The organism is Rhodocyclaceae bacterium, from assembly GCA_020248265.1.
GTDB lineage: Bacteria > Pseudomonadota > Gammaproteobacteria > Burkholderiales > CAIKXV01 > CAIKXV01.
In genome coordinates this window covers 1-43,100 of sequence record JADCHX010000016.1, presented here as the reverse complement: position 1 = coordinate 43,100, position 43,100 = coordinate 1, and the positions used below count along the sequence as shown (strand labels likewise).

At 67.0% G+C, this 43,100-nt stretch carries 31 protein-coding genes and 1 pseudogene; 15 read left to right on the top strand and 17 right to left on the bottom strand.

All coding sequences use genetic code 11. From position 1 onward, the window contains the following. Together ING98_15260 and ING98_15255 are read left to right on the top strand one after the other, a co-directional pair. A partial coding sequence (locus ING98_15260; protein MCA3103222.1) for a transposase occupies positions 1 to 181 on the top strand: 181 nt, incomplete at its 5' end. Between the two features lie 166 nt (positions 182 to 347). Next, the gene (locus ING98_15255) at positions 348 to 1,544 is read left to right on the top strand and encodes a hypothetical protein (protein ID MCA3103221.1); all 1,197 of its coding nucleotides are present in this window, start codon (positions 348 to 350) and stop codon (positions 1,542 to 1,544) included. Positions 1,545 to 2,045: 501 nt separating this feature from the next. Here the strand turns inward: ING98_15255 and ING98_15250 are convergent. From ING98_15250 to ING98_15235, 4 genes and pseudogenes are all read right to left on the bottom strand, one after another. Beyond that, complete coding sequence (locus tag ING98_15250; protein MCA3103220.1) at positions 2,046 to 2,777, bottom strand: UPF0149 family protein; 732 nt, start codon at positions 2,775 to 2,777, stop codon at positions 2,046 to 2,048. A 19-nt stretch (positions 2,778 to 2,796) separates the two neighbouring features. Continuing rightward, positions 2,797 to 3,618: pseudogene (locus tag ING98_15245) on the bottom strand (nucleotidyl transferase AbiEii/AbiGii toxin family protein). Then, a complete protein-coding gene (locus ING98_15240; GenBank protein ID MCA3103219.1) occupies positions 3,611 to 4,369 on the bottom strand; it encodes a type IV toxin-antitoxin system AbiEi family antitoxin in 759 nt (252 codons plus the stop codon). The pseudogene ING98_15245 and the gene ING98_15240 overlap by 8 nt, the downstream one beginning before the upstream one ends. 314 nt (positions 4,370 to 4,683) lie before the next feature. Continuing rightward, positions 4,684 to 5,418 (bottom strand): hypothetical protein, encoded by a 735-nt coding sequence (locus ING98_15235; GenBank protein ID MCA3103218.1) that lies wholly within the window; start codon positions 5,416 to 5,418, stop codon positions 4,684 to 4,686. A 141-nt stretch (positions 5,419 to 5,559) separates the two neighbouring features. On the opposite strand from ING98_15235, the gene ING98_15230 reads away from it, so the two are divergent. From ING98_15230 to ING98_15210, 5 genes are all read left to right on the top strand, one after another. Next, positions 5,560 to 5,922: a helix-turn-helix transcriptional regulator gene (locus ING98_15230; GenBank protein ID MCA3103217.1), complete on the top strand. Its 363-nt coding sequence runs from the start codon at positions 5,560 to 5,562 to the stop codon at positions 5,920 to 5,922. A 21-nt stretch (positions 5,923 to 5,943) separates the two neighbouring features. Continuing rightward, positions 5,944 to 6,222 (top strand): DUF2281 domain-containing protein, encoded by a 279-nt coding sequence (locus tag ING98_15225; protein ID MCA3103216.1) that lies wholly within the window; start codon positions 5,944 to 5,946, stop codon positions 6,220 to 6,222. A 124-nt stretch (positions 6,223 to 6,346) separates the two neighbouring features. Continuing rightward, positions 6,347 to 6,634, top strand: coding sequence for a PIN domain-containing protein (locus ING98_15220; GenBank protein MCA3103215.1), 288 nt, complete (start codon positions 6,347 to 6,349; stop codon positions 6,632 to 6,634). 60 nt (positions 6,635 to 6,694) lie between these two features. Continuing rightward, positions 6,695 to 6,892 (top strand): hypothetical protein, encoded by a 198-nt coding sequence (locus tag ING98_15215; protein ID MCA3103214.1) that lies wholly within the window; start codon positions 6,695 to 6,697, stop codon positions 6,890 to 6,892. 4 nt (positions 6,893 to 6,896) lie between these two features. Then, positions 6,897 to 7,112, top strand: coding sequence for a hypothetical protein (locus ING98_15210; protein ID MCA3103213.1), 216 nt, complete (start codon positions 6,897 to 6,899; stop codon positions 7,110 to 7,112). Positions 7,113 to 7,240: 128 nt separating this feature from the next. On the opposite strand, the gene ING98_15205 is transcribed toward ING98_15210, so the two are convergent. Together ING98_15205 and ING98_15200 are read right to left on the bottom strand one after the other, a co-directional pair. Beyond that, entirely contained in the window at positions 7,241 to 7,450 is a 210-nt protein-coding gene (locus tag ING98_15205; protein ID MCA3103212.1) for a hypothetical protein, read from the bottom strand. A gap of 4 nt (positions 7,451 to 7,454) precedes the next feature. Beyond that, complete coding sequence (locus ING98_15200; protein MCA3103211.1) at positions 7,455 to 8,243, bottom strand: hypothetical protein; 789 nt, start codon at positions 8,241 to 8,243, stop codon at positions 7,455 to 7,457. 830 nt (positions 8,244 to 9,073) lie between these two features. Here ING98_15200 and hrpA point away from each other — a divergent pair. Continuing rightward, a complete protein-coding gene (hrpA, locus tag ING98_15195; GenBank protein MCA3103210.1) occupies positions 9,074 to 12,889 on the top strand; it encodes an ATP-dependent RNA helicase HrpA in 3,816 nt (1,271 codons plus the stop codon). Further along, complete coding sequence (locus tag ING98_15190; protein ID MCA3103209.1) at positions 12,886 to 14,079, top strand: MFS transporter; 1,194 nt, start codon at positions 12,886 to 12,888, stop codon at positions 14,077 to 14,079. The genes hrpA and ING98_15190 overlap by 4 nt, the downstream gene beginning before the upstream one ends. A gap of 129 nt (positions 14,080 to 14,208) precedes the next feature. On the opposite strand, the gene ING98_15185 is transcribed toward ING98_15190, so the two are convergent. Beyond that, positions 14,209 to 14,502, bottom strand: a complete 294-nt coding sequence (locus tag ING98_15185; GenBank protein MCA3103208.1) for a hypothetical protein — start codon at positions 14,500 to 14,502, stop codon at positions 14,209 to 14,211. Between the two features lie 276 nt (positions 14,503 to 14,778). Between ING98_15185 and ING98_15180 the strand changes: the two genes are divergently transcribed. Beyond that, positions 14,779 to 17,109 (top strand): amidase, encoded by a 2,331-nt coding sequence (locus ING98_15180; protein MCA3103207.1) that lies wholly within the window; start codon positions 14,779 to 14,781, stop codon positions 17,107 to 17,109. A gap of 67 nt (positions 17,110 to 17,176) precedes the next feature. On the opposite strand, the gene ING98_15175 is transcribed toward ING98_15180, so the two are convergent. From ING98_15175 to ING98_15165, 3 genes are all read right to left on the bottom strand, one after another. Further along, positions 17,177 to 18,196, bottom strand: coding sequence for a tripartite tricarboxylate transporter substrate binding protein (locus ING98_15175; GenBank protein ID MCA3103206.1), 1,020 nt, complete (start codon positions 18,194 to 18,196; stop codon positions 17,177 to 17,179). A gap of 89 nt (positions 18,197 to 18,285) precedes the next feature. Next, the gene (locus ING98_15170) at positions 18,286 to 19,272 is read right to left on the bottom strand and encodes a tripartite tricarboxylate transporter substrate binding protein (protein ID MCA3103205.1); all 987 of its coding nucleotides are present in this window, start codon (positions 19,270 to 19,272) and stop codon (positions 18,286 to 18,288) included. Positions 19,273 to 19,282: 10 nt separating this feature from the next. Continuing rightward, positions 19,283 to 20,767 carry a sulfatase-like hydrolase/transferase gene (locus ING98_15165; GenBank protein ID MCA3103204.1) on the bottom strand — a complete coding sequence of 495 codons (1,485 nt, stop codon included), beginning with the start codon at positions 20,765 to 20,767 and terminating at the stop codon, positions 19,283 to 19,285. Positions 20,768 to 20,896: 129 nt separating this feature from the next. Between ING98_15165 and ING98_15160 the strand changes: the two genes are divergently transcribed. Further along, positions 20,897 to 21,871 (top strand): tripartite tricarboxylate transporter substrate binding protein, encoded by a 975-nt coding sequence (locus ING98_15160; protein ID MCA3103203.1) that lies wholly within the window; start codon positions 20,897 to 20,899, stop codon positions 21,869 to 21,871. Between the two features lie 93 nt (positions 21,872 to 21,964). Here the strand turns inward: ING98_15160 and ING98_15155 are convergent, their stop codons facing one another. The 6 genes from ING98_15155 to ING98_15130 form a co-directional block, all read right to left on the bottom strand. After that, entirely contained in the window at positions 21,965 to 23,698 is a 1,734-nt protein-coding gene (locus ING98_15155; protein MCA3103202.1) for an amidohydrolase, read from the bottom strand. Positions 23,699 to 23,846: 148 nt separating this feature from the next. Then, on the bottom strand, positions 23,847 to 25,235 hold the full coding sequence (locus ING98_15150) for a DUF2252 domain-containing protein (protein MCA3103201.1): 1,389 nt from the start codon (positions 25,233 to 25,235) through the stop codon (positions 23,847 to 23,849). Between the two features lie 232 nt (positions 25,236 to 25,467). Beyond that, positions 25,468 to 26,106, bottom strand: a complete 639-nt coding sequence (locus tag ING98_15145) for a hypothetical protein (GenBank protein ID MCA3103200.1) — start codon at positions 26,104 to 26,106, stop codon at positions 25,468 to 25,470. A 194-nt stretch (positions 26,107 to 26,300) separates the two neighbouring features. Next, positions 26,301 to 27,140 carry a hypothetical protein gene (locus ING98_15140; GenBank protein MCA3103199.1) on the bottom strand — a complete coding sequence of 280 codons (840 nt, stop codon included), beginning with the start codon at positions 27,138 to 27,140 and terminating at the stop codon, positions 26,301 to 26,303. 145 nt (positions 27,141 to 27,285) lie between these two features. Continuing rightward, a complete protein-coding gene (locus ING98_15135) occupies positions 27,286 to 27,921 on the bottom strand; it encodes a response regulator transcription factor (GenBank protein MCA3103198.1) in 636 nt (211 codons plus the stop codon). Next, a complete protein-coding gene (locus ING98_15130; GenBank protein ID MCA3103197.1) occupies positions 27,918 to 29,777 on the bottom strand; it encodes a HAMP domain-containing histidine kinase in 1,860 nt (619 codons plus the stop codon). Before ING98_15130 ends, ING98_15135 begins: the two co-directional genes overlap by 4 nt. Positions 29,778 to 30,061: 284 nt before the next feature. Between ING98_15130 and ING98_15125 the strand changes: the two genes are divergently transcribed. Next, on the top strand, positions 30,062 to 31,324 hold the full coding sequence (locus ING98_15125) for a DUF3300 domain-containing protein (protein ID MCA3103196.1): 1,263 nt from the start codon (positions 30,062 to 30,064) through the stop codon (positions 31,322 to 31,324). 17 nt (positions 31,325 to 31,341) lie between these two features. After that, complete coding sequence (locus tag ING98_15120; GenBank protein ID MCA3103195.1) at positions 31,342 to 32,286, top strand: DUF2950 domain-containing protein; 945 nt, start codon at positions 31,342 to 31,344, stop codon at positions 32,284 to 32,286. Between the two features lie 112 nt (positions 32,287 to 32,398). On the opposite strand, the gene ING98_15115 is transcribed toward ING98_15120, so the two are convergent. Next, entirely contained in the window at positions 32,399 to 33,376 is a 978-nt protein-coding gene (locus ING98_15115) for a tripartite tricarboxylate transporter substrate binding protein (protein ID MCA3103194.1), read from the bottom strand. 206 nt (positions 33,377 to 33,582) lie between these two features. Between ING98_15115 and ING98_15110 the strand changes: the two genes are divergently transcribed. Then, positions 33,583 to 34,725: a hypothetical protein gene (locus tag ING98_15110; protein MCA3103193.1), complete on the top strand. Its 1,143-nt coding sequence runs from the start codon at positions 33,583 to 33,585 to the stop codon at positions 34,723 to 34,725. 620 nt (positions 34,726 to 35,345) lie between these two features. After that, the coding region (locus ING98_15105; GenBank protein ID MCA3103192.1) for a hypothetical protein at positions 35,346 to 43,100 on the top strand (7,755 nt) is incomplete at its 3' end.

Sequence of the window (43,100 nt, the reverse complement as noted above, 5' to 3'; positions counted from 1 at the left end):
TGAGGGCAGGCGTCGCTATAGCCAGCGGATCGGAACCGTGGAGCCGGTGTTCGGCAACTTGCGGCACAACAAGCGCCTGAACCGGTTCACGCTGCGCGGGCTGAACAAGGTCGGAACCCAGTGGCGACTATTCTGCCTCGTGCACAACATTGAGAAACTGGCCAGATGCGAGTTACAGTGACGGCTCGCGGGGCAGCATGCCCCCACAGAGCGATCCATAGCGCTTGCAGAAGGCAGAAATGCAAACCAGGAAGCCAGACGGCGTGAAACGCCAATCGATCACATCACCCCGGCTCGCGAGTGCTGCCACCCGGGTTTTTGCACAGCTTCGTTAGACCGCAGGTTCTATGTTTGATCATGTCGTTCTTCGTCGCGCCGAATCTGGGAACCCAATTTCCGCGGGTCAGATCGCAGAGGCGCTTCTGTTCTATCAGAAGGTGCACCTCGTCATCGACCGGCAGACCCTGTTCGAGCTTCTTCGTCAAATCGGAGCTTCAGGTCTGTTGTCGCTCGTGGCACGTGCCGACTTCTCGGCGGTGTACACCGAGGAAATGCTGGCAACAATGACCAATTCGGTGGGTGTGTCACAGTGTCACGACTTCGTCGCATTCACTCTGTCGGGAACTGCTGCCGGGGAGAAACTGGGTACCCCTGAAGCTCGCTTGAGGCATGAGCTTGAGCTGAGCGGCATTGCGAAAAACCAGTCAAAGAAGTTCGCAGAGGCGTTTCTGAGGCTAGTCCCTATCCGAAAGATGAGCGGCAACCACTTCATACAAGGCGGGATTCCTGAGGCAACTCGCAGCGATCTGAACGACACCGCGTATCTGACGACCGCTTTCTCCGAGATCCTTGCCCGGACGACTGGAGGCTATCGCCCTGGCCCCGACTTGAAGGTTGAAATCATTAAGGGCCAGCAGGGCTTCTTCTTCTTCGACAACGTCGACTACGAACGAGTTAATCGCGCCCGAGCGGCGATGACGCCCTCTGTAGAACCACTTACGACAGCCCACATCTTGAGTCACGTTCAAGACGCCCGCGCGGACCTTGCACTTGCTGCGCACTACGGAGGAGACTTCGTGACGTCTGCAGTGACGTCCTCGGTAATTCGCTTGAAGGTGGACGTGCTGCTGAAGCGCTCACAGATGAACGCGAAGGCGCGTCAAGACTTTTCTGAGGTGGTTCTGCCAGACATGCCTACTGTCGCGGAACAAGTGGATTCTGGAGCAAGATCGTTTCAGGAGTTTATGATCCTCTTGGATAAGTCGGCAAAGTTTCGAGAGTGGCTCAAGTCAACAAACCCCGACGAGGGGCTGGCACGTGAGTATTTGCGCACCATCTCCTCTCAAGACTGGATACAGACACCGAGGTCAAAGGTAATCAGATATCTGCTCACCCTAGCCGCAGACGCAACGAATCCGATGGCTGGATTCGCGGCAGGGCTCTTCGATAACTTCCTGATCGAGAAACTCCTGAAAGGTTGGCGGCCGAATCACTTCATAAATGATCGCCTCGTTCCGTTTTTGAGTGGCTCGAGCAACCCATGAGCAACCGTGTCACGCACGAGCAGCGGTCTAACAGGTCGTTCGACTCGGACACGTTGCGGCAAGGCGCCGCGAGGTGCAGGATATCCGACGGAGCCTCGCGGCGCCTTGCCGCAACGTGCCGGTCACCTTCACGTTGAGCGACGGCTTTTGGGCAACTCACTCGCCTAGGCAGACTTCGGCTTTGGGTCGGCAGCGACCGCTCGACTCCAGTGGGAGCAGTCGTTTGCCGGACGTCGTCGCCGAGCCGCTGACCCGCCTATGCGCTCCGCGGCCGCCGAGCGTCAAGTTCCGAGGCACAGCGGACAGCCGCCAGAGAAGTTGGCCAACGGCAGGTATCGGCGATCGCCGACATTCACCGACCAAGTCCGAACGTCCGCAACCAGTCTCGAGCGGACATTCGAATGTCAGGACTCGGCCGAGCAGCGATTGCAATGTCCCCGGCCGGTCGCATTCCTCCGGCTGAGCGTGGTGAAGCTGTCCTCGTCTCTGGCGATCCGGGTGTCAGTGCAAGTCGGCCGGTGCTCCGCAGCACTTCTTGAACTTCTTGCCGCTGCCGCAGGGGCACGGCTCGTTGCGGCCTACCTTCGTCTGAAGCGTCCGGGCCACCGCCCGTTCGTGAATGGCCCGGCGCAGGGGAAGCCAGTGGGCGTGCATGCGCAGGACTGCCTCGGGGATCTGCAGCGCCAGTTCGGCCCGCTGTGCCGGCGTACGCGTGAGTGTGTCCTGTTCGGGTCCGAAGTCGTCTTCTCCCAGCAGTCCGATCGGCCGGTACCAGGCCTGGCCCTGATCCGTCTCCAGCAGCGGTTGCCAATCGGCGCGGCAGAGGTCCACGCCCTGCACGAAGCCCCAGGCCCATCCCTCGGCATCATCGAACTCCTGGCCGTCGAACACCATGACGCACCAATGGGGGTAGATGTCCGGCCGCTCGTCCTCCAGGCCAGCGATGATGCTGTTGAAGTGGCGCATCACCAGTTCCAGGATCCGGTTGATCTGCTCCAGGCTCTGCGCGGCCGGCACCATCCCCTGATCCTGCGCAAGCCCCCAGATCGGGGGCAGCCACTGCTGAGGCTTCAGTGTCGTGGGCCCGATGGCCACGGCATGCATGTAGCCGTCCATCGTGTCGAACATCATCGCCTCGGACCCGTCGCGGTCCTCCATCAGGAAGGCTGCGAGTTCATCGACTTCCTCGTCGGATAGGGGGGAGAAGCCATGCGGGGTGGGTGGCATAGTCAATTCGTAATCCCGGTCGATCTCATCGTAGCGCACCGACGCGATTCAGGCCGGCATCGAGCGCCTCGGCCTGGGCTTGGAAATCCGCGGGCCGTCGTTTTCGGAAAGTCTCCAGGTTGGCGAGCTTCCAACGCAGGGCCGGCAGCTCTGCCGCGTGGGGGTACTGCATCAAAGACCAGTCCGGCTCGGCGCGCACCAGTCCACTCAGGAACTGCCGGTGCATGGCAGTCAGGGGGTGTGGCAACTCAAGCCGCAGTCGGGCGCGGGCGGCGCGCAGGGTATCGAGCGTGCACGGCACTTCTGTCATGCCTGCGAAAGCGCGTTCGTAATCGGCAGCGATGTCCTTGTCATTGCCGAAGAGCACTTCGTGCAGCGGCGGGTTGTGGCCCGCGAGGTAGACCACGAAACACTCGACCATGGCGTCGGTCAGGCCGCCCGATTCGTAATGCTGCTAAACGTCGAAGAGGTCTCGCGGGTGCTGCCGGTCGAGTGCTGCCACCAGCTTGCCGGCATACAGCTCGTCGCGTGCCAGGATCGGAGCATCGAACTCGACGATCAGCTTGGTGTCGATGGCGTCCGCGCCGCGCAAGCGCCGCGCCCGCAGACCCAGAGACGCGACACGTTGCCCGATGGCGGCAAGCTCAGCGTCGATTGCGGCCACGGCTTCGTCCCGCGGCATCTGCCTCGGCTGGAACACGACGTCGATGTCCACCGACAGGCGAGGCATGTCCTGCACGAACAGGTTGATCGCCGTGCCGCCCTTCATCGCGAAGATGTCGTTGGCGAACACCTCGGGCGCGACGGTCAGCAACAGGCGGACGGTGTCCGCGTAGCCCTTATCCATGGGGCTTGAGCGTCAACAAGGTGCCGTCGGGCATCCGGCTCATCCAGCGCTTGTCGCTGCCGGTGCGCAGCGGGTAGCGAGCGCGCAGATCGTCCACGTCCAGCAGGCCGCTCTCACGGGCCCACGTCAGGAAGAGCCGCACGGTCTTCACGTTGGTGCAACTGGCCAGCAACTGGCCCATCAGTTCCTTGCGAGGCGAACGCACCCCGTCGAACAGGTTGCGAGCCTCATCCAGGCTCTGGCGGGTGCCGACGTCGTACAGCAGCTCCAGCACGGCGCGCTCCGATGCCGACACGCGCAGTCCGTCGGGCAGCCCGGCGGGCGTCACCACGGTCCTGGCTGGCAACGTCTCATCCGGCCAGTCGAACAAGCGCGCGTGCACGTAGCGTGCGGGAAACCTCGAGGTGAACCAGTCGGGCAGGGCGAAGCGGACATCACCCCAAAGTACCAGGGGCTCGCGGACGCCCAGGTTGTGTCGAACGCCCTGCAGCGCCAGCGCACTCTTGCCGCCGATGTGCAGCCCGGGCACGCGCTGTTGCAGGAACATCAGTGCGCCGTACACCCCGAAATCGTCCTTCGGGAAGGCGTACACGCCCTGTGCCAGGCGCACTAGCCAGCCGCTTTCGGCGTAGCGCGCAGCCAGCGGGGCAGACACTCCGATCCGTGCCAGGGTGCTCAGGTCGAACGGCGCACCACGGGCAAGACCTGTCTGCAGGCGCTTGAGGATCTGGTGACGGGAATTTGAATCCATGGTTGAAAAATGCCACAGGATCCAATCACATGCGGATAGGCCACTTAAGCCGGACGCTTGAATTCAACTCATGGGTTAATTGCAACACACGATCCAAGCAGACAGTCTCAATCGACCGATCCGAACCGGGACGAAAGCCGCTGCCTGAGCATTGGCAGTTCTAGCCCCCGACCTGGTGGCCTCGAATCGGGCCTGGCCGCGCGCCCTGATTCACGCTGACGGCGTCGGCCAGCCCTCGAATACTGGCGCAATGGCCTTCATCGAGACAGCACGCAGTCGCGCGCCGGTTACGCTGCGGGCGCCGGGGCGGCCTGTCACGGCCGCTCACGTCGCGCTGCTGCAATCATCCCGACCTGACCCAGCGCAGTCGAGCCCAGCGCCGCGCTCACACCACCCCCGACAGCGGCTGCGGCCACCGCGCGCCAGTCGAATCGCTGCTGCGCGCCGACCAGGATCGCCGCACCCTGTCCGAGGAGGCTGACGGCGGCGGCATTGAACGCAGCCCCGGCGAATCCTGTCGCCAGGCTTCCGGGCAATAGCCTGTCCGCGAGCGATTTGCCGGGAACATTGCCGCCGTAGATGCCGTAGCTGATCCCTGCTGAAGCAAAGCTGGTGGCCAGGGATCGGAAGTTGAAGCCCTTCTGCACCCCGGCGATGTTGCCGGCGACTTGACCGGCGACGTTGCTCACTGCCCCAATGGTCACCGCCTGGCCCAGAGTCAACTGGCCGGCAGTCCAACTCATCGCTGCAGGCATCGCCACGGCCACCGCAATACTCACCACCATCACCAGCACCTGCCCGAACCCGCCACACCCACCGCGTCTCTGGGGCGGGGGAGGCGGGGGCGGCGGATCGGGCAAGGTCGGAGTTGTATCGCCGACGATCTCGCCGGGCGAATACGGCCGCACCGTCTCCGCCGAGGCGTAGAGGTTGGTGACCCGATTGGGCACGTTGAGCGTCTGCCCGGCTCTGAGGTCCGCGTCGCTGGAGAGCCCATTGGCCTGCGCGATCAGGAACCACAGCCGTGCATCGCCGTAGACGGCCAGCAAACGTGCTTGAGAATCCAGCGGGCGTGCTTTACCATATAAAGCACTTACGATTCAGAGTCGTGCATGCAAGCGCCGATTTTCCTGCGCAAATGCGGCACCATGGCTCCATCGAACACTGTTTTGGCGGCTGGAGTGCTGGATATGGCTGAGACGCTGGAAGGCTTCGCGCAGCGGCTGCGCGAGCTGCGCAAGAGCAAGAACCTGTCGCAGACCGAGCTGGGGCAACTGGCCGGGCTGCACTACACCCACATCGGGCGTTTTGAGCGCGGGGCCTCACGCCCCAGCGGAGACACGCTGATGCGCCTGGCCGATGCGCTGGGCGTGACCAGCGACTACCTGCTCGATGGCGCCACCCACGAGGCAGCCAAGGCGCGCTTCGAGGACCGGGAGTTGCTCAAGCAGTTTCAGGAGGTCGAGCAACTGCCCGACGAAGACAAGAACGTGGTCAAGAAGCTGCTCGATGCCTTCCTGACCAAGAAGCAGCTTCAGGCGCTGGCGCGCTGACCGCCAGCCAGGAGAGCGACCATGAATGCAACCGTCGAACAGAGCTTGATGTCGAAGATCCGCACGCTGTCGCCGCAACAGGTGGCCGAGGTGGAAGACTTCGTGGAGTTCCTGGCCACCAAGGCCAGGAAGCGCAGCGCGCTCGATCGCCTGCTGGCCATCGCGCCGGCATTGGAAGCGGCCGGCGCGGCACCGATGAACGAGGACGAGATCGCCGCCGAGATCGATGCGGCACGGGCAGAACGCCGGGCGCGGCAAGCTGCATCAACCAGCAAGGGTTCGGGTGCGGATCGTTCTTGATACCAACGTGGTGTTGTCGGCGCTGCTGTGGCGCGGTACGCCGTATCGCTTGCTGGCCACCATCGGCCAGCGCTCCAGCATCCAGCTCTAAAGCAGCACGGCGCTGCTCGAAGAACTGGCCGATGTGCTCACCCGGCCGTCAGCCACCAAGCGGCTGGCCTTGATCGGCCGATCTGCCCGCGAGGTGCTGGCCGATTTCGTCGAGGCCATCGAACTGGTGGAGCCCGCAAGCGTGCCGCGCGTGGTGGTTGGCGATGTCGATGATGATCAGGTCATTGCCGCCGCTATCGCAGCGCGCGCTGATCTGATCGTCTCGGGGGATCGCAAGCATCTGCTGTCCCTGGGCAGTCATCAGGGCATCGACATCGTCGATGCGGCTGAGGCGGTCAGGCGCATCGCAGCGGGCGCATAGAAAAACGCCCGCTCGGGTGAGCACGAGCACCTGCTGGGCACCGCCGGCAATGCCACGCTCATGACGCCGCAGTTGCGCGCCATGCTGTGCGACCACGCCGCGGGTAACTACCGGGTGATGACCACGATGAGCGCGCAACTGCTCACTGCTGCGGTCCAGCGCCAAGCCAGCGTACTCGACGAGAAGCTGTACTTCGAGGTCTTCGCCGACGCGAACAGCAGCAGCGCGGCCAAGCCGCGCCAACGAGCAGGACGGTGAGCCCATGGACGACTACCTACCGCAACCGCGGCCCCGGCTCTCCGACGAGGCTACCGCTCAGGTCCTGGACTTCCTCTACGACCTGATCGCCGACTTCGAGTCGGCCTACGCCGCTCAGATCCTGCGGCACCGGCATGCCCAGGCACAGGACCAACGCGACCGCAGCCAACTACCCCTGTTCACCGGGCACGAAGCCGATCCACACAGCGATCCATTCTGACCTCTTGAGCACCCGCCGCCTGACGGCGGCGGCGTCACGCCGTCCGACCCTCAACTAACCTGATCAGAGGGCCATCAAAGAGTGTGCTCATGCTCACTCGGGGCGGACGTTGTCGGGTTCGCGAACGGCTACTCGTGCGGCGAGTCCATCTTGTCGAGAAGCGCCCCCACCTCTTTCAGTAGAGCAGCTACGCGCGCACGATCCGCACCGATCCGGGTCTCGAACTCGAACACCGCAACTCCATTGCAGACCTCGTTGAGCGCGGCGTTCACGATCAGAAGCTCGTCCCGGCCAATCTCGACCTGGGAACGCTCTGCAGCTATGTCGATGATTTCCATGTCTCTACCTCAAGCCGTCAAAGTAGGCGCGGCCATTCGTGGGTTGGAACGCTGTGCCACCGTCGGCAGCGCGTGGGTTTCTGATCACCACAGTGCCGGTCGAGTCTTGCCAGTACGCCGGCCGGCCGCCACTCAGTTGGCGCGAAGCAGTCGGGTTGTTGACCACGTTCTCGATGTGGTTCGCAAACTGTTCGCGAGTGCGGATACCGAGGCCCTCGAACTCGCCTTGATTCAGGACGTGCTTTTCAAAGGCGTGGCCGCCAGCGATCTCTTTGCCAGCAAGCTGGCCGCGAAGTCTTGCGGCGTTGGCCAAGCTACTTGCTTCCGCTGCCCCCTTTGCGGCATCAGCCGCGCGCACGCCCAGCCTTGTCGCATCAGCTCCAGCACCGATGATCGGCGCCATGCCCGCCACGGCCACGCCGGCTCCGACCCAGTCACGCTGCCATACGGAGATTAGCGCAGAAGAGGCGCCGGCGACCTGCGAGACGACCGGCGCCTCGGTGGCAGCCACGACATCCAGTGCCGTTTGCATCGTCCCCACGCCTACGTTGATTACCCGATCACCGGCCAGCCGTGGCCGCGGCCTGTGTGTTGCAGCGCCGCCAGGTGTGCTCGGGAACGTTTGTGCGACCGAACTCGAATCGTTCGCCGGGCCGAGCGCAACCTGCCCACGGGTTCCGTTGATCGCCGCATCGAATAGCTGCCGTCCGCGGGTTCGAGCCTCCAGACTCGGCACCGGCTTTGTGCCCGCGCCCGACTTGACGCCGATTCGGCGGTCGGGTCGGGTCTTCATCGCGCCGATGCAAAACTCAAGACCTGACCCCGATTCGGCGCTCGGGACGAGGCGAAGGCTTCTGGCGACTATGTCGAAGCTGACGTAGTCGTCGCCAGGCTACAGCGCAAACTCGACGCTGCGCTGCGGACAGCCCGTTCCTGCGCGAGCTGATAATCCCTTTCGGGCGGGCCGGGTACATCGCGCTCTTCGAGATCGAGTCCGCGACGGACGTCGTGGTGCTCGCTGTACGCCACCAGTTCGAGGACGACTACCACTGACCACGGCGTGATCGAGATCGTGCAGCTGGTGGATGCAAAGCTGGTCGATAACCGGAAGGCTGCCGGCTGAGGCCACCCGCCGGCCGGGCCGGCGTGGCCGCGACCGGACAGACGCGCGTCACGGGTTTGATCGGCTCGGCTTGCTCTGCTACCGTTCGTGCACGGCATGTGCCGGGCTTCTGGAAAGGAGGTGATCCGATGTCTAGTCGATTGCTGCAGTTCTCCCCTGTCGTGGCCTCGGTCAAGGCAGCGGGTGTCGCGCCAGCGTTTCCCGGCGTGGTGATCAAGTCGACCGACCGCGCGTAATTCCAGCGCAGATTCGTCCTCCTAGACGATGAAGGCACGTTGCCACTGACGTTCGACTTCTTCGCCTCGACGCCGGGAGCGCGTCGGCCCTGACTGTTTCCAGGGCCATGGCGTGCAGCCAGGCAGTCGAACCAGCAGTACCTGCAACAGCAGCAACACCTGCAGTGGACGGCCGCGGAGCGATCCGCGGCCGTTTTCTTTCCATCCGGCCCTGCGTGCAGACCCGCGCGAGCGCCAGCGCGCCCGCACTACAATCGAGCAACCGTGACCGCCCGCTTCTCCCCCGCCGACATCGCCCGCCGCCGCGCCGCGCTGCCGCCGATCACCTATCCGGAAGAGCTGCCGGTCTCCGGCAAGCGGGCCGAGATCGCCGAAGCCATCCGCGCCAGCCGTGTGGTCATCGTCTGCGGTGAGACCGGCTCGGGCAAGACCACCCAGCTGCCCAAGCTGTGCCTGGAACTGGGCCGCGGCATCGAGGGGCTGATCGGACACACCCAGCCGCGGCGGCTCGCGGCGCGCAGCGTCGCCACCCGCATCGCGCAGGAGCTGGGAACACCGCTGGGCACGGTGGTCGGCTACAAGGTCCGCTTCTCAGACAAGCTCTCGCGCGATGGCCATGTGAAGCTGATGACCGACGGCATCCTGCTCGCGGAGCTCGAGCACGACCGCGACCTGCGTGCCTACGACACGCTGATCATCGACGAGGCGCACGAGCGCAGCCTGAACATCGACTTCCTGCTCGGGTTCCTGCGCGGGCTGGTGCGGCGGCGCGCGGACCTGAAGGTGATCGTCACCTCGGCCACGATCGATGCGCAGCGCTTCTCGGCGTTCTTCGACGGCGCGCCGGTGATCGAGGTGTCCGGTCGCCTGTATCCGGTGGAGACGCGCTACCGGCCTCCCGTCGAGGCCGACGAGGACGATGCGCGCGACGAGGACCCGGCGCAGCCGATCCTCGATGCAGTCGACGAACTCGCGCGTGACCGGACCGCCGGCTCGATGGGTGGCGACATCCTGGTGTTCCTGCCGGGTGAGCGCGAGATCCGCGATACTGCAGAGGCACTGCGCAAGCACCATCCGAAGGGCTACGAGATCCTGCCGCTGTTCGCCCGGCTGTCCTTCGAGGAACAGGAGCGGGTATTCAAGCCCGATGGCGGCCGGCGCATCGTGCTCGCTACCAACGTCGCCGAGACCTCGCTCACCGTGCCGGGCATCCGCTACGTGGTCGATACCGGCGTCGCCCGGGTCAAGCGCTACAGCTTCCGCAACAAGGTAGAGATGCTGCAGGTCGAGCCGGTGTCGCGCGCGGCCGCGAACCAGCGGGCGGGGCGCTGCGGACGCCTGGGCCCGGGCGTCTGCATCCGGCTGTACGACGAGCCGGGCTTCGATGCGCGTCCCGCGTTCACCGACCCTGAGATCCTGCGTACCTCGATCGCCGCGGTGATCCTGCGCATGAAGGCGCTCGGGCTGCCCGAGGTGGAGGACTTCCCGTTCATCGACCCGCCGACGCCGCGTGCGGTGGCCGATGGCTACCAGCTGCTCACCGAGCTCGGCGCGATCGACGAGGCGCGCAGGCTGACGCGCATCGGCCGCGAACTGGCGCGCTTCCCGACCGATCCGCGGCTGGGCCGGATCCTGGTCGCAGCGCGCGACGGCGGCTGCCTGGCCGAGGCACTGGTCGTGTGCTCGGTGCTCGCGGTGCAGGATCCGCGCGACCGGCCGTTCGAGCAGTCCGAGGCCGCCGACCGTGCGCATGCCGAGTTCGTCGACGACAAGTCCGACTTCGCGACGCTGCTGGCGATCTGGAAGTTCCACGAGGAGTCGCTGCAGCACAAGAAGTCCAACCGCAAGCATGTCGAGGCGATGCAGGCGCGCTTCCTGTCGCCGCGCCGGCTGCGCGAATGGCGCGACGTGCATGGCCAGTTGCATGCGACCGTGTCCGAGCTCGGTTGGCGCATCAACGACCAGCCCGCCAAGGGTGATGCCTTGCACCGGGCCTTGCTCGCCGGCTTCATCGGCAACATCGGCTTCAAGCTGGAGGAGGGCGACGGCTATGCCGGCGCGCGCGGCATCCGCTTCAACGTGCATCCGTCGTCCGGCCTGCGCAAGGCGAAGCCGAAGTGGGTGGTGGCGGCGGAGTTGACCGAGACCACCCGGCTCTACGCACGACTGGTGGCCAGGGTCGAGCCCGAGGTGATCGAGCAGGTCGGCGCGGCATTGCTCAAGCGTGAACACTTCGATCCGCGTTTCGAGGCCGAACGCGCGATGGTGATCGCATACGAACGGGTGACCCTGTTCGGGCTGACGCTGGTGGCCCGGCGCAAGGTGCACTACGGTCCGATCGACCCTGTGAAGGCGCGCGAGATCTTCATCCGCGAAGGGCTGGTCGACGGCGCCTGGGTGCCGAAGGGTACGCAGGCACCGTTCCTCGAGCACAACCGGCGGCTTATCCGCGAGGTCGAGGCGCTGGAACACAAGGCACGGCGCAAGGACGTGCTGGTCGATCCCGAGGCGATCGCCGAGTTCTATGCCGAGCGTGTCGGCGAGGGCATCCACAATGGCGCAGCGTTCGAGACCTGGCGGCGTACGGCCGAGAAGGACGACCCGAAGCGGCTGTTCCTGACCCGCGATTACCTGATGCGCCATGCGGCCTCGGCGGTCACCGAAGAACTCTTTCCGGCGCAGGTCGAGGTCGATGCGCTGGTCCTGAAGCTCGTCTACCGGTTCGAGCCGGGGCATCCGCTCGACGGGGTCACGCTGTCGGTGCCGTTGCCGGTGCTCAACCGTATCGATCCCGGACAGTTCGACTGGCTGGTGCCGGGCATGATCCGGGACAAGGTCGCGGCCTGCCTGAAGGCGTTGCCCAAGGCCATCCGCAAGCGGCTGATCCCGGTGCCCGAGCATGTGACCCGCTTCCTCGAATGGGTCGACCGCGGTGGAGAATCGGTCGGCGCGCGCGGTGCCGGCGGACGGCCGCCCTTCGAGCAGGCCCTGGTCGCGTTCGTGAAGCGCGAGACCGGCGAGGCCTTCACGGTCGAGACCTGGCGCGCGATCCAGCAGTCGGCGACCAGCAGCGGCGACCTGCCTGCCCACCTGCGCATGAACTACCGGGTGGTCGATGACGCCGGGCGCGAGCTGGCGCTGGGGCGTGACCTGCCGGCACTGCGCGCGCAGCTGGGCGAGGCGGCGCAGCTCGCGGTGAGCGAGGCCGGCAGCGCGTTCGAACGCAGCGGCATCACGGCCTGGGATTTCGGCGAGCTGCCGGCGTCGATCGCGGTCACCCAGGGCGGACGGCGCCTGACCGCGCATCCGGGCATCGAGGACGAAGGCAAGGGCGTCGCGCTGCGCCTGTTCGACACCGAACCGTCCGCGACTGCGTCGACCCGCCGCGGCGTCGTGCGGCTGATGCGCCTCGAGATGAAGGAGCCGATGCGCATGCTCGAGAAGCGGGTGCGCGACCAGAAGGAGGCGCTGCTCGCGTTGCGCCTGGTGGCGCCGCCTGATGCGCTGGTGGAGGACGTGGTCGCGGCGGTGGCCGATCGCGCCTTCATCGGCGATGACCTGCTGCCGCGGTCCAAGGCCCAGTACGAGCAGCAGCGCACGCGCGCGCGCGCACGAGTGCCTGCGGTGGCCGATGGCGCGCTCCGCTTGTTCGGGCAGGTGGCCCAGGCGTATGCGAAGGTCGCGCCGCTGGTGTCATCGCCGCCACCGGCGCTCGCGCGCATCGCCGCCGACATGCGCGTGCAGTTGTCGCGGCTGGTCCGTCCGGGCTTCATGCTGGGCACCCCGTGGGAGCAGTTGCCGCACCTGCCGCGCTACCTGAAGGCGATGGAACTGCGCCTGGCGAAGTATCCAGGTAACCCGGACCGTGATCGCCGGCATGCCGAGGCGATTGCCGGCCTGGCGAAGCGGATCGACCGCCGGCTCGAAGAACGACACGCGGCCGGTGAACCCGACCCGGGCGCGGAGGCGCTACGCTGGCAGGTCGAGGAACTCCGGGTATCGCTGTTCGCCCAGGAACTGCGCACGCCGGCACCGGTGTCGATCAAGCGCCTGCAGAAGGCCTGGGAAGAACTGCAGTGAGCGCGGATGCGCCCAGGGTCGGCGTGACCACCGCGGTCGGCGTCGCGTTCGCGGTGCAGGCCGGCGTCGCGCTGGTGATCTTCGCACCGCCGGTGCTCGCACCTGCGGCCACCCGCACGATGGGGCTGGACCCGTCGACGGTCGGCGTGTTCACCTCGCTCGTCTATCTGTTCGCCGCCATCGCCGCCGTCTCCAGTGCCCGCCCGGTGGCTGCGCTCGGCGCGTTGCGTGCAAGCCAGATCTGCCTGCTGCTGTGCGCCGCGGGCATCGCGCTGGTGGCCACCGCCTCGCTGCCGCTGGTGGTGCTCGGTGCGATGCTGCTCGGGCTCGGCTACGGGCCTGTCACGCCGTCATCGGCGATCATCCTGGTGTCGACCCTGCCGGCGCGCTTCCGGTCGCTCGGCTTCTCGGTCAAGCAGACCGGCGTGCCGGTGGGGGCCGGGGTGTGCGGCCTGGCGATCCCGGCACTGGTGGCGGCGTTCGACTGGCAGGTGGCGGCGTTCGTGCTGGCCGCGGCCGTTGTCGCCGGTGCGGTGCTGTGCCAGCCGCTGCAGCGCGACTTCGATGAAGGCGTGCGTGGCAGCGGTCCGTCAGCAAGCACGTCGCCGCTCGGTTCGCTCGCGCTGGTGTGGCGCCTGCCGAGGCTGCGTGAACTGGCGATCGGTTCGTTCGTGTTTGCCGGCATACAGATGTGCGTCGTCACCTATCTGGTGGTGTTTCTCACCGAGACCGGGCTGGGCCTGGGGCAGGCCGGGCTCGCCATGACCTGCGCGATGATCGGCGGACTGGTCGGTCGCATCGGCTGGGGCTGGGTCGCCGACAATCTGCTGGCGCCGCGGCGCACGCTCGCGCTGGTGAGCCTGTTGATGGGCATGACCTCGCTCGGCCTGGCCTGCGTGCAGCCATCGTGGCCGCTGGCGGCGGTTATTGCAATGTCAGCGGCTGCCGGCCTCTCGTCGATCGCATGGAACGGCGTGTACCTCGCCGAGGTCGCGCATCGCGCGCCGCCCGGGATGGCCACTGCGGCTACCGGTGGCACCATGTTCTGCACCTATGCCGGGGTGATGGTGTGGCCGACGGTGTTCTATGTAGCACACGCGGCGACCGGGAGTTACGTAGCCTCGTTCGTGCTGGTCGGTCTGCTCGGGTTGGCCGGAGCAGCGCTGTTCGTTCGCCCGTCGCCGGACTGAACGAAGAAAGAGCGGACGTCCCTGGCTTGGAGGCAGGTACGTCCGCTCGCACGAGCCCGTCTGCGCAGGGGCGCAGGGGGCTGCACTGCGACGGCTGCATCGGATCGCGATGCAGCCGCCACCGTGCAGTTACTTCTTGGCGGTTTCGGGCACGGCCTTCTTCGCCTCGGTAACGGCAGCCTTCGCGTCGGCCTTCTTCGCCTCGGCAACCGGCGCACCGGTCGACGGCTTGGCCGGGGTGGCCGGCGTTGCGGCGGGGGCCGCGGGCGCTGCCGGGGTGGCGGTGGCCGTGCTCTTCGCGGGCGCTGCCGGGGTGGCGGCGACCGGGCTCTTCGCGGGAGCCGACGGGGCGGGGGTGCCTTGTGCAACTGCGTTGCCTGCCACGAAAAGGCCAGCGATCAGCATCGTCACGATCTTGCTCATTTTTTCTTCCTTTCCTTGGGATGACACAGATGGCCTGTGTTGAGTCGAATAACGGTACGTGCACCGTCCCGTTGACGATCTGCGGCCCAGGAAGCCCAACTATAAATTTCGCTGGACAGGCCGGTTTGCGTCAACCACGCACACCCGTTCGCGTTTCGCGCGCGACGTGGGCACCAGTGCATGCAAGCCGTGTGCTGCGGCCATCCTCGTCCGCGCTGCGCGCGGGCGACGGTGGCGGTAAGCTTCCGCTTCCACAGCCAAGACAGCGGACGCACCGTGAACACATCCAGCGCAGCCAGTGAACCCTTCCGCCTCGAAGAGGCCACCATCGGCGAGATGCAGCAGGCCATCCGCGATGGCCGCACCACCTGCGTGAAGGTGGTCGAGCACTACCTGAAGCGGGTACGCGCGTTCAATGGCGTGTCCAGCATGCTGATCACCGAAGACGGTGCCGATGTCGCGCCTGCCACGGGAACGGTGCGCGGCGGATCGCCGCTCGCATTCCCGACGAAGACGGTGAAGGCTGCCGACTGGCTGCCCGACCTCGACAAGTACGAGGGGCTGCCGATCGAATTCGGCCGGATGGACGCCACCGCCTCCGACCCCGAGGTCGCGCAGCAGTACGGCATGGTCGCCGGCATCCCGGATGCAGGGCAGGTCAACGCGCTGTCGACGATCAACATCCGCGGCGAGCGTTCGGTCACCTGCAAGGGCGACTTCGACCGCCATCCATCGCTAGGGCCGCTGCCGCCCGGCGCGCCGCCGATGTGCGACGCGTTCCGCCACCAGCCCGATGCGCTCGAGCGTGCGGCGGAACTCGACGCGCAGTACGGCAGCAACCCTGACCTCGAGAAGATGCCGATGTATGGCGTGGTCTTCTCCTTCAAGGATCCGTTCGATACGAAGGACATGCGTTCCACCGGCGGTGGCGACACCCGCTATGACATCGACGTGCCGGCGCGCGACCATGTGCTGGTCGACCAGTTGCGCGCGAAGGGCGCCATCATCTTCGCCAAGGCGGTGTGCACCGAGTACAACGGCCGCGCAGCCGATCCCGGTGGACGGCACAAGATGCTCAAGGTACTGCCCTCGACCATCGGCTACCAGCGCAGCACCTGGGGCGGTAACCCGTCCAATCCGTACGACACGACACGCTCCGGTTCGCTCGGTTCGAGCTCCGGTTCGGGCGTGTCCGTCGGCGCCAACCTGGTGATGGCGAGCCTGGGCGAGGAAACGCGGGCCTCCTGCCGCGGGCCGTCCAACCACAACTCCGTGGCGCTGATCCTGCCGCACAAGTCGATGATCGGCTTCGACGGTGGCGCGATCGGCGTGGACATCTACGTCGACCGTACCGGCATCCTGTGCCGGTCGCTCGGCGACTGCGCAAAGGTGCTCGACGCATTGAAGGATCCCGAGCGCGGCTACTACGACCCGCGCGACGAATGGTCGACCGTGCCGCGCTCGTCGATCGTGGCCGGTGGCTATGCGAAGCATGCGCAGTGCGCGGTCGCCCCCGGCGCGCTGGCCGGCATGCGGCTGGGCGTGATCCGCGAGTCGATGGTGTATCCGCGCGGCTCGAAGAGCGAGCAGCCGATCGTCGAGGCCGCCTGCGCCGAGATCAAGTCGGTGCTCGGTGGCCACCTGGGCGCGACGCTGGTCGAGTCGAGCGATCCGCTGTGGACGCCGGATGCCGACTGCGAGCAGATGACGGTGGACTTCCGTCGCGCGCTCGCGCGCATGGTTCCGGTGCTGATGCCCGACCTGCTGTTCCGCCTGGGTGCCGACGGGCTGCCGCTGTTCCGGGAATTCGCCGAGGCCATCGTGCGCACCGAGTTCCAGCCCGGGAAGTTCTTCGGCTCGGGTTCCATGCAGCCGATCGACTACTTCGTGAAGCTGGCCGAAGGGCTGATCCCTGCACCGTCGAACCTCGACGTGCCGACGGTGCAGCAGCAGGACATGGCGATGGCCTTCCGCTTCCACCTGACCCAGTACCTGACCCGGCGTGCCGCCGACTGGAAGGCGCGCGGCTTCAGCGAGTCGGTAGTGGATTTCCCGACGCTCAACGCGCGCACGAAGTTCTGGGGTGACGACCAGCGGGCCTGGTTCGCCAACTGGGAAGAGGTGGCCGACATGCGTAACCCGCTCGGCCAGCGCCAGGGCATCAACGAACGGATCATGCTGCGCGAACTGCTGCGCCGGGTCGACATGATGGTGATGTACGAGAACCGGCTCGATGCGCTGGTACGGCTGCATTCGCCGTATCCGCCGGCGAAGATCGGCGGCGCGGGGCAACCGGGCGTCTGGCAGAACCTGCGCCCGGAGTCGCTGAACGGCCCGAACGCGGGGCTGACCGAGATGCTGGTGCCGGCTGGTTACGTCACCACGGTATACGACCCGGAGTTCCGGCTGAGCGCAGACCGCAAACGCTACGAGACGGTCGGCTCGGACCACGCACGGCAGGTCGCGGCGCCTGGCATGCCGTTCTCGCTGGTGTTCCGCTGTGAACCGGGCCGTGAAGACGTGCTGCTGAAGGTCGCCTCGTCGTACGAGGCGGCGTCGAAGCGGCGGGTGTCGCCCCCGGCGTTCCCGGCATTGCCCGCGGCCTGACCGTTGGCCCGCCTTGCGCCGACCAGGCTCCGCAACGCAGGAGCCGGTCGGCGCAAGGCCGCAAGCGCTATTCGAACTTGCCCTTGCGGATGATCGGACCCCAGCGCTTCTCTTCGCCGCGCACGAATCGGGTGAATTCCTCCGGCGTGCCCGGCGCTGCGTCGATGCCACGGTCCTTCAATTGCTGGCGCACGTCGGCCGAATTGAGCGCGGCGACCATGTCCTTGTGGAACCGGGTGATCGCGGCCTTCGGCGTCCGTGCCGGCGCGATCAGGCCATACCAGTTGGTAGCCTCGTAACCTGGCACGCCTGCTTCCGCCACCGTTGGCACGTCGGGCAGGGCTTCGCTGCGCCGGGCTCCGGTGACCGCCAGCGCGCGCGCCTTTCCTGCCTGCACCTGCGGCACGGCGGTCGAGATCACCGCGGTGAACATCGGCACCTGGCCGCCGATCAGGTCGGTCAGTGCCGGGCCGCCGCCCTTGTAGGGGATGTGGTTGAGTACGGTGCCGGTCATCGTCTCGAACAGTACGGTGGCCAGATGCCCCGGGCTGCCGATGCCGGAGGTGGCGTAGTTGATCGTGCCCGGCTTCGCCTTCGCCAGGGCGATCAGGTCCTTCAGGGACTTCGCCTGTACCGACGGATGCACGATCATGATGTTCTGCAGCGTGACCATCATGCCGATCGGCTCGAAGCTCTTGTACGGGTCGTAGGGCACCTTCTGCAGGGTCGGGCTGATCACCAGGTTGCCGATGTGACCGAACGCCACGCTGTGGCCGTCGGCATCGCTGCGCGACAGGATCTCGAGCGAGATCACGCCGTTGGCGCCGGGGCGGTTGTCCACCACCATCTGCTGTCCGAAGGATTCCTGCAGCTTCGGCTGCAGGATGCGCGCGACCAGGTCGGTCGCACCGCCGGGCGGGAAGCCGACGATCATACGTACCGGCCGCGACGGAAACGACTGACCGTATGCGGGCACCGCGCTCGCGAGCGTGAGCGCAGCGCAGGCCGACGCGCAGGCCACCGAGCGCAGGCTTGGGGCCTGCACTTGAACGCGTGCCGGGGCATTGATCGTCTTGGGAGGGTTCATGGGCGTCTTCACGGTAGGGAGAGGTTTGTCCGGAGGATAGCCTCATGGACGCGCTGTCGCAGGCGTGGTGGCGGCGTCGACGCGTACCCTCAGTCGCGCAGGGTGATCCCCGCCTGACGGATGATCGCACCGAGGCGAATGCGCTCGGCGGCGATGAACTTCGCGAAGCGCTCCGGTGTACCACCCTCCAGGACGGCACCCTGCTGGGTGAGGCGTTCGCGCAGTTCGGGCTGTTTCAGAACCTCGCCGATCTCGCCGTTGAGCTGCCGGACGATGGAGCGCGGGGTCTTTGCCGGCACCACCATGCCCCACCACTGGGTGATCTCGAAGCCGCGCAGGGTGTCGGCGACCGGCGGCAGGTCGGGCAGCATCGGGTCGCGCGCCGCACCGGTGGTCGCGATCATGCGAACCCGGCCGCCGGCGAGGTGCGGTGCGGCGGCGATCGGCGAGGTGATGATGAGGTGTACCTGCCCGGCCAGCACGTCTGCCAGCGCGGGTCCCGCACCCTTGTAGGGGACATGTCCCATCTTCAGCCCGGCGCCCAGATTCATCATCTCTCCGGCCAGGTGCGCGGGGGTCCCGGTACCGGCGGATGCATAGAGCAGCGGCCGCGACCGGGCGAGGGCGATCAGGTCGGCGACGGTCTTCACCGGCAGCGCACCGTTCACCACGACGACGTTGGCGGCCGAGGCGAGCAGGCTCACCGGCGCGAAGTCGCGCTCGACGTCATACGGTAGGTTCGATCGCATCGCGGGCAGCATCGCGAAGATCGTCGTCGCGCCCAGCAGCGTGGTGTAGCCATCGGGGGCTGCGCGCGCGACCAGTTCTGCGGCGATGATCCCGCTGGCCCCGGCCCGGTTGTCCACCACGATCTGCTGCCCGATGCGTTCCGACAGCGGCTGCGCCACCAGGCGGCCGATGATGTCGGGTGCGCCACCGGGTGCTGAATTGATGATGAAGCGGATGGGGCGCGACGGCCACGACTGGCCCGCGGCGTCTGCCGTCGTGCCGCCCAGCAGTGCCATTGCAAGCACGGTTGCCGGCAGGGCCGCCAGTGTGGCTGTCAGCCGGTACATGGCCGGCTCCTCAGGGCGTCTTCGCGAAGTACTGCGGATCGACGCCGGGCGGTGGCGTGTAGCGGAAGGTGCCCAGGCCCAGGATGGCATCGCGACCGCCGTGCCGGTCGATGTAGACCTGCTGGTCGGCACGCGCCAGTGCATCGGCCGCCTGCGGGTCCACGATCTTCATCAGCGCGGCCAGGCATTCCGCGCGCACGCCGGCGTGCGCCGGGTCTTCGGCCAGGTCGACCGTCTCCTCCGGATCGGCCTCGAGGTCGAAGAGCATCGGCGGCGGCACGAAGTCGCGGAACGCCGCGTAGTGGATGTACTTGTAGCGGCCATGCCTGATCATGAACGAACCGGATGGCGAGGCGGCTGCGTGGTACTCGGACAGCACCGTGCGTTCCGGCCGTGCGCCGTTGGCCATCGCGATCAGCGAATGCCCGGGCAGGTCGGCATCGTCCGCATGCGCCGGTACACCCAGCGAATCGAGCGTGGTCTGGAACACGTCGACCAGCGACACCGGCGCATCGACGCGCGCGCCTGCCGGGATGCCCGGTCCGGCCAGCAGCATCGGGATGCCGGCGGACTCTTCGTACATCGTCGACTTGCCCCACAGCCCGCGCGCGCCGAGGTTGTCGCCATGGTCGGACGAATAGAGCACCCGTGTGTTCGACCACAGGCCGAGTTCCTCGACCGCGCCCAGGATCTGGCCGATGTTGTCGTCGAGGAAGCTGGTCAGGCCGAAGTAGGCCGCGAGCGCACGGCGCACCATGTCGTCGCCGGTGAAGCCCTCGTCAAAGCACATCGACCAGCGCTGCCGGTCGATGAACGGATGCTTCGGCCGCTCGTCGTTGCCGTACATCTTCGGCCAGGGCAGCGAATCCGGCGGATACAGGTCGTAGAACGCCTGGGGCGCGATCAGCGGGAAGTGCGGCGCGACCATGCCGACATAGAGCACCCACGGACGGTCGCGATGCTTCGGCGCTTCCTCGCGCAGCCACTTGCGCGTGGCGCTGACGATGTCGCGGTCGTAGCGGGTGTAGTCGGATTCGCCCGGCCCGGCTTCGGGCCCGAGCTTCATCGCACCCACGCGCCTGGGCAGTTCGTCGCGGATCAGGCCGAGCAGGTCGCCGACGCCGTTGACGATATGCATCGGCAGGATCTCTTCATCGAAGCCGTTGCGGCGCGGATCGGAGTCCTGATAGTGCAGCTTGCCGATCGACACGGTACGGTGGCCGGCCGCCATCGTGCGATGACCCCAGCTCGGCGGCGCGCCCTCGTAGGCGATCGCGTTGTCCCAGCAGCGGTGCTCGTGCACATGGCGGCCGGTGGCGAGGCTGGCGCGGCCCGGGACGCAGATCGGGCAGTTGGTATAGGCGCTGGTGAATCGGGTACCGCGGGCTGCGAGACGATCCAGGTTCGGCGTCTTGACGATCGGGTGGCCGGCGTATCCGGCGACCTTGGGATTGTGCTCGTCTGAAAGGATGACGATCAGGTTCGACTGCTGCATGTGCTCCTCCCGGGCCGGCCATCATGGTCTTCGGCTGTTGTTGCGTGATTGTAGCGGCCTCCGGGCTTGCCGGACCGCAGTCGGCGTTACACTGAAAAATGCAGAGGGCGGCGCCCCGGGGGAGGATCGATGGAATTGCGTGCATGCGGCTGCCGTATGGCCGGCTACGGGCTGTTGCTGGCGACGATGCCGGCGTTCGCGCAGGCCGACTGGCCCGCCAGGCCCGTGACCTTCGTCGTGCCCTTCGCGGCGGGCGGTGGCACCGACCTGTTCGCGCGGGTGATCGGGGCTCAGGTGGCAAAGTCGATCGGCCAGCCGGTGCTGGTCGAGAACCGCCCGGGTGCGAGCGGCAACATCGGCAACGAGGTGGTCGCGCGGTCTTCGCCCGATGGGCACACCGTGCTCTACACCGCGTCGAGCTTTGCCACCGCGACGCCGTTCTATCCGAAGCTGTCGTTCGACCCGAGGCGCGACTTCCAGGCAGTGACCATCGCGGCGCGCATCCCGCATGTACTCGTCGTCCATCCTTCACTGCCGGTGAAGTCGCTGCGCGAATTCGTCGCGCTGGCCAGGAAGCGGCCGGATGCACTGGTATCGGCGTCCACCGGCATGGGCTCGATGAGCCATCTTGCGCTGGAACTGTTCCAGGTGCGCTCGGGCACGCGCAGCACCGTCGTCCACTACCGCGGGGCGGCCCCGGCCTCGACGGCACTGCTGAGCGGCGAGGCGAGTTTTTCGATCCTGGTGCCGCCGGTGATGCTGGCCCAGGCGAAGGCCGGCCGCATCCGCGCGCTGGCGACTGCGTCTGCGACGCGGGCAGCCGTGATGCCCGAGGTGCCTACCTTCGCGGAGCAGGGCATGGGCGGCATCGAGGCCAATCAGTGGCATGGCGTATTCGTCCCAGCCAAGGTCGCTGCATCGACGGTCGATCGCCTGCATCGCGCTATCGTCGCCGCGCTTGCGCTGCCGGAGGTTCGCGGCCGCCTGGCGGCCGAGGCCGGCGAGCCGGTCGGCATTACGCCGGCACAGGCCGCCGCCTTCTACCTCGAGGAGATCAGCCGCTGGGGTGAACTGATGCAGAAATCCGGTATCAGGCCCGAGTGACCACCCGGCCTGGCGACTGAAGGCGACCGATGGACGGCCGGCGTACCCGGTGCGTCGGTTGCACGGGTCGTCCTCCGGCAACCAGGGCGAGGATTACCGTATCGCCTGGTAGACGCGCTTGCCGTCCTTGATGGTCTCGATAACGCGGATGTCCTTGATGGACATCGGATCGGCCTTGATCGGGTTGCGGTCAAGCACCACGAGGTCCGCGCGCTTGCCCGCTTCGAGCGTGCCCTTGGACGCCTCCTCGAAGTATTCGTAGGCACCGTTTACCGTCAGGGCCCGCAACCCGTGGTACGGCGTCACGCGCTCGGCTTCGCCCAGAACCCGGCCCTCGCGGGTCACGCGGTTGACCGAGGTCCACAGCAGGAACATCGGATCGAGGGGCGTGACCGTGGCGTCGGTATGGTTGGTGGCGCGGATGCCGCGCTTGAACGCGCTCGCCAGCGGGCTGATGAACGCGGCGCGCTCGGGGCCGAGGTTGGCGTAGTGGACGTCGCCCCAGTAGTAGACGTGGTTGCTGAAGAAGCTCGGCAGCAGACCATACTTCGCATAGGCGTCGAGTTGGTCTGCGCGCATGACCTGCGAGTGGATGATGATCGTGCGACGGTCCTTGCCGGGCGTGGCGAGCGTCTTCTCGGCGTTCTCGTGGCCGGCGATCATCATGTCGACCGCGGCATCGCCATTGCAGTGCGAGAACATCTGCACGCCGTTCTTGTAGGCCAGCAGCAAGAGCTGATCGACCTGCGCCTGCGTCAGGTTGGAGAAGCCGCGGCAGTCGGTCTTGCAGCCCGGGACGGGCGTGAGATACGGCCGCGTGAGGTAGGCCGTCTTGCCCTGCGGCGAGCCGTCCACCGCGATCTTGATGCCCGCGTACTTCAATCTATTGCGGTACTCGCCCCATTTGATCTTGCCGGTGCCGACCAGCTCTTCGGCCATCGTGAACGCAGGCAGCGCGACGACGTCGATGGTGAGGGCGCCCTTGTCCGCCGCCATCTGGAGCACCGGCATCTTGTCGCCGAGCACCAGCGACTCGCTCGCGGTGGTGTAGCCGTTGGCCGCATAGTGCGCGACCGCGCGCTTGATGAGGTCGAGGTCGACCTCGGGGGTGCGCGCGCCCTTGATGATCGGCTGAAAGGCCATCATGCCCATCTCCTGCACGAGTCCCAGCGGCGCGCGGCCGCCGGGCTTGCGCAGGATGGTGCCGCCCTGGGGATCGGGCGTGTCGGCGCCGATCTTCACGGCCTCGAAGGCGCGCGAGTTCGCGACCAGCATGTGCCCCGAAGCGTGGAGGATGACGACCGGGTTCTTCGGGAACGCAGCGTCGAGATCGGCCGCCGTCGGATGGCGCCGCTCCTCGAGCATGTCCTGATCGTAGCCCTGGCCGATCAGCCAGTCGCCGTCGCCCGCTCCGACCTCGCCCTTGAGCTTCTGCAGTGCGGCGATGATGTCCGCGAGCCGGGTGACACCGCCGATCGGTGGCGGGTTGAGGTTGGCCTGTACCAGGGAATCCGCGTAGTTGAGCAGGTGGCTGTGGCCGTCGATGAAGCCTGGCAGCAGCGTGCGTCCGGCGAGGTCTATCCGCGCCGCGCCGGAACCGGCTGCCTTCGCCACCTCGCCGGCCGTGCCGACGGCGAGGATCTTGCCGTCGCGCACCGCGAGCGCTTCGACATAGGCGGGCTCCGCACCCACCATCGTGAGGATATCGCCACCGAAGTAGACCGTGGTGGCGGCCACACCGGCTTCCGGTGCGGGTCTGCTGCAACCGGCGAGCACCAGCAGCGTGGCGGCAGTCAGCGCTGCACCAAGTCGGATCATCCTGAACATCATCATCTCCCGGGCTCGCAGGCTGTGAAAAAATTGGGTGTGCGCAAGTGTAAAGGCGTACCCTTCTTCCGGCGGGTCGGGCAGCGATACGTGCCTGCCCTCGGCGGGCGTGCTGAATGCGACCGCGCGTGGCGCCGGGTGGCCCTGCTCAAACGTCTACGCGCGCCTCCACCCGACCGGCACGTACCGCGGCAACCAGCGCCGCATGATCACGCTCGTTCTGGTCTGCGTAGGCAGTGGCAAAGCCGGCCATGCCCGCTTCGAAGGCATCGGTGCTGCCCATGTAGCCGGTAAGCACCACCGCATCGCCGGAACGCTTGTGGGCACGCGCCAGCGCCCATCCGCATGCCTCGGCATAGTCCACCATGGCGAGCGGGTTCATGATCTCGACCATCGGCTTGATCTTCGCATCGCGCAGCTGCCGGACATAGAAGTGGCGGCCTGTCTTCTGGCTGGTCATCCAGCCCAGGAAGACATCCGAGGCCGACTGCAACAGCCGCTGCCCGAACACCACGCGCTCGCCATGGTGCTGTATCGGCACCCGACCGCAGTAGGGCTCGAGCACCGATGCGCGTGCCTCCTTGAACTGCAGGAACAGCGGGTCGCCGTTGCCCGACACCATCAGCGCAATGCCGCAGTAGGTACCGACACTGCCAACCCCGACTACCTTCACGGCGACATCGGCGAGCCGGTAGCGCTGGACCAGCATGCGCCGTTCCGGAGGCAGGCTGCCGACATAGTCGGCGATCATCGCTTCGGCGAATGCGTGAAAGCCGGCCTGCCGCTGGAGGTCCTGGTCGTGGTAGATCAGCGGCGGTTCGTCCTTGATGCGCGGTGTCTCGCCTGCCTGGCAGGCGAGCCTGGTGAACTCCTTCAGGTGCGCCGAATCGGCCTCGGCCTTGCGGATGCGTTTGAGCGTGAGCTTCTTCAGTTCCTCGTCGGGGTTGGTCAGCGCCAGCTTCTTCAGGTCGATGAACTCGTAATAGGCGTCGAGCACCGGCATGTCTGCGTAGCGGGCGATCTGCTGGCGATAGCTGCGCGCCGCTGCGGCCGCGGCAGCGGTGCAGTCGGCCGGGCTGAACCCGTTGGCTCGCCCGGCGATGACGAAGCTCGCGGTGAGGCGGCGCACATCCCACTCCCAAGGTGCGACCGACACCTCGTCGAAGTCGTTGATGTCGAACACCAGCCGGCGCTCGGGCGTGGCGAAGCCGCCGAAGTTGACCAGATGCGCGTCTCCGCACGCCACCACGTCCAGGCCGATGTTCGGCAGGAAGGACAGGTCATGCGCCATGATCGCGGCAGCGCCCCGATAGAACGCGAACGGACTCGCCATCATCCGGCCATAGCGGATCGGCACCAGCTCGGGCACACGACCGGCGCTGCTGGCGATCAGCAGGTCGATCGGATCGGCACGGCCGTCTGCGACCTTCCAGCGCGCCAGCTCGCGCCGCGGGCTGAGCGTGCGCAGCCCGCGCCCTCGGGCCCGGCGCTCGGCATGCGGCAGTCCGTGCGACTGCTCGGGCAGATGCGCGACCATGTGCGGCACCAAGGCGGCGAGGGAACCCGGCCCCTTGCTGGATGTCTTCCGGGGTGCCTTCTCGCGCGCCTGCCGGCGCGCGGCCGGCTTGCGAGCGGTGACCGACGGTTTGCTTGCGATGATGCCTCCCATGAACGGCAGGTTGCGGCAGGGGCGCCCTGCGCGAGACGCTACTCGATCGCGACTTGCCCTGTCCAGAGCTTCAGCGGCCCGCCCTGCCGGGAAGCTCGCCTCAGCGCACCGGCGCTTTCGAATCCATCGAGGCCTTGAGCGAAACGAGAGGCCCCTGCGGTACCTGGACGAGCCTGCTGTCGAGCCGCTCGAGCGCCGAGATGAGCCCCAGCACCATTGCAAAGGACACGGCGAGCAGGGGTAACGTCCAGGGCCGGGGGGATCCGTTCAGCGTGCCGTGGTAGCCCACCCCGATCGAACCCAGCAGGATGACCGCGTAGAGGACCAGCCAGATGCCGATCGGCATGAGCGCCTCCAGCGCAACGGCGATCCGTGTCGACCGGATGTCGAACATCTCGTTGAGCGCTTCGATGTACAGCGCGGCAACGTCGGAGTTCAGGTCGCGCCGCCCTTCGGCAACCGCCATCCGCCACAGCGCTTCCTGGATCGGTACCGATTCCGCCACCATCCGGCGAATCAGAGCGGGATCGCCCTCCCGCGCCGCCTCCAGCGTGAGATCGACATACTTGCGGAACAGGCCCGCGGCTTCTGCCTGCTGGGCCTCGGGCAGGAACGCCGAACGCAGGAAGGCCGTGCCGATGGCGTTGGCCTCTTCGCGCACCAGCGACTTCCGGTCTTCGTAGCGATCGGCCACGAAGGCGAACGTGAGCGAGAGCAGAAATGCGATCAGCCCGAGCATCGCTCCGACGATGGTCGATGTCTGCCCCTCGTTCTCGGCGCTCCTGCGGGTATTCAGGCGTCCGAACAGACGGCCAGCCTCGAAGGCAAGCAGCACGAAGACCAGCGTGAAGCCGGCGACAGCATACGGTGAGTACGAGTGAATATCCACGGCGCGGCTGCGAGGGACAGGTCAGGCGGGCTGCCCGAGGGTACTCACCATCGGAACGTCGCCCCGAACATCGGCCCGTTGAAATTGAAGCTCTGGATCGACTGTCCCGACTTCATCTCGTAGTCGAGGTAACGCCACAGCGCGGTCAGTTCCCCCCACGAATAGGAATAGCTCAAGCCGGCAGCAGCCTGCCATGTGAGCTTCGATTCGCCCGTGCCGACGTCTACATAGAAGGGCAACGACCAGCGACTGCCCTGGGCACCCAGCGCCACGCGTCCCTTGGCACCGACGATCGCGTCCCAGAGCGTGGACTTCACCTCCAGTGTGCCCGAACGACCTGCCGGTGCCATGGGTCCGAGGCTGCCGGCGATCGAGTAGTTGAGCTCCTGCTTTAACGAAAAAAGCCGTGCACCTCCGAACAGATCGAGCGTGAGGCCAGGGTCGGGACGCACGCGATACTCGCCTGCAATGGTCCAGACCAGCCCCTTCACCTGCAGCCCGAGAGACGCGGAGGTGCCTGCCGGGATGGCGGTGTTTCCGATGGTGAAGTCGCGGCTGCCTGCCTTGTCGGCAGAAGCGTTCAGGTAGATGAGGTCGCTGAAGACGCCCCACTGCCCGTTATGGGCCTGCAACGTGCCCATGAACGCAAAGTCGAGGCTGTTCAGTATCTGCTCTGCCGATATATCGACCGTGGATCCGCCTGCCGGCGCTGGAAACCGGGTCTTTCCGCCAATGGATGGCAGGTAACCGTACACGGATCCCGAGTACTGCCACGCGCCGGGTTGCCCTTGGGATTGCGCCAGGAGCGGCGTGGATACCGAGGCTGCGAGCGTCATGGCCATGGCCAACCTGCGCAGACGATTCCGGTTTTCGAACGTGTTCATCAGACGACTCCGCATTCTTCGCGATCACGAGCGGGCAAGTATCCGACCGGAGGCATGTCCCCGCAAGAGGGCCGGCATACAGTCCCGGACCTGCACCAAAGTGCAGGCATGTGGGCTGGCGCGGACGTGCCCTGCAACCGAACGCCTAGGACTGGAATCGAGTCAGGCCGCTGCGCTCGCGCAACTGTTCGGCAAGCTGGCCGAGCTGCGCGGGTGACCGCACGTTGAGCTTGCTCATCAGGTTTGCCCTGTGCAGCTTGACGGTGCGCTCCGCGATGCCCAGGCTGCTCGCGATCTGCTTGTTCAGACTGCCGGCGACGATCAGATCGAGCACCGCGCGCTCGCGCGCACTCAGGCTAGAGAGCAGCGCGCCGATGCGCAGCGCCTCGTCGCGGACCTTGCGCTGCATCGCCTCCGATGACAGCGCGGTCTCGATCGCCTTGAGAAGGATTGCGGACTCTACCGGCTTTGTCAGGAAATCGACTGCACCGGCTTTCATCGCCCGCACGCTGCTCGCAACATCTGCGTTGCCACTCAGGAAAACGATCGGCAACGAACGCTCCCGTTCGTTCAGCACGGCCTGCAGGTCCAGCCCGGATTGTCCAGGCATGCGCAGGTCGAGCACCAGGCAGCCGGGCCGATCGGGCAACTCGTGCAGCAGGAAATCCCCGACCGAGGCATGGCCGCGCGCATCGTATCCGGCCGCACCCAGCAGCCGCAGCAGGGCGTTGCGCTGGTCATCATCGTCATCGACGACATGGATCAAAGGGGCGACGTTCATGCGTGCGGCATCCTCGGATCGGGAGCATCGCATGCCTGCGCGATGCTTTCCGGCGGGGATATCGGCAGTCGTACGCTCATGAGGGTGCCTTCTTCAGCGTGTTCGGCCCAGATGCGCCCGCCATGCGCATCGACCAGTGTTCTGGAAATCGACAAGCCCATGCCCATGCCGTCGGGCCTGGTGGTGAAGAACGACTCGAACAGCCGCGCACGATGTTCCATGGGTATCCCCTGGCCGCGGTCGCGCACGCAGATCGTCGCGCTGTCTGCATCGGCTTTCAGCGAGACCGATACCCGCTGGCGCCCCGCGGGAACGTCGGCACAGGCGTCCAGCGCGTTGAGCAGCAGGTTGATCACCACCTGCTGCATCTGGATACGGTCACCGGTCAGGATCGTGCGACCTTCGGGCACCAGGAACTCCAACGCGATACCGCGCAGTTCGGCCTCGGAACGCATGATGGCCTGGACATCATGCAGCATGTCCTCGACGCCGAACGGGCGTTGCTCGACTTCGCGCTGCGCCAGCAATGCCCTCAGGCGCCGGATCACCTCGCTTGCGCGGAGATCGGCGCTGCGGATGTCGCCGATGATGTCTCGAAGCGCAGCGGTCGGCACGCTGCCCCTTGCATCCAGCATCATGATGCCGGCGTCTGCATTGTTCAGTATCGCGCCCAGCGGCTGGTTGATTTCGTGGGCGATCGAAGCGGCCAGCTGGGCACCGATCTGCAGACGGGTGGCATGCGCGAGTTCGGCGCGCTGCCTGAGGATGCTCGATTCCGCGCGCCGCCGCCGCCTGCGCTCGATGACGAGGCCTGCAGTCAGTGCACTCTGCAGCAGGAACAGAGCCAGGGCAACAGCGGCTTCGCGTGCATACTGCTCGAGGAATCCCGGTGCCCTGTAGTGTGCGATCAGATCCGGCTCGGCGCTGCTGGTCTGGATGCCCCAGCGCTCGACCTGTCGCCAGTCGACGTGCAGCGCCGTGGCCTGAGCCTCGGGCAGGCGTATCGAACCGGCATCCTCGCCCGCCATCAGTCTCTCGATGATCCTGCCTGCGATCATCCCGGCATCGAAGAATGCCGGCATGCGTCCGCCGACTACGCCAGTACCGATGAAGGTGTCGTACGGCGCGTAGACCGGAACGGCGGACAGGGTCGCCAGACGTACCGCCGAATCGCGCGGGGACATTTCAACGCCATCGCCGTTCATGAAATAGCCGGGGGAGAACACGATGGAATCGCGCTTCAGGGCGCCGAGGCGGCGGACCAGTTCGGCATCCGGCGCTCCCGCCAGGAACTCGAATCTCGCCCGTGGCTGGAAGCGAACTGCCTCGGCACGCAATCGGTCTTCCAGCATCCGGTCGCTGGGCGAGGCGCCAGTCACGATGACCACCTGCCGGGCCGTCGGATGCCAGCGCAGCGCCTGATCGATCGTGCCTGCAAAATCGTACTCGATCGGAACTCCGATGACATCGGCGGGCAGCGGCCCGAGCTGGGTGCGAGACACGCCCAGGTGTACGACAGGCACGCTGGGGAACAGCGCACTGCGATGCGCGAGAATGAAGGCGAGCGATTCCGGACCCGCAGCCACGATGATGGCTGGCCTGCGCGCCCGGTACTTCACGCGCAGGTAGTCGACCGCCGCGCGCTCGAAATCCGCACCCCTGAACCGGGGTGCGTCGAGGAACTCCTCGAAAAGGCTGCCACGATGCTCTGCCGACAGCGACTGGCGCAGGCCGCGCTCGACCTCCACGTTCGCGGGCAGCAGGCGACCGTTGGAGAACAGCACCAGCACGCTCGAGCCATTGGCCAGGACAGGTGTCGGCGACAGCAGTACGGCCAGCAGCAGTACGGCCGCCATCACCGCCTCGCGGCAGCGGGCCCCGCCTGATCCGCAGATCGTCCTGAGAATCGATCGCGTGCATCCCGACAGACTGGCGCAACGGCGACCGCCCGCAGCGCACCTGCGCACGCGTCGTCTGATGCGGATATCCATCGGGTCAGGATAACAAAGCGAAAACGTCCATGCACCAAGGGGCAGCGATTTTCCCGATCGCCCGGATTACCGTCGCTCGCCATATGGTATAGATTCAGGGCAGGGCTGCGCTTCTGCAGGGAGCGCTCGATGCAGGGTGGAGACCGACAATGAACGTAACCGTCAACAGGGCATTGCGCCGGCTCTTTGCGATGCTCGGCATGCTCGCATCGCTGGCACTGCCCGTACTATCGAATGCGCAGGTGCCCGAGCCTTTCCGGGACGAAGAACTCGATCAGATGCTCGCGCCGATCTCGCTCTACCCGGATGCATTGCTGTCGCAGATCCTGATGGCCAGTACCTATCCGGCGGACGTCAAGGACGCCGCCGCCTGGTCGAAGGCCAATCCGAAGGTCAGTGGCGACGAGGCGGTGAAGCGGGTCGCAGGCCAGCCATGGGAGCCCTCGGTGCAATCATTGGTGGCCTTCCCGCAGGTACTGGCCATGATGGCGGCCAGGCCTTCCGATGTGCAGAGACTCGGGGACGCATTCCTGGCAGACCCGGCACGTCTGATGGATCGGGTCCAGGTCCTGCGTGCGAAGGCGCAGGCGGCCGGCAACCTGAAGAGCACCGAGCAGCAACTCGTCGAAGTCCAGAGCGACGCGGGCAAGCAGGTGATCGTGATCGTGCCGGCGCAGCCGCAGGTCGTTTACGTACCCGTGTACCAGCCTGCGGTCATCTACGGCGCGTGGCCGTATGCCGGCTATCCCCCCTACTACTGGCCACCGCCGCCCGCCTATTATCCGGGCGGTGTCTTCGTGGCCGGGGTGGTTTGGGGCGTGGCCATCAGCGGGGTCAGCAACTCCCTGTGGGGCGGCTTCAACTGGGGCCGTAACGACGTGAACATCAACGTCAACCGCTACAACAACATCAATGTCAACCGCCCCATCACGGTCAACAACAACCGGTTCGAGCACAACGCCCAGCGGCGGCGGGACGTTCCCTATCGCGATGCCCGCAGTCGCGAACAGTTTGGCCGCAAGACCGACAGCACGGTCGACCGCGACGCGTTTCGTGGCCGTGACGGCAGGGACGCCGATCGCGCACGCGCCGCCGAAGCCCTGAAGGCGCGCGGTGCCGACCCAGCCGAAGGACGCAGGCAGTTGCAGGGTACGGATGTGGGCGGGGGGCGCGCGCGCGACCCACGCCCGGATCGCACCCCGGATCGCACCCCGGATCGCACCCCGGATCGCACCGCGGCGCGCGAAACCCACGGCGCACGCGCCGAACCGGTCGCTCAGGGCGCACTGTCCGGCGCGCGCGACAGCGGTACCGCCCGTGCCAATGCCGAACGCGGCCGCGCAAGCGCAGCGGCAATGCAAGGCGGCCATGGTGGCGGCGCGCGCGCAGCCGGTGCCGGTAGACACCGTTGAAGGCAGGAGCCCCGATGATGACAGGACACCCCACCGGCGACTTGCCCGCTGCAGCGTCGACTCCGGTTCGATCGACCCTTGCGCCGTGGCTGCGCCAGCTTGCCCGTGTCGCGGCGCTGGCCTGCATGATTTCCGGGCACGGCATTGCACTTGCGCAGGCGCCGTACGCAACGCCAGAAGCGGCGGCCGATGCACTGATAGAAGCCGTCGCCGCCAACGATCGAACGGCACTGACGCAGGTACTGGGAAAAGACGCACAGACGCTGGTACCGCTCGACCGGATGGACCCCGCTGACGTGCGCGCCTTCGTTGACAAGGCCCGACAGACACGTTCGGTCAGGATGCTCGATGGCCGCAGGGGTGAGTTGTCGGTGGGTGCCGACGACTGGGTGCTGCCGATACCGCTGCTTCAGCGCACCGACGGACGCTGGCAGTTCGACGTGAGCGGTGGCCTGCGAGCCCTCCTGGAACAGCGTATCGGCACCAACGAACGCTCGGCCATGCGGGCGATGCTGGCCTATCTGGATGCACAGCGCGAGTACGCCACGGTCGACCGGATCGGCAGCGGCGCACTGCAGTATGCGCGCCGCCTGGTCAGCAGCCCGGGCAAGCGCGATGGTCTCATCTGGAGCCCCGATCTCGGCGACGAAAGCCCGCTGGGGCAGGCCTTCCTGCCCAATCGGCCCGGGACGGGCTACCACGGTTATCACTTCCGGATCCTCACCGGACAGGGCCCGCAGGCACCCGGTGGCGCCACGAGCTACCTGATCGGCGACCGGATGGTCAGCGGCTTTGCGCTGATCGCCTGGCCGGTCAGCTACGGCCGATCCGGCGTGATGTCCTTCATCGTGAACCACGATGGCGTGATCTACGAGCGTAACCTGGGGCCCAATAGCGCGAAGATCGCTGCCAGCATCCAGCGTTTCAATCCTGACTCGCGCTGGCGGCGAACCCAGCCGTGATCTGCCTGGTCGGCATCAGGGCCGGCCAGGTGCAAAGCACTGAGCCCTGTACCTCGATTAACGGTACCGAGGTACAGGGGGGCCGAGTTCTCTGTCGTGCGCGGGCACCCGCTCAGGGCGCGAGCTTCGCCGCCTTCACGACCGTGCTCCACCGCTCGATGTCCTCGCGGATGAGGCGGTCGAACGCCTCGGGCGTGCTGACCTGCGCCGCCAGGCCCAGTCCTGCGAAACGCTCCTTCACGTCGGCCGACGCGATGGCTGCGTGCAGGTCGCGGGCTATCCGGAGTATCAGCGGGCGCGGCGTGCCGGCAGGCGCGGAGATACCGAACCAGATGTTGACGTCGTAGCCCTTCATCCCCTGTTCGCTGGTGGTCGGCACATCGGGGAACACGTCGAGCCGCCGGTTTCCGGCGACGGCGAGTGCCTTGATCTTGCCCGCGCGGATCATCGCCTGCGCGGTGACCGGCGTGGTGAAGATGATGCTCACCTGTCCCGCGATCATGTCGGTGATCGCGGGTGCGGCACCCTTGTACGGCACGTGCAGGATGTCGGTACCCGACAGCATCTTGAAGAACTCTAGCGCGAGGTGGCTGCTGCCGCCCGTGCCGGAAGATCCGCCTGAAAGCTGGCCCGGCTTCGCCCTGGCGATCGCGATCAGCTCATTCATGTTCGCCGCCGGGAACGCCGTGCTGGTCAGCAACATGATCGGCGACCAGCCGAGCAGGGTCACCGAAGCGAAGTCTTCCGGGCGGTAAGGAGTCTTCGCACGCAGTGCGAAGTTGATCGCATTGGAGCCCGGGTTGGTCATCAGCAGCGTGTAGCCGTCGGGACTGGCCCGCGCGACGATCTCGGCGCCGACGAGACCCCCGCCGCCGCTGCGGTTGTCGATCACCAGCTGCTGGCCCCAGGCCTCGGACAGCTTCTGCCCGAGGAGCCGCGCGACGATGTCGTTCGATGCGCCGGGCGGGTACGGGACGACGAGCCGCACGGCGCGTGCCGGAAAGTCGCCGGCCTTCTGCTGGGCGTGCGTGGGAGCGCCAGGCAGCAGGACCGAAAGCAGCACGGCGACCACCGCGGATTCGAGCCTCATGTTTCCCTCCTCCGTGTGCGCTCAGCGCATAGCGAGCGTCACCGGAAACAGCGATTCGTTTTCTTCGACCTGAATCGCATGATAGACCTTGAAGCGGTAGGCCGTCGGCCGCCACATGCGGCTCCAGGCAGTGCGCGGGATGGCGGGTAATCTTGTTGACTTCAATCAGTGGTCTGTGGGTATCATTTTTCCCCTCGCAAAGTCAGATGACAGACATGCTGCAAGCCGATTCCATCTTTTCAGATTTTTACGCAGCGGCGGCTGGCCGCACAGACTGGCGCAAGCCTTTTGCCGCGCTTTCTGATTTGCTTGGCCTTTGGGGTGTGCAGGTCATCGGTATTGACAAGAGGACCGGCGGCCTGTTGTTCAGCGCCGAAGGCGGCGTAGCCCCACCCGAGGCAGCACTGGACTACATCCGTTTTTTTCATGCATCCAACCCACGTATAGCACCCGCACTGGCGACGCCCATCACACAGTGGATGCATTGCCATGAGCATTTTGACGATGGGTATGTTGCTGCCAGCGCTTTCTACCAAGACTTCCTGATCCCGCATGGCGGGCGATATCTGTCGGGTACCAAGCTGATCGATAACGACGAAGTGCTGTTCATGCTGGGCATCATGCGCGGCCATGGCAGCCAACCCATTGGTCCGGCGGAGCTGCCGCTGCTGGAGCAGGTCAAGCATCACCTGACGGAAGCGTTTTCGAATTTCGTCCACATCCGCGAATCCTATGCAGAACTTGGCATGGCTCGTGAGTTGCTCGGGCAGTTCAATTACCCGATGCTGCTGCTGGACGAAACCCGCGGCATCTGGCACCGCAATCCGGCTGCGCTGGCACTGCTGGCGCAGGGCGATGTGGTGGCTGAGCAAGGCGGTTTCTTGACCTGCCGAGACAGGGCCAGCGACAGCGCCTTGACAGAGGCAATTCATGGCCTGCAACTGTCAAGCCCCGCGCCAGACGCTACAGCGTCAAAGAACAAGCGCGCGGTTTCATTGACCAGACCCGACGGCAAGGCATGGCTGGCCTTCATCAGTGCCATCCACCCCGCCCAAACCATGGGCGCTTTTGGGCACACGTCCCGTGCGCTGGTTGTTTTGCATGACCCCAACGCCAACCAGCGCGTCATCGACCCATTCATCGTGGCTGAATGCTTTGGTCTGACACCCGCCGAAGCCCGCGTTGCTGCGGGAATAGCAGGCGGTGCAAATGCCAAGCAGATTGCACAACAACAGGCCGTAGCACTGGCTACTGTTCGCACCCACATTCAGCGCATCATGGACAAAGCAGGTGTGGAGCGTCAAACCGATCTGGTTCGCGTGCTGATGGCGCTGCCGATTCGGGGATGAGGTCAGCTCCCTGCCGCTAGGCAGTAGACAGGCCTGTCGCCAGCAACGCGGTGAGTTCGGTCCGGGGAACTCATCGCGCAGCATTTCGTTGAAGCTCGCGATGTAGCCGTGCTGGATCGGCCGGCCCGGCCCTGTCTGCCTCGATCAGGATGTGGCTCACACCGTGCTGCGCCTGCATCGGATCTGGCGCGCTGTCAATAGGCGTCGCGGTTTGAACGGTTACAACTTCGCGTTGGTACGGGTGGGAGGGGCAGGTCGGTCAATCATCAATGTTGAGGATGCGAGAACGGGTTTTGCAGCGGTAATGTCCGCTGGTTATCAGCTATCTGCGCGGATCCAGCCATACGAGAGTTTCGCAACCGGAAGGAAGTGGTCGAGAGCCTGACTCGAAGGGCACAGGAAGCGGACAAGAGGCGGCGGTTTACATTGCGGGAAAATGACAATCAGGAGTCGATAGCATGAGTGAGTCGTGCGGGCCGTCTGCGATCAACGAGAGCATCGCTTCCAGCAAGACCCGGACGGCTCCAGCGCAGCCCGAAGCGCGGGTTCCAGCGGCGCCCCGGATTGCCTTGCTCGACGGGCAGAGCCCAGTGCTCCCCCCGCCGAAGCAGCGAGCGGCGTTGGTACGTGGGAAGCGGGTAGAAGACGCGGAAGAGGTCGTCGCCTGTGACGAGCCGCGCCGCGCCGCGCTTGACGGGCTCGACGCCGTGCCGGCGGACACGCAATCGCTCGGGATGGTGGTCGCGCAGGCTCCGGCCGACGCGCCCCTGGCGGGCACCGGTGGCGAGAGCATCGCCGGCACGACTGCGTCCTCGGCTACCGGCACGACCGTGTCTCCGGCGGCGGGGGTCGCCGCAGGCGCCAGCGGCCAGGGGCTGCTGATCGCGGGCATGGCGCTCGGCGTGGCCGCGGCGGCGGCGGGCGGCGGCGGATCCAGCACGCCGCCTGCGACCGGCGGCAGCACGTCTTCCGCGACCGGCAGCAGCACCGCGACATCGCCCACGGCCGTTTCCATGTCGGCGAGCGGCACACAGATCGTCATCACCTTCAGCGGCGCGCTGGACGCCAATGCTGTGGCGACGAGCGCTTTCTCGGTCACGGTCAATGGCACCCCGACCACGGTCTCGGCTGTCACCACCTCGGGCAGCACCGCCACGCTCACCGTTGCCTCGTCGATCGGCAGCGGATCGCTGGTGCGGCTGACCTACACCGACCCCACGGCCAGCGACGACGCCAACGGCCTCCAGGGTCCGACTGGCGTCGACGTGGCGAGCTTCGCCTTCTCGTCGGGCATCGTGGCCGACGGCTACGTGCGCGGCGCGCAGATCTACATCGATGCCAATGGCAACGGGGTCGCCGAATCGGGCGAGGCGCTCGTGGGCGTGCTGACCGATGCCAATGGCAACTTCTTCCTGCCGCCTGGCGCACCGGTCGGCGCGGTAATCGCCGTGGGCGGGGTCAACATCGACACCGGCATCGTCAATACGGTCGCGTTGCGCGCGCCGGCGGGAGCCTCGGTGGTGAACCCGATCACCACGCTGATCGACGCCTACATGAAGGCCAATCCAGGCTTGAGCGCGTCCGCGGCCGAAACCGTGATCCAGAACGGCCTCGGGCTGCCCGGCGTCGATCTGCTTACCTACGATCCACTGTCCGCCACGGACACCAGCGCGCTGCCGGTGCAGAAGGCGGCCGCCCAGTTCGCCTCTCTGCTGATGACGGCCATGGCCAACCCGGCGACGGGGCTCAGTGCGGCGCAGGTGGCGAGCACGATCGTCGCCAACACGCTCGCCGCCATTGGCGGCGGCACGGCGATCGATCTCACCGCCAATGCGACGATCGATGCGTTGCTCACGGGTAGCGGCGGCGGTCGGGTGACGACGTCGACGTCGGCGGCGCTAGCGAGCACGTCCAGCAGTATCGCCAGCGCGACCTCCATCGGGCAGGTGTCGCTGGTCCAGGGGCAGTCGCTCGACCGCACGGCACCGGCCGCGCCCATCGCCGCTCCTGACGTGCTGGCGGCTTCCGACACCGGTGGATCCGCCACCGACAACATCACGCGCAACCCGACGCCGACGGTACGGATCACCTTCAACACCACCGCCCTCGATGGCAGTGCGGCCGTGGCCGGCGACACCGTCCGGGTGTTCGCGGGAACCACGGTGGTGGCGGTAGCGGTGCTGTCTGCGGCGGACATCGCTGCAGGCCGGATCGACCTCACGCTCAATCCGCTCGCCGACGGCCCGCAAAGTCTGAGCGCGAGGCTGACCGACACAGGCGGGAACGCGAGCGCGCAGTCTGCTGCGCTGTCGGTGACGATCGACGGCGCGGCCCCGACGCTTTCCGTCGCCGCGATGGGCGATGCGGCGAAGACGGCAGCTGAAGCCACTGCGGCCGGCGGTGTCGTCGAGGTCACGGCCGAGACCGGCGCTGCGGTGGCGGTCGTGATCGCGGGCTCCGCCGGGCAAGTCACCCGTTCGCTCACCGGGACCGGCGCGGCACAGGCCGTGACGCTCGACAGCGCCAATCTGGCAACGCTTGGCGAAGGTCCGGTGACCGTGACGACGACGGCAACCGACCTCGCCGGCAACGTGACGACGCGTACGACCGGCGGCTTCGTGCTGGACACCCAGGCGCCCGCGGCAAGCGTGCAGGCGATCGGCTCGAACGTGAAGTCCGCCGCCTCGGCGGCCGCCGCAGGCGGTGTGCTCACGGTGACGGCCGAAAGCGGCGCGAGCGTGACCGTGACGTTCACCGGCGGCTCGGGTTCGGTAACGAAGACGCTCGTCGGTACGGGCAGCGCGCAACCGGTCGCCCTCACGCCGGGCGAGGTCGTCACGCTGGGCAACGGCGCGGTCGCCGTTGCCACCAACGTGAACGACGCGGCCGGCAACACCATCTCCAGCGCTACCGGCGGGTTCAGCCTGTTCACGACGCCGCCCAGCCTCACCGTGCAGGCGCGCGGGGATGCGGACAAGACCGCCGTCGAGGCGACGGACACCGCTGGGGTCATCGGCATCACCGCCGCTACCGGGGCGGCCGTCCTGGTCCAGTTCACCGGACAGTCGGGCGTAGTCACGCGCGCGCTCACCGGTACCGGGTCGGTGCAGGCGGTGACGCTCTCCGTGTCCGAGCTCGCCACCCTCGGTGAAGGCTCGGTCAGTGTCACCACCACCGCGGCCGATGCTGCCGGCAACGTCACGAGCAGCAGCTCGGGCGCGTTCACGCTCGACACGCTGGCGCCGTCGCTCTCGGTGAGCGTCGCTGGCGATGCCGCCAAGACCGCAGCGGAAGCGGGCGCCGGTGCGCTGACGATCACTGTCGAGAACGGCGTGACGGCGAACGTCACGCTGACCGGTTCCTCGGGTACGGTCAACCGCGCGGTCACCGGCACCGGGGTGGCGCAGACCCTGTCGTTGTCGGGCACCGAACTCACGACGCTGGGCCAGGGCAATGTCGCCGTATCGGCGATCGCGACCGATGCGGCGGGCAATGTCACCACGTCGTCCGGGACCTCGTTCGCGATCGACACCGTCGCACCCGTGCTGGCCTCGGCCGAGCTCAACGGCGACACCCTGATACTTGCGTATACCGAAGCCACGGCCCTGGATTCCGGCGTGGCGCCTGCCGCGGAGAGCTTCACCGTGACGGCCGACGGCGCGCCGGTCGCCGTCACCGGCGCGGCCGTGACCGGGATCCAGATCGTGCTCACGCTGGCTGCCGCCGTGCCCAACGGCAGCGCGGTTACCCTTTCCTATGTGCCTCCCGGCACCGGCGCCATCCGCGATGTCGCAGGCAATGCGGCGGCTGCGCTCACCGGGCAGCCCGTCAGCGTGCCCAGCGGCAGCCTGATCGACGGCTACATCCGCGGCGCCCAGATCTGGATCGACACCGACCTCGACGGCACGGCCGATGTCGACACCGGCCGGGTGACCAACGACAGCGGCAACTTCTTCCTGCCCCCGAGCACGCCCGCCGGGACGATCATGGCGATCGGTGGCGTCAACATCGATACTGGCGTTCCGAACACGGTGATCTACCGCGCGCCGCAGGGCTCGACGACGGTGTCGCCGCTGACCACGCTGGTGCAGGGCTACGCCGAGGCCAACGCGCTGTCTTCGTCCGATGCCGTGGCGCAGATTGTCGCGAAGCTCGGTCTTCCGCCCGGGGTCGACCTGCTCACGTTCGACCCGCTGACCGCGGCGCCCGGCGACGCGGAGGCGCTGGCGGTCCAGAAGGCGGCCGCCCAGATCGCGACCGTGGCCATGCTGGCGGCATCGGCACCTGCGGCAGGGCTCGACGGTACCCAGGCATCGAACGAGGTGTTCGACAACCTCGTGTCGGCGGTCACCGCCGGCGGGCCCTCGGTCGATCTCGGACCTGCGCTGCTCACCGCCGCCGGTCCGGCCACCACCCGCCCGGACACGGAGATAAGCAACGCCACCGTCGAGATCGCGGCTGCCACCGACCTCAACGCGATCACCCAGGCCCAGGCGGACATTCTCGACACGATCGCTCCGCTCGCCCCGACCCAGGCGCCCGACCTGCGTCCGCAGTCCGACAGCGGCTCGTCGAGCAGCGACGACATCACCGCCTCCGCCGCCCCGACGCTGCGGGTGCGCTTCGATGTCGCCCGGACCGACGGCCAGGCGGCAACCACGGGCAACACGGTACAGCTCTTCGCCGACGGCGGGCTCGTCGGCAGCACGGTACTCACCGAAACGAACATCGACAACGGCTATGTCGACATCGCTTCCGGAACGTTGCTCGACGGCGACCGCGCGCTCACCGCGAAGATCGTAGACCTCGCTGGCAACACGAGTACGGCATCCTCGTCCCTCGTCGTGCGTATCGACACCGTGGCACCGGTCACGACGATCTCGGCCATCGCGCTCTCCGCCGATACCGGCAGCAGCAGCACCGACTTCCTCACCCGCAGCGCGGCGCAGACGGTGACCGCGACGCTGAGTGCGCCGCTTGCCCCCTCCGAGCGCCTCTTCGCCTCGGTAGACGGCGGCACCCCGCGGACCGACATCACCGCCTCGGTCAGCGGCACCACCGTGTCGTGGGCCGGGGTGACGCTGGTTCCGGGTGCGAACACCATCCGCCTGCAGGTGAGTGACCTTGCCGGCAACAAGGGTCCTGAGACCGCGCGCAGCTACACCCTCGACACCACTGCACCGGCCCTCGCGGTAACCGACTCCGGCGACGCAGCAAGGACCCGCGCCGAAGCGACCGCACCCTTCCTCACGGTCACCGCCGAGTCCGGTGCCGCCGTGAACGTGTCCCTCAGCGGTTCGCTGGGCACCGTCACGCGCAGCCTCGCGGCGACGGGTGCCGCACAGACGGTGGATGCGCTGTCCGTGACCGAACTCGTCACCCTCGGCGAGGGGCCGGTCAGCATCCTCGCCAGGGCCACCGACGCGGCGGGCAATGTCCGTCTGCGCTCGATGGGCAGTTTCGTGCTCGACACCGGTGATCCAGCACTCGGAGTGGTGGCGGTCGGCGACAACGCCAAGACCCTTTCGGAAGCGACCGCTGCGCAAGGCGTCATCCGGGTGAACGCCGAGCCGGGCGCAGCGGTGACCGTACAGTTCACCGGCACTGCAGGAACGGTGGCGAAGACGCTCGTCGGCGACAGCACGGCGCAGGCCGTGGTCCTGAATGCCGCGGACGTGGCACAGCTTGGCCAGGGCGCCGTTACCGTGCAGACCACGGCGACAGACGCAGCCGGCAACGCGGTATCGAGGAGCCAGGGTGCATTCACGCTCGACACGCTCGCGCCCACGCTGAGCGTCACGCCGCTGCACGACGGTCAGTTGACCGCGGCGGAAGCCGCCGCAGCAACCGGGGTGGTTCGCGTGGTCTCGGAGAGCGGCGCCACGACCAGTGTAGTGTTCGCCGGCAGCAGCGGAACGGTCACCAAAGCGGTGGCCGCCGGCACCGTCTCGGTCGTGCTGTCGCCCGCCGACCTCGCGGCACTCGGGCAGGGTAGCGTCACCGCCAGCACCCAGAGCGTCGACGCAGCGGGCAATGCGACGACGCGTACCGAAGGTGGGTTCGTACTCGACACCGTCGCACCGGGTACGCTGATCGCCGCGCTCGCCCAGGACACTGGTCGCAGCGCAATCGACCGGGTGACCCGCGACCCGAGCGTCGTGATCACCGGGCTGGAGTCGGGGGCGAACTGGCAGTACAGCCTCGACAATGACGCGCAGTGGCTCGCGGGCAGCGGCACTGCCTTCTCGCTGCCGGCGGGCGCGTACACCAGCGGCGCGATCCTGGTGCGGCAAGTCGATGCCGCCGGCAACGCGAGTGCACCTTCAGCGCTCCCTGGCAGGGTCATCGTCGATCTCACGCCGCCCACTCCGGTCATCGTCGGGGTCGGCGACGGGTTCCTCACCGCTGCGGAGGCAACGGCGCCGTCCGGCGTGCTGTCGGTGAGCGCGGAGTCGGGTGCCGAGATCGCCGTCACCCTCACCGGTGCCTCCGGTACGGTGAGCCGTACGCTGACCGGTAACGGCAGTGCCCAGGCGGTGACGCTCAATGCGGCCCAGCGTGCGACGCTGGGCGATGGAGCGGTAACGGTGTCTACCGTGGTGACCGACGTGGCGGGCAACTCGAGCTCGCCGAGCAGCGTCGGTGGCTTTACCCTCGACACGACCGCCCCGACATCCACAGCCGCGGTGACGGCAGTCCGGAACACCGACTCGGCCGGGGTTCCCGGGACGACCGTCGCGGTCGGGGGGCTTACCTCGGACAACACGCTTCAGGTCGCGGGCACCGTCAGCGCGGCGCTCGCCCCGGGCGATGTGGTGGCAGTCTACGACGACGGCGTGCGCCTCGGGACCGCGCAGGTCACTGGCACAAACTGGACATTTGCGACGGCAGGCCTGTCCAACGCCGTTCACCGATTCACCGCAGCGGTCGAGGACCGCGCCGGCAACAGCGGGGCGACCGGCACCCAATACGCGGTCACCGTCGACGCGGCGCTCCCAGCGGCGACGACGAGCATCACCGGCATCACGGACGACGCGGGTTTGTTCACTGGGCCGGTGGCGTCCGGCGGGCGCACCGACGATGTCACACCGACCCTCACGGGGGCGATCACCGGCACGCTCGGCACAGGGGTAGTTGCCGTTTATGACGGCGACACTCGGCTCGGAAGCGCGACGGTCACCGGTTCGACCTGGAGCTACACCACCCCGGCGCTGCCGGAGGGGGCGCACGCGTTCAGGGCGGTGATCGAGAGCGCGGTGGGCAACCAGGGCGCCGCCAGCACCGCGTACTCGATCGTCATCGACACGCAGGCACCGGCCGCGCCGAGCATCGGCCTGGTGGCGGGCGACGACGTTGTCAACGCCGCCGAGCAGGCCGCCACGATCAGTGGCACGGCGGAAGCGAACGCGACGGTCGCACTCACGCTGGGCACGGGCAACGTTCGCACGGTGACGGCGAACGGCGGCGGCGCGTGGAGCTATACGCTGGTGGCGGCCGACATTACCGCGATGGGCCAGGGCCCTGAAACGCTGTCGGCCACTGCGCGCGACGTAGCGGGCAACACGAGCTCAGCGGGAACCAGGATCGTCGCAATCGATACGCTGGCGCCTGCGGCGCCGGCGATTTCCCAGGTGGCTGGCGACGATTTCGTCAACGCCGCCGAGCAGGGCGCCACGATCATCGGTACGGCGGAAGCAAATGCGGCGGTACGTCTCACGCTGGGCGGGAACATCCGCACGGTAGCCGCGAACGGCAGTGGCGCGTGGAGCTACACGCTGGTGGCAGCCGACATTACCGCGATGGGTCAGGGCGGGGTGACGCTTTCGGCCTCCGCGTTCGACGAAGCGGGCAACGCGGGACCGACGGGTACACGAGCGATCACGGTCGACACGCTGGCGCCTGCAGCGCCTGCGATTGCACCGGTGGCGGGCGACGACGTGGTCAACGCCGCCGAGCAGGGCGGCACGATCAGCGGTACGGCGGAAGCGAACGCGACGGTCGACCTCACGCTGGGCGCGGGGAACGTGCGCACGGTGACGGCGAACGGCAGCGGCGCGTGGAGCTACACGCTGGTGGCGGCCGACATCACGGCGATGGGGCAGGGGGCGGAGACGATCTCGGCCACCGCGCGCGACGCTGCGGGCAATACGAGCACGGCGGGCACACTAAGCATCACGATCGACACGCAGGTGCCTGCGGCGCCGGTGATCTCGACCGTTGCGGGTGACGACGTCGTGAATGCGACCGAGCAGGGCGCCACGATCAGCGGCACGGCAGAAGCGAACACCACGGTCGCACTCACGCTGGGCACGGGGAACGTTCGCACGGTGACGGCGAACGGCAGCGGCGCGTGGAGCTACGCACTGGTGGCGGCC

Bases quoted from the DNA above. Each gene is read 5' to 3' on its own strand.
- ING98_15120 (MCA3103195.1), top strand. From the start codon at position 31,342: ATGACAGGACACCCCACCGGCGACTTGCCCGCTGCAGCGTCGACTCCG.
- ING98_15130 (MCA3103197.1), bottom strand. From the start codon at position 29,777: ATGGCGGCCGTACTGCTGCTGGCCGTACTGCTGTCGCCGACACCTGTC.
- ING98_15200 (MCA3103211.1), bottom strand. From the start codon at position 8,243: ATGAAGACCCGACCCGACCGCCGAATCGGCGTCAAGTCGGGCGCGGGC.
- ING98_15110 (MCA3103193.1), top strand. From the start codon at position 33,583: ATGACAGACATGCTGCAAGCCGATTCCATCTTTTCAGATTTTTACGCA.
- ING98_15230 (MCA3103217.1), top strand. From the start codon at position 5,560: ATGGCTGAGACGCTGGAAGGCTTCGCGCAGCGGCTGCGCGAGCTGCGC.
- ING98_15165 (MCA3103204.1), bottom strand. From the start codon at position 20,767: ATGCAGCAGTCGAACCTGATCGTCATCCTTTCAGACGAGCACAATCCC.
- ING98_15225 (MCA3103216.1), top strand. From the start codon at position 5,944: ATGAATGCAACCGTCGAACAGAGCTTGATGTCGAAGATCCGCACGCTG.
- ING98_15185 (MCA3103208.1), bottom strand. From the start codon at position 14,502: ATGAGCAAGATCGTGACGATGCTGATCGCTGGCCTTTTCGTGGCAGGC.
- ING98_15240 (MCA3103219.1), bottom strand. From the start codon at position 4,369: ATGGATTCAAATTCCCGTCACCAGATCCTCAAGCGCCTGCAGACAGGT.
- ING98_15210 (MCA3103213.1), top strand. From the start codon at position 6,897: ATGGACGACTACCTACCGCAACCGCGGCCCCGGCTCTCCGACGAGGCT.
- ING98_15150 (MCA3103201.1), bottom strand. From the start codon at position 25,235: ATGGTCGCGCATCTGCCCGAGCAGTCGCACGGACTGCCGCATGCCGAG.
- ING98_15145 (MCA3103200.1), bottom strand. From the start codon at position 26,106: ATGCTCGGGCTGATCGCATTTCTGCTCTCGCTCACGTTCGCCTTCGTG.
- ING98_15155 (MCA3103202.1), bottom strand. From the start codon at position 23,698: ATGTTCAGGATGATCCGACTTGGTGCAGCGCTGACTGCCGCCACGCTG.
- ING98_15135 (MCA3103198.1), bottom strand. From the start codon at position 27,921: ATGAACGTCGCCCCTTTGATCCATGTCGTCGATGACGATGATGACCAG.
- ING98_15215 (MCA3103214.1), top strand. From the start codon at position 6,695: ATGACGCCGCAGTTGCGCGCCATGCTGTGCGACCACGCCGCGGGTAAC.
- ING98_15170 (MCA3103205.1), bottom strand. From the start codon at position 19,272: ATGTACCGGCTGACAGCCACACTGGCGGCCCTGCCGGCAACCGTGCTT.
- ING98_15205 (MCA3103212.1), bottom strand. From the start codon at position 7,450: ATGGAAATCATCGACATAGCTGCAGAGCGTTCCCAGGTCGAGATTGGC.
- ING98_15160 (MCA3103203.1), top strand. From the start codon at position 20,897: ATGGAATTGCGTGCATGCGGCTGCCGTATGGCCGGCTACGGGCTGTTG.
- ING98_15255 (MCA3103221.1), top strand. From the start codon at position 348: ATGTTTGATCATGTCGTTCTTCGTCGCGCCGAATCTGGGAACCCAATT.
- ING98_15125 (MCA3103196.1), top strand. From the start codon at position 30,062: ATGAACGTAACCGTCAACAGGGCATTGCGCCGGCTCTTTGCGATGCTC.
- ING98_15115 (MCA3103194.1), bottom strand. From the start codon at position 33,376: ATGAGGCTCGAATCCGCGGTGGTCGCCGTGCTGCTTTCGGTCCTGCTG.
- ING98_15140 (MCA3103199.1), bottom strand. From the start codon at position 27,140: ATGAACACGTTCGAAAACCGGAATCGTCTGCGCAGGTTGGCCATGGCC.
- ING98_15175 (MCA3103206.1), bottom strand. From the start codon at position 18,196: ATGAACCCTCCCAAGACGATCAATGCCCCGGCACGCGTTCAAGTGCAG.